At 42.6% G+C, this 57,671-nt stretch carries 61 protein-coding genes and 1 riboswitch (2 of these 62 cut by a window edge); of the genes, 47 read left to right on the top strand and 14 right to left on the bottom strand.

Annotated features, from left to right (window positions below; all coding sequences use genetic code 11):
• The 20 genes from ACFWE9_RS00615 to ACFWE9_RS00520 form a co-directional block, all read left to right on the top strand.
• Positions 1–699 carry the 3' portion of a polysaccharide deacetylase family protein gene (locus ACFWE9_RS00615; protein ID WP_377355323.1) on the top strand. Its footprint begins 147 nt before the window's first position, so 699 of the gene's 846 nt are visible here — the last part of the coding sequence; its start codon lies off the left edge, out of view; its stop codon occupies positions 697–699.
• An 87-nt stretch (positions 700–786) separates the two neighbouring features.
• Positions 787–961: riboswitch (cobalamin riboswitch) on the top strand.
• Positions 962–1,138: 177 nt separating this feature from the next.
• A complete protein-coding gene (locus tag ACFWE9_RS00610) occupies positions 1,139–2,104 on the top strand; it encodes an ABC transporter substrate-binding protein (protein ID WP_377355313.1) in 966 nt (321 codons plus the stop codon).
• A complete protein-coding gene (locus ACFWE9_RS00605) occupies positions 2,067–3,134 on the top strand; it encodes a FecCD family ABC transporter permease (protein WP_377355312.1) in 1,068 nt (355 codons plus the stop codon). Before ACFWE9_RS00610 ends, ACFWE9_RS00605 begins: the two co-directional genes overlap by 38 nt.
• Positions 3,127–4,599, top strand: coding sequence for a heme ABC transporter ATP-binding protein (locus ACFWE9_RS00600; RefSeq protein ID WP_377355311.1), 1,473 nt, complete (start codon positions 3,127–3,129; stop codon positions 4,597–4,599). The genes ACFWE9_RS00605 and ACFWE9_RS00600 overlap by 8 nt, the downstream gene beginning before the upstream one ends.
• Positions 4,596–5,561 (top strand): adenosylcobinamide-phosphate synthase CbiB, encoded by a 966-nt coding sequence (gene cbiB, locus ACFWE9_RS00595; protein WP_377355310.1) that lies wholly within the window; start codon positions 4,596–4,598, stop codon positions 5,559–5,561. Before ACFWE9_RS00600 ends, cbiB begins: the two co-directional genes overlap by 4 nt.
• The gene (cobD, locus tag ACFWE9_RS00590) at positions 5,536–6,609 is read left to right on the top strand and encodes a threonine-phosphate decarboxylase CobD (RefSeq protein ID WP_377355309.1); all 1,074 of its coding nucleotides are present in this window, start codon (positions 5,536–5,538) and stop codon (positions 6,607–6,609) included. The genes cbiB and cobD overlap by 26 nt, the downstream gene beginning before the upstream one ends.
• Positions 6,582–7,157: a bifunctional adenosylcobinamide kinase/adenosylcobinamide-phosphate guanylyltransferase gene (locus ACFWE9_RS00585; protein WP_230159145.1), complete on the top strand. Its 576-nt coding sequence runs from the start codon at positions 6,582–6,584 to the stop codon at positions 7,155–7,157. Before cobD ends, ACFWE9_RS00585 begins: the two co-directional genes overlap by 28 nt.
• Positions 7,154–7,945: an adenosylcobinamide-GDP ribazoletransferase gene (gene cobS, locus ACFWE9_RS00580; protein ID WP_230159146.1), complete on the top strand. Its 792-nt coding sequence runs from the start codon at positions 7,154–7,156 to the stop codon at positions 7,943–7,945. Before ACFWE9_RS00585 ends, cobS begins: the two co-directional genes overlap by 4 nt.
• Positions 7,903–8,520, top strand: coding sequence for a histidine phosphatase family protein (locus ACFWE9_RS00575; protein WP_230159147.1), 618 nt, complete (start codon positions 7,903–7,905; stop codon positions 8,518–8,520). The genes cobS and ACFWE9_RS00575 overlap by 43 nt, the downstream gene beginning before the upstream one ends.
• Positions 8,472–8,900 carry a bifunctional adenosylcobinamide kinase/adenosylcobinamide-phosphate guanylyltransferase gene (locus ACFWE9_RS00570; RefSeq protein WP_230159148.1) on the top strand — a complete coding sequence of 143 codons (429 nt, stop codon included), beginning with the start codon at positions 8,472–8,474 and terminating at the stop codon, positions 8,898–8,900. Before ACFWE9_RS00575 ends, ACFWE9_RS00570 begins: the two co-directional genes overlap by 49 nt.
• A gap of 14 nt (positions 8,901–8,914) precedes the next feature.
• Complete coding sequence (locus ACFWE9_RS00565) at positions 8,915–9,499, top strand: cob(I)yrinic acid a,c-diamide adenosyltransferase (RefSeq protein ID WP_230159149.1); 585 nt, start codon at positions 8,915–8,917, stop codon at positions 9,497–9,499.
• A 1-nt stretch (position 9,500) separates the two neighbouring features.
• Positions 9,501–9,995 (top strand): ECF transporter S component, encoded by a 495-nt coding sequence (locus ACFWE9_RS00560; protein WP_230159150.1) that lies wholly within the window; start codon positions 9,501–9,503, stop codon positions 9,993–9,995.
• Positions 9,992–10,687, top strand: coding sequence for an ATP-binding protein (locus ACFWE9_RS00555; protein WP_230159151.1), 696 nt, complete (start codon positions 9,992–9,994; stop codon positions 10,685–10,687). Before ACFWE9_RS00560 ends, ACFWE9_RS00555 begins: the two co-directional genes overlap by 4 nt.
• 162 nt (positions 10,688–10,849) lie before the next feature.
• On the top strand, positions 10,850–11,071 hold the full coding sequence (locus tag ACFWE9_RS00550) for a hypothetical protein (protein ID WP_230159152.1): 222 nt from the start codon (positions 10,850–10,852) through the stop codon (positions 11,069–11,071).
• A 248-nt stretch (positions 11,072–11,319) separates the two neighbouring features.
• Positions 11,320–11,466, top strand: a complete 147-nt coding sequence (locus ACFWE9_RS00545) for a hypothetical protein (protein ID WP_377355322.1) — start codon at positions 11,320–11,322, stop codon at positions 11,464–11,466.
• 22 nt (positions 11,467–11,488) lie between these two features.
• Entirely contained in the window at positions 11,489–13,033 is a 1,545-nt protein-coding gene (gene gntK / locus ACFWE9_RS00540) for a gluconokinase (protein WP_230159153.1), read from the top strand.
• Positions 13,034–13,127: 94 nt separating this feature from the next.
• Positions 13,128–13,604, top strand: coding sequence for a Cys-tRNA(Pro) deacylase (ybaK, locus tag ACFWE9_RS00535; RefSeq protein WP_230159154.1), 477 nt, complete (start codon positions 13,128–13,130; stop codon positions 13,602–13,604).
• Between the two features lie 90 nt (positions 13,605–13,694).
• Complete coding sequence (locus ACFWE9_RS00530) at positions 13,695–14,813, top strand: PRK06851 family protein (protein ID WP_230159155.1); 1,119 nt, start codon at positions 13,695–13,697, stop codon at positions 14,811–14,813.
• A gap of 166 nt (positions 14,814–14,979) precedes the next feature.
• On the top strand, positions 14,980–15,849 hold the full coding sequence (locus ACFWE9_RS00525) for a Cof-type HAD-IIB family hydrolase (RefSeq protein WP_230159156.1): 870 nt from the start codon (positions 14,980–14,982) through the stop codon (positions 15,847–15,849).
• A gap of 27 nt (positions 15,850–15,876) precedes the next feature.
• Positions 15,877–16,971 (top strand): PQQ-dependent sugar dehydrogenase, encoded by a 1,095-nt coding sequence (locus ACFWE9_RS00520; protein ID WP_230159157.1) that lies wholly within the window; start codon positions 15,877–15,879, stop codon positions 16,969–16,971.
• Between the two features lie 120 nt (positions 16,972–17,091).
• Here the strand turns inward: ACFWE9_RS00520 and ACFWE9_RS00515 are convergent, their stop codons facing one another.
• Together ACFWE9_RS00515 and ACFWE9_RS00510 are read right to left on the bottom strand one after the other, a co-directional pair.
• Positions 17,092–17,316 (bottom strand): hypothetical protein, encoded by a 225-nt coding sequence (locus tag ACFWE9_RS00515; RefSeq protein WP_377355308.1) that lies wholly within the window; start codon positions 17,314–17,316, stop codon positions 17,092–17,094.
• A 17-nt stretch (positions 17,317–17,333) separates the two neighbouring features.
• Positions 17,334–18,293 carry a hypothetical protein gene (locus tag ACFWE9_RS00510; RefSeq protein ID WP_377355307.1) on the bottom strand — a complete coding sequence of 320 codons (960 nt, stop codon included), beginning with the start codon at positions 18,291–18,293 and terminating at the stop codon, positions 17,334–17,336.
• 240 nt (positions 18,294–18,533) lie between these two features.
• Between ACFWE9_RS00510 and ACFWE9_RS00505 the strand changes: the two genes are divergently transcribed.
• Positions 18,534–18,953 (top strand): MarR family winged helix-turn-helix transcriptional regulator, encoded by a 420-nt coding sequence (locus ACFWE9_RS00505; protein ID WP_377355306.1) that lies wholly within the window; start codon positions 18,534–18,536, stop codon positions 18,951–18,953.
• Between the two features lie 18 nt (positions 18,954–18,971).
• Positions 18,972–20,177 (top strand): MFS transporter, encoded by a 1,206-nt coding sequence (locus tag ACFWE9_RS00500; protein WP_377355305.1) that lies wholly within the window; start codon positions 18,972–18,974, stop codon positions 20,175–20,177.
• A gap of 147 nt (positions 20,178–20,324) precedes the next feature.
• On the opposite strand, the gene bshB2 is transcribed toward ACFWE9_RS00500, so the two are convergent.
• From bshB2 to pdxK, 3 genes are all read right to left on the bottom strand, one after another.
• Positions 20,325–20,990 carry a bacillithiol biosynthesis deacetylase BshB2 gene (gene bshB2, locus ACFWE9_RS00495; protein ID WP_377355304.1) on the bottom strand — a complete coding sequence of 222 codons (666 nt, stop codon included), beginning with the start codon at positions 20,988–20,990 and terminating at the stop codon, positions 20,325–20,327.
• 86 nt (positions 20,991–21,076) lie between these two features.
• A complete protein-coding gene (locus tag ACFWE9_RS00490) occupies positions 21,077–21,424 on the bottom strand; it encodes a YojF family protein (protein ID WP_096339115.1) in 348 nt (115 codons plus the stop codon).
• 124 nt (positions 21,425–21,548) lie between these two features.
• Positions 21,549–22,376 carry a pyridoxine/pyridoxal/pyridoxamine kinase gene (pdxK, locus tag ACFWE9_RS00485; RefSeq protein WP_230159163.1) on the bottom strand — a complete coding sequence of 276 codons (828 nt, stop codon included), beginning with the start codon at positions 22,374–22,376 and terminating at the stop codon, positions 21,549–21,551.
• A 405-nt stretch (positions 22,377–22,781) separates the two neighbouring features.
• Here pdxK and mobA point away from each other — a divergent pair, with 405 nt between their 5' ends.
• From mobA to ACFWE9_RS00465, 4 genes are read left to right on the top strand one after another with little or no spacing between them, the layout of a single operon-like run.
• Positions 22,782–23,402 (top strand): molybdenum cofactor guanylyltransferase, encoded by a 621-nt coding sequence (gene mobA, locus ACFWE9_RS00480; protein ID WP_230159164.1) that lies wholly within the window; start codon positions 22,782–22,784, stop codon positions 23,400–23,402.
• A 2-nt stretch (positions 23,403–23,404) separates the two neighbouring features.
• Positions 23,405–23,869: a molybdenum cofactor biosynthesis protein MoaE gene (locus tag ACFWE9_RS00475; protein WP_230159165.1), complete on the top strand. Its 465-nt coding sequence runs from the start codon at positions 23,405–23,407 to the stop codon at positions 23,867–23,869.
• The gene (gene moaD / locus ACFWE9_RS00470; RefSeq protein ID WP_230159166.1) at positions 23,862–24,095 is read left to right on the top strand and encodes a molybdopterin converting factor subunit 1; all 234 of its coding nucleotides are present in this window, start codon (positions 23,862–23,864) and stop codon (positions 24,093–24,095) included. Before ACFWE9_RS00475 ends, moaD begins: the two co-directional genes overlap by 8 nt.
• Before the next feature lie 24 nt (positions 24,096–24,119).
• Complete coding sequence (locus ACFWE9_RS00465) at positions 24,120–25,139, top strand: MoeB/ThiF family adenylyltransferase (RefSeq protein ID WP_230159167.1); 1,020 nt, start codon at positions 24,120–24,122, stop codon at positions 25,137–25,139.
• 78 nt (positions 25,140–25,217) lie between these two features.
• On the opposite strand, the gene ACFWE9_RS00460 is transcribed toward ACFWE9_RS00465, so the two are convergent.
• Positions 25,218–25,565 carry a YflT domain-containing protein gene (locus tag ACFWE9_RS00460; protein WP_377355303.1) on the bottom strand — a complete coding sequence of 116 codons (348 nt, stop codon included), beginning with the start codon at positions 25,563–25,565 and terminating at the stop codon, positions 25,218–25,220.
• 137 nt (positions 25,566–25,702) lie between these two features.
• On the bottom strand, positions 25,703–27,136 hold the full coding sequence (locus ACFWE9_RS00455; RefSeq protein WP_377355302.1) for a phospholipase D family protein: 1,434 nt from the start codon (positions 27,134–27,136) through the stop codon (positions 25,703–25,705).
• Positions 27,137–27,287: 151 nt separating this feature from the next.
• On the opposite strand from ACFWE9_RS00455, the gene ACFWE9_RS00450 reads away from it, so the two are divergent.
• The 3 genes from ACFWE9_RS00450 (at position 27,288) to ACFWE9_RS00440 (ending at position 28,879) form a co-directional block, all read left to right on the top strand.
• On the top strand, positions 27,288–27,968 hold the full coding sequence (locus ACFWE9_RS00450; RefSeq protein WP_377355301.1) for a uracil-DNA glycosylase: 681 nt from the start codon (positions 27,288–27,290) through the stop codon (positions 27,966–27,968).
• Between the two features lie 263 nt (positions 27,969–28,231).
• A complete protein-coding gene (locus ACFWE9_RS00445; protein ID WP_230159171.1) occupies positions 28,232–28,489 on the top strand; it encodes a YwdI family protein in 258 nt (85 codons plus the stop codon).
• A gap of 21 nt (positions 28,490–28,510) precedes the next feature.
• Positions 28,511–28,879, top strand: a complete 369-nt coding sequence (locus ACFWE9_RS00440) for a DUF423 domain-containing protein (RefSeq protein ID WP_230159240.1) — start codon at positions 28,511–28,513, stop codon at positions 28,877–28,879.
• Between the two features lie 113 nt (positions 28,880–28,992).
• Here the strand turns inward: ACFWE9_RS00440 and gerQ are convergent, their stop codons facing one another.
• Complete coding sequence (gene gerQ, locus ACFWE9_RS00435) at positions 28,993–29,502, bottom strand: spore coat protein GerQ (RefSeq protein ID WP_230159172.1); 510 nt, start codon at positions 29,500–29,502, stop codon at positions 28,993–28,995.
• Positions 29,503–29,922: 420 nt separating this feature from the next.
• A complete protein-coding gene (gene hemQ / locus ACFWE9_RS00430; protein WP_230159173.1) occupies positions 29,923–30,672 on the bottom strand; it encodes a hydrogen peroxide-dependent heme synthase in 750 nt (249 codons plus the stop codon).
• Positions 30,673–30,930: 258 nt separating this feature from the next.
• Between hemQ and pta the strand changes: the two genes are divergently transcribed.
• Both pta and lipL read left to right on the top strand, forming a co-directional pair.
• Positions 30,931–31,917 (top strand): phosphate acetyltransferase, encoded by a 987-nt coding sequence (gene pta / locus ACFWE9_RS00425; RefSeq protein WP_377355300.1) that lies wholly within the window; start codon positions 30,931–30,933, stop codon positions 31,915–31,917.
• 34 nt (positions 31,918–31,951) lie between these two features.
• A complete protein-coding gene (gene lipL / locus ACFWE9_RS00420) occupies positions 31,952–32,800 on the top strand; it encodes an octanoyl-[GcvH]:protein N-octanoyltransferase (protein ID WP_230159175.1) in 849 nt (282 codons plus the stop codon).
• A gap of 220 nt (positions 32,801–33,020) precedes the next feature.
• Here lipL and ACFWE9_RS00415 read toward each other — a convergent pair whose 3' ends face one another.
• Positions 33,021–33,767, bottom strand: coding sequence for an RsfA family transcriptional regulator (locus tag ACFWE9_RS00415; protein WP_230159176.1), 747 nt, complete (start codon positions 33,765–33,767; stop codon positions 33,021–33,023).
• Positions 33,768–34,057: 290 nt separating this feature from the next.
• On the opposite strand from ACFWE9_RS00415, the gene ACFWE9_RS00410 reads away from it, so the two are divergent.
• From ACFWE9_RS00410 to ACFWE9_RS00400, 3 genes are all read left to right on the top strand, one after another.
• Positions 34,058–34,279 carry a YuzB family protein gene (locus tag ACFWE9_RS00410; RefSeq protein ID WP_377355299.1) on the top strand — a complete coding sequence of 74 codons (222 nt, stop codon included), beginning with the start codon at positions 34,058–34,060 and terminating at the stop codon, positions 34,277–34,279.
• 237 nt (positions 34,280–34,516) lie between these two features.
• Positions 34,517–35,824 carry an HD domain-containing protein gene (locus ACFWE9_RS00405; RefSeq protein WP_230159178.1) on the top strand — a complete coding sequence of 436 codons (1,308 nt, stop codon included), beginning with the start codon at positions 34,517–34,519 and terminating at the stop codon, positions 35,822–35,824.
• Positions 35,825–35,856: 32 nt separating this feature from the next.
• Positions 35,857–36,366, top strand: a complete 510-nt coding sequence (locus tag ACFWE9_RS00400) for a YwgA family protein (protein WP_377355298.1) — start codon at positions 35,857–35,859, stop codon at positions 36,364–36,366.
• Positions 36,367–36,395: 29 nt separating this feature from the next.
• Here the strand turns inward: ACFWE9_RS00400 and ACFWE9_RS00395 are convergent, their stop codons facing one another.
• Positions 36,396–36,581, bottom strand: coding sequence for a 2-hydroxymuconate tautomerase (locus ACFWE9_RS00395; protein ID WP_061465772.1), 186 nt, complete (start codon positions 36,579–36,581; stop codon positions 36,396–36,398).
• 145 nt (positions 36,582–36,726) lie between these two features.
• On the opposite strand from ACFWE9_RS00395, the gene ACFWE9_RS00390 reads away from it, so the two are divergent.
• Positions 36,727–37,383, top strand: a complete 657-nt coding sequence (locus ACFWE9_RS00390) for a site-2 protease family protein (protein WP_230159241.1) — start codon at positions 36,727–36,729, stop codon at positions 37,381–37,383.
• A gap of 38 nt (positions 37,384–37,421) precedes the next feature.
• Positions 37,422–37,931, top strand: coding sequence for a YwhD family protein (locus ACFWE9_RS00385; RefSeq protein ID WP_230159180.1), 510 nt, complete (start codon positions 37,422–37,424; stop codon positions 37,929–37,931).
• A 147-nt stretch (positions 37,932–38,078) separates the two neighbouring features.
• Here ACFWE9_RS00385 and ACFWE9_RS00380 read toward each other — a convergent pair whose 3' ends face one another.
• Positions 38,079–40,148: a transglycosylase domain-containing protein gene (locus tag ACFWE9_RS00380; RefSeq protein ID WP_377355297.1), complete on the bottom strand. Its 2,070-nt coding sequence runs from the start codon at positions 40,146–40,148 to the stop codon at positions 38,079–38,081.
• Positions 40,149–40,355: 207 nt separating this feature from the next.
• Between ACFWE9_RS00380 and speE the strand changes: the two genes are divergently transcribed.
• From speE to argS, 4 genes are all read left to right on the top strand, one after another.
• Complete coding sequence (gene speE, locus ACFWE9_RS00375; protein ID WP_053348438.1) at positions 40,356–41,183, top strand: spermidine synthase; 828 nt, start codon at positions 40,356–40,358, stop codon at positions 41,181–41,183.
• Between the two features lie 14 nt (positions 41,184–41,197).
• A complete protein-coding gene (speB, locus tag ACFWE9_RS00370) occupies positions 41,198–42,076 on the top strand; it encodes an agmatinase (RefSeq protein WP_230159182.1) in 879 nt (292 codons plus the stop codon).
• A 284-nt stretch (positions 42,077–42,360) separates the two neighbouring features.
• Complete coding sequence (locus ACFWE9_RS00365; protein WP_230159183.1) at positions 42,361–42,801, top strand: YwiB family protein; 441 nt, start codon at positions 42,361–42,363, stop codon at positions 42,799–42,801.
• Positions 42,802–42,804: 3 nt separating this feature from the next.
• On the top strand, positions 42,805–44,475 hold the full coding sequence (gene argS, locus ACFWE9_RS00360; RefSeq protein WP_377355296.1) for an arginine--tRNA ligase: 1,671 nt from the start codon (positions 42,805–42,807) through the stop codon (positions 44,473–44,475).
• Between the two features lie 141 nt (positions 44,476–44,616).
• Here argS and uvsE read toward each other — a convergent pair whose 3' ends face one another.
• Together uvsE and cls are read right to left on the bottom strand one after the other, a co-directional pair.
• On the bottom strand, positions 44,617–45,570 hold the full coding sequence (uvsE, locus tag ACFWE9_RS00355; protein WP_377355295.1) for a UV DNA damage repair endonuclease UvsE: 954 nt from the start codon (positions 45,568–45,570) through the stop codon (positions 44,617–44,619).
• 28 nt (positions 45,571–45,598) lie between these two features.
• Complete coding sequence (cls, locus tag ACFWE9_RS00350) at positions 45,599–46,801, bottom strand: cardiolipin synthase (RefSeq protein WP_377355294.1); 1,203 nt, start codon at positions 46,799–46,801, stop codon at positions 45,599–45,601.
• Positions 46,802–47,095: 294 nt separating this feature from the next.
• On the opposite strand from cls, the gene ACFWE9_RS00345 reads away from it, so the two are divergent.
• From ACFWE9_RS00345 to icmF, 7 genes are all read left to right on the top strand, one after another.
• On the top strand, positions 47,096–49,225 hold the full coding sequence (locus tag ACFWE9_RS00345) for a (Fe-S)-binding protein (protein ID WP_377355321.1): 2,130 nt from the start codon (positions 47,096–47,098) through the stop codon (positions 49,223–49,225).
• Positions 49,226–49,421: 196 nt separating this feature from the next.
• Positions 49,422–50,612 (top strand): acetyl-CoA C-acetyltransferase, encoded by a 1,191-nt coding sequence (locus ACFWE9_RS00340; protein ID WP_230159187.1) that lies wholly within the window; start codon positions 49,422–49,424, stop codon positions 50,610–50,612.
• Positions 50,613–50,642: 30 nt separating this feature from the next.
• Complete coding sequence (locus tag ACFWE9_RS00335; protein WP_230159188.1) at positions 50,643–51,494, top strand: 3-hydroxybutyryl-CoA dehydrogenase; 852 nt, start codon at positions 50,643–50,645, stop codon at positions 51,492–51,494.
• A gap of 35 nt (positions 51,495–51,529) precedes the next feature.
• Positions 51,530–52,666, top strand: coding sequence for an acyl-CoA dehydrogenase (locus ACFWE9_RS00330; RefSeq protein ID WP_230159189.1), 1,137 nt, complete (start codon positions 51,530–51,532; stop codon positions 52,664–52,666).
• Between the two features lie 29 nt (positions 52,667–52,695).
• A complete protein-coding gene (locus ACFWE9_RS00325) occupies positions 52,696–53,835 on the top strand; it encodes an acyl-CoA dehydrogenase (protein ID WP_230159190.1) in 1,140 nt (379 codons plus the stop codon).
• Positions 53,836–53,935: 100 nt separating this feature from the next.
• Positions 53,936–54,586 carry a TetR/AcrR family transcriptional regulator gene (locus ACFWE9_RS00320; RefSeq protein WP_230159191.1) on the top strand — a complete coding sequence of 217 codons (651 nt, stop codon included), beginning with the start codon at positions 53,936–53,938 and terminating at the stop codon, positions 54,584–54,586.
• Between the two features lie 11 nt (positions 54,587–54,597).
• A protein-coding gene (gene icmF, locus ACFWE9_RS00315; protein WP_377355293.1) for a fused isobutyryl-CoA mutase/GTPase IcmF crosses the window boundary here: on the top strand, positions 54,598–57,671 show its 5' portion. It continues 193 nt past the right edge of the window; the window shows 3,074 of its 3,267 coding nt (coding positions 1–3,074); its start codon is at positions 54,598–54,600; its stop codon lies off the right edge, out of view.

Genomic DNA, 57,671 nt, shown 5'->3' with positions numbered 1-57,671 from the left:
CGAATCGATACGAGGAACTGGATAAGGGCCGAGTCCACGGTTCAGCTTCCGATATTGATGTATCATAGCATATCTGAAGGTAATAACCTTCGGGTGCCAAAAGAGGAATTCCGAATGCAAATGGCTTGGCTTCGGGAAAATGGATACCATACATTATCCCCTAATGAAGCATTTCACGTTTTAACCGAAAATCGAATGCCAAGTGAAAAGTGTGTCTGGATTACTTTTGATGATGGGTATACAGATAACTACACGGAGGCTTTTCCTATATTAAGAGAATATGACATGAAAGCGACCATTTTCATGATTGGGAAATCCATTGAAAAAGGTCATCACCTGACGGAAGGTCAAATGATGGAGATGAGCAGAAATGGGATTTCCATCGAAAGTCATACAATCAACCATCTTGAGCTGAACCGGATGACCCCAGAGCAGCAAGCAGTCGAAATGGTCCAGTCAAAGGATTTATTCGATCGAATCCTCCATCAGGACACGACAGTACTTTCGTATCCAGTTGGTCGGTATAACGAAGAGAGTCTCAGGCTGTCGGAAGAAGCTGGATACAAGATGGCAGTTACGACCGAACCTGGCGGGGCCTCCGGTGATCAAGGTATGTATGCCCTGCATCGCGTTCGGATTTCACCCGGATTATCGGTTGGTGGGTTTGCGTCACTGATTGAAAATGCTACAAATCATTGAAGAGGGACAGGGCATTTTGGAGCCAGTCAGAAAAATCATATAATAATAGATTCTTACATGGTGTATAATGAAAAGCAGTGAAAATTACATACATATGAGCGATTTGGTGTCTTAATGACTTAAAAGGGAAGCTGGTTGAATGCCAGCGCGGTCCCGCCACTGTATATGGGAGTTAACGGCTGTGAACCACTGTATGAGATATGGGAAGGTGCCGTTGACGATAACCATGAGCCAGGAGACCTGCCAAGATTCGTACACCTATAACCTACGCGGATGGGAAGGTGTGTGGCAGACCTAAAGAGTCCGTAATTATATTGTTGCCATACAAGCATCTTCCGTTTAACGGGAGATGCTTTTTGTTTTGATGCGCATCTTCGTTTGAAGGAAGCGCTATTTCATAGGTGGGAAAAACTAAATAAAAAGATTGTGGGGAATGAAAATGAAGAAAATTTTTGGTCTGATACTGGTGTTATTACTGACTGCAGGTATGATCGTTGGTTGCAGCGGGGGATCTAATGACGGAACGGAAAAGCAGCAAACGAATCATGCTCAACACCAAGCTTTCCCGATTACGATTAAAGATGCAACGGGTGAAAAAGTAACGATAGAAGAAAAACCGAAGAAAATCGTTACGTTGATACCAAGTAATACGGAAGTGGTATTTGCTCTTGGTTTGGGTAAAAAGGTTGTTGGTGTTTCCGACAATGATAATTACCCGGAAGAAACGAAAGAAATCGAAAAAGTTGGCGGAATGGAAATGAATACGGAGTTGATTGTTTCCTTAAAGCCTGATCTTGTTCTTGCCCATGCATCCAGTGCCCATAATTCAAGTGAGGGATTAAAACAGATTAAGGATGCTGGAATAGATGTCCTTGTAGTCAATGATGCACAAAGCTTCGACGAAGTGTATGAGTCTATCGATATGATTGGACAGGCAACAGGAGAACATGATAAGGCAAAAGAAATCATTACCGATATGAAAACGAAGCTGAAGGCTTTATCTGAAAAAGCCAAATCCGTAAAGGAAGCGGATAGAAAGACCGTTTTAGTGGAGGTTTCGCCGTCTCCGGAAATATATACACCTGGAAAAAATACATTCATGAATGAAATGCTTCAAATGATTTCAGCGAAGAATGCAGCGGCTGAATTGGACGGTTGGGCAAAAATTGATGAAGAGTCGATGATTGCTGCAAATCCGGATGTCATTATTACAACGTATGGTTATTATACAAAAGATCCAATCAGTGAAGTGACCGGCAGAAAAGGATGGCAAGACGTAAAAGCTGTTAAGAATGGCCAAGTCTTTGATGTCCATTCTGACTTGGTGACCCGTTCCGGTCCACGCTTAATAGAGGGAGTAGAGGAACTTGCCAAATCAGTCTATCCGAACGTATTTGACAAATAAAGGGGCGTTTGCTTATTTGATTGCGTTATTGTTTTTACTTTTTGCTTGTACGATTGGCATTTCCTTTGGTTCGGTACCAGTACCGATTCCCGTACTTATACAAATAATCGGCAAGGAGATTTTTCATTTACCGCTTTCCGTTGATCCGGATGTGATGCTGACGAATATCGTGATGAACATCCGCTTGCCGCGTGTATTGCTTGCGGGTTTGGTTGGTGCTTCACTTGCGATTGCGGGTGCGGCATTTCAGGGATTGCTCCGGAATCCGCTCGCTGACCCTTACACATTAGGTATATCATCAGGAGCATCAGTCGGAGCTGTATTGACCTTATTCTTGAATGTATCACTACCATTCATCGGTTTATATACTCTTCCGGTATTGAGTATCTCATGTTCCGTGATCACGATTTTCTGTGTATTGGCTTTTGCAAAAAAAATGGATCGATCGATGAAGGTGGAAACGATCATATTAACCGGAATCATTTTCAGCTCGTTTTTAAGTGCCTTCATTTCTTTGATGATTGCGTTGACGGGTGAGGAATTAAGGCAAATCATTGGCTGGCTCATGGGCAGCGTTTCAATGCGTGGTTGGACGTATATCGCGATCATTTTGCCGTTTTTTATCATTGGTTCTCTGATCTTGCTCATGAATACAAGTGAATTGAATGCGATGACTTTTGGGGAAGACCGGGCAAAACACTTAGGTGTGAATGTGCAGCGGCGAAAAATGTGGATCTTGATTGCTGGTTCGATATTGACAGGGGCAGCCGTTGCAGTTTCCGGGACGATTGGCTTTGTAGGATTGGTCATTCCTCATTTGGTCCGTAGGATTTGGGGGCCAGACCATAAACATTTGCTTCCGTTGTCTTTGCTGATAGGAAGCGGATTCTTGATTCTGGCGGACCTTGTCGCACGGACGATCATAGCCCCATCGGAACTGCCGATCGGGGTCATCACTTCACTTATCGGGGCACCGGCATTTGCGCTGATTTTATTAAAGAGACGGAGAGTGGGTAGGACGGATGCTTGAAGTAAAAGGGTTAACAGGTGGATATGGCAATAAAACCGTTTTGGACTCTGTCTCATTTGACGTACATAAAGGGGAGTTATTCGGAATTCTAGGTCCAAATGGCAGCGGGAAAACGACGCTTTTGAGCATGCTCAGCGGGGTGCTCGATTATAAGGGAGGAAGCATACGGATAAGGGGAAGGGATTTGAAGGATTATTCGTCAAAACAACTTGCACAGGTCATTGCGGTGCTTCCTCAACATTCCTCATTAGCTTTTTCTTATACAGTAAAAGAGACGGTCTCACTTGGGCGCTATTCCCATCAAACAGGTTGGTTCCATAGTTGGTCAGCAGAAGACGAAACGATTGTCCAACGGGTGATGAATCAAACGGGGGTGGCAGATTTTCAGGATCTTCAATTTGAACGATTATCAGGTGGAGAGAGACAGCGGGTCTTACTGGCGCAGGCACTTGCCCAGGAACCAGAAATTCTTTTTTTGGACGAGCCAACGAATCACTTAGATCTTTCCTATCAAAAGGATCTTCTTGATTTAATGAGGAAAATGGCAAAGGAGCAGGAGTTAACCGTCATTTCAATATTTCATGACTTGAATTTGGCTGGATTATATTGTGATCGGCTTATGTTGCTTGAAAAAGGTCAAATTCAAGTTATTGATGTGCCGAATGAAGTGCTCCAACAGGACCGGATTCAGGGTGTATATCAGACGACGATTGAAAAACATCCGCATCCCGCTCTTCCGAAACCGCAGATGTTCATCGTTCCGGAAATGCATAGCAGTGATACTGCCCCTATGGAAATCGATGATTCATATCTGACAGTTGGTCCAGAAATGATTCAATTGAACTCTCCGATCCCATTAAGAACGATGTCTTCTGGAGTGACTGGTTCGGGGACGGGCTGGCATCGATATTTCGTGAATAGGCACGTCCATCGCGATTATAATTGCGAGGATCACCTTGTTGAAATGGCGGAATATTTAAGAACGCAAGGTTTTGAACCGCAGGAAACGGTAGGGATGATGACGGCAGTCTTTCTCGATACGGTTGTTTTCAAGTTTTTAAGAGGTGAAAATTTCTCGGCTTTTATCATCGTTACGGCTGGAGTGGGGAATGCCATCGACGCTTCTTTAGCCGACCGACATTCTTGGAGTTCGACTCCGGGAACCATCAACACATGGATATTCGTAAATGGTCACTTGGCAGAAGAGGCGTTCATCCACAGCATTGTTACCGCGACCGAGGCTAAAGCAAAGGCGCTTCATGATTTACATGTCTTGGATAAGGTAACAAATACATGTGCAACAGGAACATCGACTGACAGTATTTTGATTGCGGCAACTCAAAGAGGGGCAAAGCTTCACTATGCAGGCACCATCACTCCGCTAGGTAAGCTGATCAGCCGTGGTGTATATGATTGTACCGTAGAAGCGATAAAGAAAAATCGGAAACGGATTGAGGAACTATGATATACCATCACCTTTTTGCCGTTACACTGGCGTTTTTCCTTGACTTATTAATAGGTGATCCGCCAAATTGGCCGCATCCTGTAAAATGGATTGGAACGATGATAAGCAAGTTGGATCGGGCATTCAATAAAGGTAGATCTAAGAAACGTAATGGGCTTTTCATGTTGATGATCGTATTAAGTGTGGTGATTGTGGTTACAGGTCTAACCGTCTATTTAGCATACCGAATCCATCCGCTTGCGGGTATACTTTGGGAAGCTGTCGTCATTTCTACTACGATTGCTCAAAAAGGCTTAAAGCAAGCAGGGTTGGATGTTTGCCATCCGCTGAATGAACGGGATTTTCCTGAAGCGAGGCTAAAGCTTTCCTATATTGTGGGCCGTGATACAGCAGATCTTGATGAATCCGAAATAGTCAGGGGTACAGTAGAAACCGTTGCTGAAAATACGAGTGATGGTGTCACTGCCCCAATGTTTTGGGCAGCGATTGGCGGTGCACCGCTCGCGATGATGTATAGGGCAATTAATACCTGTGATTCGATGGTGGGTTACAAAAATGATAAATATGCTCAATTTGGCTGGGCTTCAGCAAAGCTCGATGATATCGTAAACTGGATTCCCAGTCGCCTCACGGGGTTCCTGATGCTGCTTAGCTCGAAATCCAGCTATCACGGATTGGGTGGCAGATGGAAGATTTTAATCAAAGATGCGAAAAAACATCCAAGTCCGAATAGCGGGTGGTGTGAAGCGGGCGTTGCTGCCATTTTGGGCGTGCAGCTTGGCGGTCGGAATATGTACAAAGGAGTTGTTTCTGACCGTGCGAGGATGGGAGTTCCACTTGTTCCATTAGAAGCAATACATATACCGAAATCGATTACCATCATGCATCGGTCTTCTTTTGTATTTTTACTGATGCTTTGGCTAGGGGGGCTTACTATTGTCATTACCAACTCATGGCTCTAATCCGCATTATCTTTACGAAGCGCTGGAAATTGAAATGCCTGAAAGTGTTCTTGATTTCAGTGCGAACATTAACCCATTGGGCCCTCCTTTACGCATAAAGGAACGGTGGACGGAATTTTTCGATGGAATCCTGCAATACCCAGATCCACATGCCGTTGAACTGACAAAATCAATTGCAAAAAAAGAAGCACTTCCAGAGCAAGCCGTTTTAGTAGGAAACGGCGGTGCAGAAATAATCATGTTGGTAGCGAACAAGTTAGCCAACAAAAAGGTGTTGATCATTCAGCCGGCGTTTGCGGAATATGCAGAAGCTTGTTTGGCAGCAGGGTGTGAGGTCGATTTTCATCAGCTTGAAGAGCCTGAGTGGCAACTGGATTTGGATCGCCTGATACCTCGATTATCAAATTATGATGCAATTTTCTTATGTACGCCTAATAATCCTACAGGGGTTTCATTTAAGCGGGATGACGTTAAGGAATTAATCAATGAATGCCAAAAAGCGGATTGCCTAGTTGTCATGGATGAGGCTTTCTATGATTTTACGGAAGACTCCTTTTCTTATGCATCTTTAATCAACCAATTTCCACATTTACTCATTCTAAGATCGATGACTAAAATCTTTGCAATTCCGGGTTTGAGAATAGGCTATTTGCTTGCGGCACCGGACATCATAAAACGGGTAAAAACTTATAAGCCGCATTGGAGTGTCAACCATGTAGCGTTGGAAGTAGGGAAGATCTGTCTTGCAGAAGAAGCATATATGAGAAAAACGAGAGACTATATACAATTGCAAAAGCAAAAACTTTTCCGGTTTTATGAAGAGCAAGGGTTGATTGTCTCCAATAGCACGGTTAATTTTTATTTAGTCAAAGATGAATCCTTATCCCTTTTCCCTTTTTTGTTGAAAAAAGGAATCGTTCCGCGCCATACCTATAATTTCCCGGGTTTGGATGGATTATGGCTCCGATTTGCAGTGAAGAGTGAACGTGATAACGAAGCACTGATGGAGGGGGTAAGACAGTGGAGAAAGCAAGGCTCTGTTTTATAACCGGGGGTGTCCGAAGCGGGAAAAGTGGTTTCGCGGAAAAAAAAGCCCTGGAATATGCACTCCAAATGAATGGCCAATTGCATTACCTCGCTTGCGGCCGTGTCAGTGATGCTGAAATGGGGGAACGCATTCTTCGGCACCAAAAAGATAGAGAAAACAGCCCGATTGCCTGGAGGACATCGGAATACGCAACGGATATTACAAGAATCGGGGCTGATATTAATCAGGATTCGATAATCCTGCTCGATTGTTTGACAACCCTTCTTGATAATGAACTATTTGGCCCTGGTATTCCGCTTGAAAAGGAATTTTTACATAGCGTTTTTATAAAAATATTAGACGGGATCAATGAGATCAGAAAACAATCCAGTTGTTTAATCATCGTGAGCAATGAATTGGTTCAGGAACCGATTTTTCAAAATGATTTCCTCCATATATACGGAAAAACACTAGGGTTGCTTCATCAAGCGATCGTCGGTCAGGCTGATGAGGCTTATCTTGTTGAATCGGGTATTCCATTAGTGATGAAAGGGTGCATGCAGGTATGAACGGTGTAATCGGATTTCTAATTAACCTGCAGTTCTTTACGGTTTTTCCGATAAAGAAGCAGCTTCCGATGGAGAAGAAATATATTCATAGTGCCATTCAAACCTTTCCGTTCGTCGGTCTTTTGCTAGGCTTGATATTGGGCGGTGTTTTATATGCATTAGTGGAATGGACCCCTTTGTCATCCCTTGCAATTGCGTTTGTCCTTTGGTTTTTGACGATGGCGTTAACGGGGGGCTTGCACCTCGATGGGTGGATTGATGCCAGTGACGCTTTTTTTTCCTATCAGGATAAAGAACGCCGATTGGAAATCATGAAGGATTCCAGGACAGGTGCATTCGGTGTCATCTCCGTCATCGTTCTATTGGCTGCCCGATTCATATTCATTTATGAAATTGTCGAACGGGTCAATGAATGGACATACTTCTTGATTATTGGCCTTCCATTCTTAAGCAAATGTGTGATGGGTTATTTACTTAGCCGGATGCCACTGGCTAAAAAAGAGGGGCTGGGTGCTTTCTTTCAAAGTGCTGTAAAGAAAAGCAGTTTGCCTATTTATTGGCTATACCTCCTTGTATGCCTTGCGATTGCTTGGATCATCGATTTTAAGCTTATCACTTTATTTTCCATCATGTGTCTGGCTGCGCTGTTCTTCCTATTTTATATAAAACGTAAAATCATCAGTTGGTTCGGTGGGATAACAGGGGATGTACTGGGTGCATCAGTGGAAGGGGTTGAGCTTTGGTTATGGCTGATACTGTGGCTATTACACTACTTCGCCATGGGCTGACGGAAGCAAATGAGCGAAAATCCTATTTAGGCTGGACGGATTCTCCATTAAGCATCGAAGGAGAAAAGGAAATTCTGTTCTTGAGGGGTTGTTACCCAGTATACGAAAAAATTCATACGAGTGATTTGCCTCGTTGTGTGGAAACCGCAAAACTGTTGTTTCCAGAAGTTGTTCCGGTCAAAAACCCTTCGTTCCGAGAAATGAACTTCGGCAATTGGGAAGGACGAACGTACGATGAGTTGAAGACAGATGGCGATTATCTTAATTGGTTGGAACGCCCCATGGCGGCAATGGTGCCTGGGGGTGAAAGCTATCCGGGGTTTTCCGAACGTGTTCAAAATGGCTGGAACCAATTGATTGCCAGTGAGGAAAGTCATTATGCACTAATGACCCATGGAGGGGTAATACGTGAATTACTGGTCCGCTATGCCCCGATGGAAAAGTCCTTTTTTGATTGGAGTATTTCTCACGGAAAGGGATATGAGCTCATATGGGAGGACCGGGACAGTTTAAGGAGGGGTGAACGGTGCACTTCGTTACAGGCGGCGCCTATAATGGGAAAACGAAATGGGTAAAGGAATTATATGGTTTGGAAAATAAGGCCCTTTGGTTATCCGGTTATCGGAAAGAACAGCCGGAAATGTTTGATTTTCAAGGTAATACCGTCATATTGCAGGGGTTGGATGCATGGATTCAACAAGATGCCGAAACGATGGATACAGATTCGATTCGAATAAGATGGAAGGAAATCATGGCTGACTGGCGAATATGGGAGAAGGAAAGGGATGAAAACATCTGCATTGTGATCGGTTCTGATATATCGAAAGGTATCGTCCCGATGGAAGCAAGGGATCGCCGATGGCGCGATGCCTGCGGATGGGTATTTCAAGATGTAGCATCCTTATCAACGCGTGTTGATATCATTTGGTATGGAATTAACCAGCGAATAAAATAGAGGAGGTAATTGGGATGAAGATTTATACACGTACAGGAGATAAGGGACAAACAAGCGTAATTGGAGGCCGGCTTGACAAGGATGACATCCGGGTCGAATCTTATGGAACAGTGGATGAAGTCAATAGTTATATCGGTCTTGCGGTGACTGAATTGGATGAAGCGATATTTAAGGATGTATTGGCCGATTTAGAGAAAATCCAGCATGAGTTATTTGACTGTGGCGGTGATTTGGCAACGGTTTCCGAGAAAGCCCCGCAAAAGCTGACGGATGAGGCCATTACCTATTTGGAAGAACGTATTGACGCTTTCATAGTTGAAGCGCCGGAACTGGAGAAGTTTATCCTGCCAGGGGGTTCAAAAGCGGCAGCAACGATTCATATTGCCCGTACGGTTACCAGAAGGGCAGAACGATTGGTCGTTTCATTGATCAAATCGGGTGCAGCCGTATCACCATTATCGCTTCAATATTTAAATCGCCTGTCCGATTACTTCTTTGCAGTAGCACGTGTGATCAACTTCCGACTTGGTGTGAAGGATGTGGAATATATCCGCAGCGCAAACGTATTCCGTGGAGGGAAAAGAAAGGAAAAAGAGTAACATGGATGTAAGAAAAATCAGTGCAATTGCTTTATTCATTGCCTTATCTGCTGTTGGGGCCATGATCAAAATCCCATCCCCGATCGGCAGTATCGCTTTAGACAGTTTTCCGGCCCTTTTGGCGGCTGTCATACTTGGCCCTGTACCCGGTGCGATTGTAGCCGGGCTCGGTCATATCATTTCAGCGTTCATCGGCGGCATGACTTTAGGGCCCTTCCATTTTTTGATCATGGTCGAAATGGCAGTGCTCGTTTGGATGTTCGGCGTTTTATATGTACACGGAAAGAAAATGGGCGCATTCTTCCTCTTCTTTATCGGTAATGCCTTCATTTTAGCCCTGCCTTTCGTATTTTTGATCAGCCCTGGATTTTACACAGTGCTGGTTCCGGGGTTAACGGCGGCAACAGCAGTGAATGTAGCATTGGCAGCATTGTTAATGCCACGCTTGGCTCCTGTTTTGAAAAAAATGATTCATAAAGATGGTCTTGTAGAATGAGTGATTCATTGATTCTACCGTTTTCCGAAGCAGAATCATTAATTGTTTCGAGTGATAATAGTGGCGGAATCGGACTGAAGGAAAAGGATCTTGTCCAGGTCCCTTATGAGGTCGTTGGCTATTACTCTTTTCGGGTTGCCGTCATGGAATGCATGGGTGTTGGCGGAAGGCCAATATCGGTTGTCCTTCACAATTTCTGCGGTGATGAAGCCTGGAAGGCATTGAGCAGAGGTATCTCGAAGGGATTGAATGAATTGGGAATGGTCCTGCCCATTACAGGAAGCACAGAAAGTAACATGCCGCTTCTTCAATCAGCACTAGGTCTTATGGTTATTGGTAAACGAAGGAATGAACGTGTAATTAAGCAATATCCTTTTCGGAAAATCGCTCTGATCGGCAGGCCGCTCGTTGGGAATGAAGTTATGGAACAACAAGAGAGGGTCGCTCCATTGTCTTTATTTAAAAGCCTTTGTGAGATGGAAGATGTACAGGTACTTCCAGTCGGTTCAAAAGGGATAGCATATGAATGGGAGCAACTGGATCCAAGTGGTGAAGGCGTTCCTGTAAATATAAGTAGTAAAGTGGATATCAAAAAATCTTCTGGACCATCCACTTGCTTCCTTATTGCTTATCCTGTACATCTTGAGGCAGAAATCAGACACCAATCCGGTCTTCTTTTTATGAGGGAATGATCCGACCAGTTCATGAATGAGGTATCGAGTTTAGTTCATAATGAACGGATTCGGTCCCTTTTTTTCATTGAATAATCCTTACTTTGTATGGATAAGTTTATATTGTAAAATAGTATTTTGAGTTAGTTTATATACATAGAGAGATGCCAAAGATTCAGGGTGATGTCTAGTTTATTTGGATTGAGCATTAACGATAGTTTGTTATTATACGCTCGTTATCATAGCCAAAGTGAAAGGCATCCAGTTAATGCTGACCTACTTGCATCCGGAATTATCACAGGTATGGATATTCCGGATGTTGCAGATGCTGTTCAGATAGGGGCATCACCCTGCTGGTCTGTTAGGGTGCTTCATTCTTTACATAAGGTTGCGCTAAAGGTTTAATAAAGATGGACAAAATCAATCAGCCTGCATCCATTATCTAGATCATCGGTGTTGGCGAATACATGGCTAGTCGAACTACATCCATTCATATTTCACCGATTCTCGCTGGCTCGTTGCTGCCGTGACTTGTGTGCCTACTGGTTTAAGCTACTGTAGCAATGATAAGTATTATGCAGAAGCCAATTTCTTCTGTATCAGGTGTTAATATTGAGAATTGGTGGTTCTTGTAATCGGTTTCAGGTTCATTAATTCTATCCTGCGTAAATGATGCAGGATTTTGGATGATTAAATTTTACTTTAACAGGTTTACAAACGTTAAAATCTTGGACGGTTATGGAAACGATAATATCAGTCGTTTCACTATCCTAATCTTACTATTGAATTCAATTGTTTAAGAGAAAGGAGCATGATGTAAGTATGAGACATTCAGGTTATATGATGGGGATCGATATTGGTACGACGAGTACGAAGGTCGTTCTTTTTTCAAAAGGAGGGGAGGTTGTACAATCTTGTTCGAAGGGATATCCTCTTCACAGTCCAACTCCTTCCGTTGCGGAACAAGATCCCGAAGAAATTTATAAAGCTGTCATTATTGCAATTGGCGAAGTTATGATTACAAGCGGAATAGAAAAAGATGAACTTGGTTTCATATCGTTCAGTTCAGCGATGCATAGCTTGATCGCCATGGGGAAAGACGGTAATACGCTAACGAATAGCATTACATGGGCAGATAATCGTAGTGTAGCCTATGCGGAGAAATTGAAGGCTTCAGAACAGGGGATGCGACTGTATCACAGGACGGGAACTCCCATTCACCCGATGTCCCCAATCACAAAAGTAATGTGGTTAAGAAATGAGCATCCAGGGATTTTTAACGAAACCGACAAATTCATAGGAATCAAAGAATACATCATCTATAAACTTTTCAATGAGTATGTGATGGATTATTCACTCGCTTCTGCAACGGGCATGTTCAATTTGAATGAATTGAAGTGGGATGAAGAAGCACTTGCCATTGCTGGAATTGGGGCAGATAAGCTGCCAACACTTGTTCCAACAACCCATATCCTCTCTGGATTAAGTCCGGAATTAGCGGCAAAAATGAACATTCAGCCAGGTACCCCGTTTGTTATTGGTGCGAGTGATGGTGTGCTTGCGAACTTAGGGCAAAACGCCATCAAGCCAGGTGTTTTGGCAGTGACAATCGGAACGAGCGGTGCGGTTCGAACCGTCAGTGACCGACCGCTTACAGATCCGAAAGGCAGGACATTCTGTTATGCCCTTACGGAGAATCATTGGGTAATCGGAGGACCGGTCAATAATGGGGGAATCACCTTCCGATGGGCAAGGGACCAATTAGGCCGTGTTGAAATTGAAAAAGCGAAGGCTTCGGGACAAGACTCATATGAGATATTGACGGACATGGCTTCAAATATTGCCCCTGGCTCCGACGGATTGATATTTCACCCGTATATGGCTGGGGAACGAGCGCCATTATGGAGTGCCGATGCAAGAGGCTCCTTCTTTGGACTGGCTCTTCATCACACTCGTGACCATATGGTCAGAGCAGTACTTGAAGGTGTGATGTATAACTTGTACAGTGTTCTCCTTGCTGTAAGAGAGCTGACAGGTACTCCCGAGAAAATTCATGCAAGCGGTGGGTTTGTCCGCTCGAAGCTATGGCGTCAAATCATGGCCGATGTATTTAATCAGAACGTGACAATTCCTGAAAGCTTTGAAAGTTCAAGCTTAGGTGCTGCCGTTCTTGGGTTATACGCTTTAGGGGAAATCGAAAGCCTCGATGAGGTTGAAGGCATGATTGGTGCTACAAATGAGCTTGTTCCAATCGAGCAGAACGTTAAAGTGTATGAGGAATTAATGTCGATTTATTTATCCGTAAGCCGCCAATTGGAAGGTGACTATAAGAGGATCGCTGATTTTCAAAGACGTCATTTAGAATAATTTGATGGAAAGCACAGATGCGCAGGCACTGTGCTTTCTTTTTCCCTATATTTAAAAATGGTAAGATGGAAAAAAAGCAAAGGGGAATGTTAAGATGGGAGCCAGTAAAACGAATGCAATGCGAATTCTTGATAACAAACGTATTGAGTATGGCATGATGAGCTATGATGCCAACGATGGAAAAATCGACGGGATCACTGTTGCGGACAAAATTGGAAAAGCGCAAGAAACCGTTTTTAAAACGCTTGTTACCCATAGCGGGCCGCAGCAGCTATATGTATTTGTCATTCCTGTAGCCACTGAACTGGATTTGAAAAAAGCAGCGAAGGCGGCAGGGGCAAAAAAAGTTGAAATGCTTGCTGTTAAAGATCTACAAAAATACACAGGGTATATACGGGGAGGCTGCTCACCGATCGGTATGAAAAAGCAATACCCGACCTTTATCGACGAAAGTGCATCAAGGCTGCCGGAAATCATCGTAAGCGGTGGGAGGATCGGGACACAGATTGTCTTAAAGCCCTCGGAATTCCTAGAGGTCACACAAGCCGATGCAGTGGCCCTTATAAAATAATCGTTTCCACCCTTAGGCATTCACCTATTTGTTTTTTTCTGCATACGCTGTCTTGAAGATCACATCTTTATTGTGAGGGAGAGTGTGAAAGTGACTGGAAAAGTGATGCACTATTTCGCTGGAGGCAATACGGCTAAAGGTTTTTATAGTTTATATGATTCCAATTTAGCAGGTTTGGAAAGACTATTCATTTTAAAAGGCGGACCTGGTTCGGGCAAATCAACCATTATGAAAAAAATCGGCCAAGAATGGCTGGATAAAGACTATGACATTGAGTTTTTACATTGCTCGTCCGATAATGATTCCATTGATGGAGTAATCATACCGGCTTTGAAAATCGGACTTGTGGATGGGACAGCGCCGCATGTGATTGAACCTAAGGCGCCAGGGGCCATTGAGGAGTATGTCAATCTAGGGGCTGCCTGGAATTCTCAGCAGCTGGCTTCTGAAAGGGCGACTATCATAAGGCTGACGAATGCGAGAAGCAAGAGTTTTGAGAAGGCCTATTCCCTTTTCGCTGAGGCATTAAGGATACACGATGAATGGGAAGATATTTATAAGGCAAACATAGATTTCGCTAAATTGAATGGGTTGACCAATAAATTGATAGAAGGATTTTATAGAGATATCGTCCTTAACAAGAAGGCTGATGTTCGCCACCGTTTTTTAGGTGCTGCCACACCGAAGGGAGCGGTTGATTTCATTCCCAATATCACGGAGGGTGTACAAAAACGCTACTTTTTAAAGGGCCGTCCGGGTTCAGGTAAATCAACGATGCTGAAGAAGATTGCAAAGGCTGCAGAGCAAAGAGGCTTTGATGTGGAAGTGTATCATTGCGGTTTTGATCCGCATAGCTTGGACATGGTAATCGTCCGGGAGGTAGGAATCGCCATTTTTGACAGCACATCACCACATGAATATTTCCCAAGTTGTGAAGGTGATGAAATCATTGATATATATAAAACAGCCATCCTGCCAGGAACAGATGAAATTTATGCCGATCAGATAAAGGATGTTTCCTCCAGGTACAGGGATAAAATGAATGAAGCGACAGCAAATCTGGTTAAAGCAAAAGATGCGCATGACGAACTCGAAAAGATTTATGTAAAAGCAATGGATTTTACAGCCATCGATGACATTCAAAGTGACATCAACGAACAAATTATTGAACGGTCACAGGCAGTTGATAGCCAAACCATTCTACATTAAGACAAAACTGCACCTATCTCAATTAGGTGCAGTTTATTTATATACATAATTGGAGCTTTTACATGACTGAATTCACACCAAGGAATATATCCAAGTTTGTAAAACGTGTTTATCCAGTCTCTTTCGGTTAAAATAGGAATTATATTGAAAAAAGGAGCGGGTTGAATTGATAAAGACGATAGCGATTGATATGGACGGAACATTGTTAAACAAAGTGCAAAAGGTCAGTGAGGCAAATAAAGACGCAATACAAAGGGCTCAAAGAGAGGGCGTGGAAGTGATCATTGCTACTGGAAGATCCTACGTGGAAGCTAGGTTTGCATTAGATGAAGCAGGCATCGTTTGCCCTGTCATCTCAGTAAATGGTGCTGCCCTTTTCACGGAGGACGGAAAGATTGCCACTTCCAATCCGATGTCAGTTGGGACTGCTAGCATGGTTGCTAAATTACTCGAAGAACGAGGAGTTTATTTCGAAATTTATACGAGTCAGGGAATCTATTCTAAAAACTATGAAAACGCCATATCTGCTTTGGTGGATGTATTTGTTACAGCCAATCCGGACGTTGACCCTGAGAGGATGAGGAAATTTGCAGAGGAGCGTTTACAGCTTGGACAAGTTACGTCCATTTCCGATTATTCCGAGTTATTCAGCCATTCTAATGTGGAATATTATAAAATTCTCAGCTTTTCAAAGGATTTAAGTTTATTGAATCAAATTTCTTCTGAATTAAATGAGGAGGATGGAATTACAGTCACCTCATCAGGACGTGAAAATGTGGAAATCATGAGTGGGGCGGCTCAAAAAGGTACGGCACTTGAAACATATGTGAATGAAAAATCCGGCTCGATGCAGGAAACGATGGCTATTGGGGATAATTATAATGATGTATCCATGTTTGAACGAGTAGGTTTGTCTGTCGCGATGGGAAATGCACCGCTCGATATTCAAAAAATGTGTGATGAAGTAACAGGCAAGAATGATGAATCCGGTGTTGCGGAGGCCATTTTAAAGGTACTTAAACAGTCAGCCTATTAAACTCATGAATCGAAAGGGGAAAAGCTTTTGAAAAGATGGATCTTATTTTTCCTTATGACTACATTTACTTTAATTGGGTGTAACATGAATGAAAAGGACGGTAATACCAAGTCTAAGCCTGATAAAGAAGTGACGGGCACTTTAGGACAAGATCCGGATGTTCTGGTAACGAACCTGCATGCACCATGGTCGATTCAGAAAAATGGGGGCACGATGTATGTGTCAGAGCGGACAGGAACTATCGTAGAATGGGACAAGGGTAAGATGACAAGGCAAAAGGTCAACCTTAAAAAGCCATTGTCGGCAAAAGCGGAAGCTGGGTTGCTTGGATTTTTGTTAGCTCCCGATTTCGCTAAGAGCGGGCAAGCTTTCGCTTATTATACGTATGAAGAAGGTGGCGATTCCATCAACCGAATCGTCCTGCTGCAAAAGGTTGAGGATATGTGGCTGGAGAGGGAAACCTTAATCGACCGAATACCAAGCGGTGATTTCCATCATGGTGGCCGGATCAAGATCGGACCGGATGATAAGCTATATGCTACAACTGGTGATGCAAGAAATTCGGAGATCGCACAAGACATTGAATCTTTAGGCGGGAAGGTTTTGCGCATGAATCTGGATGGCACCGTACCAAAGGATAATCCTTTCAGGAATTCATATGTCTATTCATACGGTCATCGGAATCCACAAGGTCTGGCATGGGATGAAGCGGGACAGATGTATGAAAGTGAGCACGGAGATTCGGCACACGATGAATTAAATAAAATTGAACCAGGTAAGAATTATGGTTGGCCAGTGATACAGGGCGATGAGAAAAAAACGGATATGGTAAATCCATTGATTCATTCCGGTGAAAATACATGGGCCCCTTCTGGAATGGCTTATTTTGACGGGAAGCTTTATTTTGCAGCCTTAAGGGGCGAAGCGCTTAAGAGCTATGATGTAAAGAACGGAAAACTGACTAATATCATTACGGGTTCGGGAAGGATACGTGATGTATTCGTAGATGAAGATTACCTTTATTTTATAAGCAACAATACGGATGGTCGTGGAAACCCTGATGAAAAAGATGATAAACTTTATCGTTTACCACTATCTCGGTTAAAAGGAAATATGCCTTGAATTTATCAAGTCGTGATTTATAATAACTCTCATGTTCCAACTGTTTCGAACAGAAGAACGAAAGGAGCCTTCGCTAAATAGCGGAGGCTTCTTTTGTTTAGGGGCTTGAAGCATCGATCCCTACGTAGCAGCATGGCATCGATTTAATGCCCCAAGCTCACGAGTAAGTCTCGAACTCGAGTAGCGCATGAATTCACGAGTAAAAGGGCAAAACTCACGAGTAAACGTCCCAAAACTCACGAGTAAAGGGGCAAAACTCACGAGTAAACGTCCCAAACTCACGAGTAAAAGCGTCAAACTCACGAGTAAAGGCGTCAAATTCACGAGTAAAGGGGCAAAACTCACGAGTAAGCACTCCAAATTCAAGAGTAAGGCTCGAATTCATGAGAAAACGCGTCAAACTTACGAGTAAACACGCGAAACTCACGAGTAAGCACTCCAAATTCACGAGTAAGGCTCGAACTCGAGTAGCGCATGAATTCACGAGTAAAAGGGCAAAACTCACGAGTAAACGTCCCAAACTCACGAGTAAACGCGCGAAACTCACGAGTAAGCACCCCAAATTCACGAGTAAAAGCGTCAAATTCACGGGTAAAAGGGCAAAACTCACGAGTAAGCACCCCAAATTCACGAGTAAGGCTCGAATTCATGAGAAAACGCGTCAAACTTTCAGTAAACGTCCCAAACTCACGAGTAAAAGCGTCAAATTCACGAGTAAAGGCGTCAAACTCACGAGTAAGGCTCGAATTCATGAGTAAAGGCTTCAAACTCACGAGTAAGTCTCGAACTCGAGTAGCGCATGAATTCACGAGTAAAGGCGTCAAATTCACGAGTAAATGTCCGAAACTCGAGTAGCGCATGAATTCACGAGTAAAAGGGCAAAACTCACGAGTAAAAGCGTCAAATTCACGAGTAAAGGCGTCAAACTCACGAGTAAACGCGCGAAACCCACGAGTAAGGCTCGAATTCATGAGTAAAAGCGTCAAATTCACGAATAAACGTCCCAACTCACGAGTAAAAGCGTCATATTCACGAGTAAATGCCCGAAACTCACGAGTAAGCACACCAAATTCACGAGTAAGGCTCGAATTCATGAGAAAACGCGTCAAACTTTCAGTAAACGTCCCAAACTCACGAGTAAAAGCGTCAAATTCACGAGTAAAAGCGTCAAATTCACGAGTAAAAGCCCGAAACTCACGAGTAAGGCTCGAATTCATGAGTAGACGCGTCAAACTCACGAGTAAACGTCCCAAACTCACGAGTAAAAGCGTCAAATTCACGAGTAAAAGCCCGAAACTTACGAGTAAGCACTCCAAATTCATGAGTAAACGCGTCAAACATGAGTAAACGCGCGAAACTCACTAGTAAGGCTCGAATTTACGAGTAAAAGCGACAAATTCACGAGTAAACGTCCCAAACTCACGAGTAAAAGCATCAAATTTGTTGTGTTAAAGTCGTGGAGATAACGGCAATCTAGTTGTTTTTCTTCATCTGAAGGCTGGACATTTCTAATTTACAGGTGTATAGTTACCTAGGTAACTATAATATAGGAGGAAATACTTTTGTCCTTTCATAATGGTTTTTTTCATCATAACTTACAATTTTCAAGGTCATTTACCAAAAAGTTGAATGAACAATTGGCTAAGGTTGATCTTTTTCATTCCCAGTGGCTGATTGTTTATTATCTGTATCAGTATGGCTGTTCTACGCTTGTTGAAATAAGTACTTATCTAGATGTGGAGAAACCGACGGTAACCCGGACGGTAAACCGTTTGGAAGAACGTGGTTTGATTGAACAAATCCCAGGAAAGGATAAGCGGGAGCGGAGAATACAGTTAACGGAGCCTGGTGTAAGGACTTATCAAGAGGCCAAAAAGGTAGTTGAAGAATTTGAACTTCAATTAATGACCGGTTTGGCTGAAGAGGATCGAGAAGCAACGTTACGAACTTTATTATTTCTAAAGGGAAAATTAAAACAATAGTAAGGAAGAAGGATTGAAATGAATCAAAAACCGAAATTGTGGACGAAAGACTTTCTGATTGTGTCGTCTGCGAACTTTTTTCTATTTTTAACTTTTTATGTCTTGATGGTGACATTGACCATTTACACGATTGATAACTTTCATGCATCGCAAGCACAAGCAGGACTTGCCTCAAGTATCTTTGTCCTCGGGGCCGTGCTTGTTAGACCGATTGCAGGGAAAAAAATTGACAAGATCGGCCGCAGAAAGATGTTGCTGGGATCCTTGGTTTTATTTCTGATTGCGTCCGTTGGTTATTTCCTCGTGAATAGTTTATCCCTCTTATTGATCAATCGACTGATTCATGGATTTGCTTTTGGCCTTGCCACTACGGCAACTGGAACGATTGCTGCAGATATCATTCCGAATGAAAGACGTGGGGAAGGTACAGGTTATTTTGCCATGAGTACAAACTTGGCAATGGCATTCGGTCCGTTTATTGGATTGCTGATCACACAGCATTTTAGTTATTCCATCATTTTTTATGCTGGCTCTTTATTTGCTGCATTTTCTTTAGTCGCATCGCTATTCATGAATGTTCCTGAAGGAGAAAAAGGAAAAGCTTCACCGCAAAAAGGGTTTAAAATCAGTGATTACTTTGAAAAAAGGGCCCTGCCCATTTCCATTTTTATCGGATTTGCCGGATTTACGTATTCGAGCATCTTGTCCTATTTAACATCTTTTGCAAAAGAAATGAATCTAATGGATGCCGCAAGCTTTTTCTTTGTGGTATTTGCTGTATTCCTTTTGGCGTCCCGTCCGTTTACAGGACGAATGTTTGATGTGAAGGGAGAGAATGCAGTTATCTATCCATCGCTCTTCCTATTTGCCATCGGTATGGTCATCCTCAGTCAATCTCATCATGGCATCACGCTTCTGATTGCCGGTGCCTTTATTGGAGTGGGATATGGTACGTTCCAATCAAGCTGTCAAGCTATTTCCATTAAAGAAGCCCCATCAAATCGGATGGGATTAGCCACATCCACGTTTTTTACAATGTATGATTTTGGGATTGGTGTTGGCCCATTCCTATTGGGATTCCTCATTCCATTTACCGGGTTCAAAGGTTTGTTCATAGGAATGTCGATCTTTGCATTCATTCTTATTGGAATTTATTTCTTGGCACATGGTAAAAAAGCCTCTGTAAGAAAGAAAATGCAAATAGAGGAACGTTTGTCTGCTTAATTTTTTGGATGCCTGTATAAAATCGAAAATTTTGGGGATGCTTATATTATGATTGATTTTCCAAAATATCCCCCTTTTCTCCGCCTGTAATCCACAGGCGTTTTTTTTTATGCCATAAACAAAAAAACCGCCTTATCGGCGGTTTCTTTAAAACTTATAGGTCCATAATCGTTCTTTGCGGATCCAGTCAAGAAAATCAGCGTCCTGATTTTCGAATTTCTTTTTCCATTCGATCACCATTGCCTGCGTTTGCGAACGGTGTGCAGTAAATGCTGCTACCTTTTTTTCTTCGACGGTAGAGATATCATGGATGATGTCAGGGTGCCCTAACTCGTCGATGCAGTTATTGGAGAACGCGACACAATGAAGTTTAGGTCTCTCTTTTTCTTCCATTCTTTCCACAGCCCGAACCACAGCCCGTGCTGTCGCTTCATGGTCTGGATGGACACTGTACCCTGGGTAAAACGTAATGATCAATGAAGGATTCAATTCAATTATGGCATCCGTAAATAATGAAGTCAGCTTTTCATCATCTTCGAATTCTATCGTCTTATCACGCAAACCTAGCATGCGTAAATCTTGGATGCCAATCGCATTCGCTGCATCGATTAATTCCTTTTGGCGAATTTTAGGGAGCGATTCTCTTGTTGCAAATGGTGGATTTCCTAAATTACGTCCCATTTCTCCTAGTGTTAAGCATAAATAGGTAACAGGCGTGCCCGCTTCTCTATGGAGGGCAAGTGTTCCAGAAACCGAAAAGGCTTCATCATCGGGATGTGGGAATATAACGAGTACATGACGTTCTTTTTCCAAGGTATATTTCTCCTTCCGTTCTACTTACAGTGGGGTATTATTATCGGTGAATGGTAGTTATTCATCGTATATCAATCATGTTGTAATCATTCAAAGGGAGTGGGACTGAGTTGCATGGAGACAGCAAGCTTTCCGGAAAAATCAAGACCTGCCAACAGCAGTCTCCCTTGTTCATCCATTTCGAAGTGGTTCACGCCTTCTGCATATACCCAGCCAATATTGAGCTTTAAGCCGATGCGATAAGGTCCATCGCCAACTATCTTCCCGTGTTCATATTGTATTAAAGCATTACGAATATAAGCGCCTGCCGAAAAGAAAGCTTCATCTACATGAGTGGCATAGGCACCATTTGTCGTTTCAAGGTGAAGATATACATCTTGTCCGGCAAAAGAATCAATAGCATTTTGCACCTCTGTACGGTCTATAGGTTTCATTCTATAATTTCCTCCTTAACTGGGCGGCTAGATAAGCTTTTCCTTCTTTCTATTTTACTAAATAAAAGCAAAAAAAGCGAAAAAGGCCGCTCGATTAATTTGAGCGGCCAGTAAATTAGATGTTTTATTTTTGTGTGTGTTGAGCAGCACCATATTTATGGTATGCGCCATGATTGACAGGTCCTACATAGTCATTCATCCTCCAAGAATGGCGAACTGCTTCGGTAATGAAGTCTTTTGAAATATAGATAGCCTCACGTGGACTTTTTCCTTCAGCCAATTGAGCGGCAATGGCTGCTGAAGAAGAACAGCCGGCACCATGTGTATTGGTTGTTTCGATTTTCTCGGATTCAAGAATCTCGAATTCGTTTCCGTCAAATAAAAGGTCGATTGCTTTGTCATGATCGAGCTTATTTCCGCCTTTGATCAAGACATATTTTGCACCAAGTGCATGGATTTTTTCAGCTGCACCCTTCATATCATCGATCGTTTTGATTGGCGCTGTTCCTGCTAACTGAGCAGCCTCGAACAAGTTTGGCGTAACTACAGTTGCGCGTGGGACAAGAAGGTCGCGCAGAGCTATGGCCGTTTCTGGGTGCAATACTTCATCTTCACCTTTACATACCATAACTGGATCGATAACGACTTTGTCCAGTTTCAACTCGTCTATTTTACGGGCAACAAGTTCAATGATTTCTACTGATCCAAGCATTCCCGTTTTCATGGCATCAATGCCGATTGATAGAATCGTTTCGATTTGGGCTTCCAAAACCTCGACAGGTGTGGGGAAAACATTATGAGACCAGCCATTCTTAGGATCCATCGTCACGATTGTCGTTAAAGCGGACATACCGTAAACTCCAAATTCTTGAAATGTCTTTAAATCAGCTTGAAGACCTGCACCGCCGCTGGAATCCGATCCAGCAACTGTCATAGCTCTTTTCATAGTCATTATGTGACCTCCTCAGGAGAATTAGATATCGATATTATCAGCATACCAGGTAATATCCTGTTTTTAGAATATACCAAAATTTCTTTTATGTAAAACTTAGTTTTCACCTTAAAATGATTGCCTTTAGGATGGACATGGCATGGCCTCGTATAAGCTTTTTTTAAAAGTGGATGAATACATGGTATTGAGAATTGAATAGATGGAAATCCTGCTTTTTAGATTGGTTCATCCAAGAAATATGCGCTATTCAATCTTTTAATATGTAAGCAAAGTTTGTGAAAGTGTCATTATTCTCAAAGTTGATTTAAAATATTTAAATATAGTGGATGCTATTTTAAAGGACACAATTATTATACTTTACCGTAGGATGTTGGATTAAACCCCAAAATAGGAAGGGTGAGTCTGATGGAATGGACGATGTTGCTTTTAGCTGGTGGTAAATCAAGCCGTATGGGTGTGAATAAAGCCCTGTTGACAATAGGGGGAGTTGTGAACATTTCAAGAGTTGCCTCCGAGCTGAAAAAGGTGTCGGAAAAAATTCTGGTCATTACAAATACATTTGAAGATTATCGCTTTCTGCAGCTTCCGTTAATATCGGATTTACATAAAGATCAAGGACCTCTTGGCGGATTGCATGCAGGGATGAGCTCCTCGAAAACAGATCTGCAATTCCTGACAGCCTGTGATATGCCCTTTGTGAGTGCAGAAGCCATAAAAGAAATCATTTCTTTTTATGAAACGGATTTCGATGCTGTCATTCCAGAAATAAATGGCAGGATCCAGCCGCTTTTTGCTGTTTATCATAAAAGGTGTCTTCCTGTATTGACAGAGTGTTTAGTAAAGCACGAATTAAAAATGGGTCGGTTTTTGGAAAAGATTTCGGTGAAAATCGTAAAGGAAACGGACTTTATGTTATATCATGAGAATCCTGAACATTTTCAACACCTCTTTTTCAATATGAATACGCGGGAAGATTATCAAGAAGCAGGGTATATTAATCAAACTGAATTATATAAAGGGTGGTAGACATGAATTATCATATTTCAAAAGAGCCTATTGTCATCCAGGAAGTGATAGATAAAGTAATCGAGCGGAATGCAGGTGCCATTACGACCTTTATTGGTACAGTAAGGGAAATGACCAAGGGAAAAAAGACACTTTTCTTAATTTACGAAGCATATGTACCGATGGCTATTAAGAAATTGGAGCAAATTGGATCTGAAATTAAGGAACGTTGGCCTGATGCAGAAACGGCGATCACCCATCGAGTTGGCAAACTTGAAATCACGGATATCGCAGTCGTTATTGCTGTTAGTACGCCACATCGAAATGATGCATATGAAGCAAATAGGTATGCGATTGAAAGAATTAAAGAAATCGTCCCAATTTGGAAAAAAGAACACTGGGAAGATGGGGAGACATGGGTGGGAAACCAGCTGGAAACTGTTCCTTATCCAACAGGAAAACCAATAGAGGTGGATAGCAATGATTAATGTACTTTTATTTGCCCAATTGAAAGATGAGCTAGGCAAAGAGACCATTTCTATAGAAGGAAATGGAATGAGTGTGGCCAAGCTTAAAGGAAAGATGAAGGTGGAATTTGAATTGGAAGGTCTCGAAACCGTGATGACAGCGGTCAATGAAGAATTTGCCGATGATGACACGATTTTATCTGATGGAGATACAGTAGCCTTCATTCCACCTGTCAGTGGAGGCTGAGCAAATCGGTAAGGAGGTTTCAAAGTGACAGAGCGATATTCAAGACAGACCTTATTTTCCCCCATCGGTGAAAGGGGCCAATTAAAAATTCAGAAGAAGCATGTCTTACTTCTAGGGGCAGGGGCTTTGGGGTCTGCAAACGCAGAAGCCCTTACCCGTGCAGGAGTGGGGAAGCTTACTATTGTGGACAGGGATTATGTCGAGACTAGTAATTTACAGCGCCAGCAAATGTATACGGAGCAGGATGTGGCGGAAAAACTGCCAAAGGCTGAAGCGGCAAAGCGCCATTTACTTGATATTAATCATGAAGTGGATGTGAAAGCCGTCATCATGGATGCCACCGCCCAGAATCTTGAACAGATGCTTGGTGATGTTGATTTGATATTGGACGCCACCGATAATTTTGAAACAAGGATGATCATTAATGACCTGTCACAAAAACTTCGTATTCCGTGGATTTATGGGGCATGTGTCGGCAGTGTCGGCATGACCATGACCATCCTGCCAGGTCAGACACCCTGTTTGCACTGTTTACTTAAAACGATCCCCATCCAAGGAATGACCTGTGACACAGGAGGGATCATATCACCAGCTGCAACGATGGTGGTAGCCCATCAAACCGCTGAATCTTTGAAAATACTTGTTGAAGATTGGGAATCGGTTCGACCTGCACTCGTTACATTTGATTTGTGGCGCAATCAGTACCAAACTGTTAAATTAACAAAAGCGAAAAAGAAAGATTGTCTCTCTTGTGGTGAGCAGAGGACATACCCTTTTTTAACTATGGAAAATGCAACGAAAACTGCGGTTCTTTGCGGCAGGGATACTGTACAGGTCAGACCGCCAAAACCTTTGAAACTGCAACTTGAGAAGTTAGCCAAAGATTTGAACGGAAGTGGTTATTTGGTGAAGTTCAATCCATTCCTGCTCTCTTGTGAAAAAGATGGGGAACGTATTGTCATTTTCGAGGATGGCCGGGCATTGATTCACGGTACAAAGGATATGGTTCATGCAAGGGCCACTTACCAAAGTATCCTGGGATAATGAATAGTAAAAAGCGAGGCCGCCGGTTTTGGGGCCTCGCTTTTAGATGAATCCATATAGGGTAAGGGTTAACGGATATTAGTGTGTAACCTCATCTTTATTCTCTTGTTTGGAAGCAACGATGACGACTTTCCCTTCGTCAAGTACTTCCTCGTAACGTTCTGCTTCCATATCCGTAAGACCAAGATTGCTCATGCGATTACGAAGTTCGTCCCCACGTGATTTAAAGAGATTTCCAACCGTATCAAGGAAGCCTTGTTCCTTCATGCCTACATCTTCCGTACTTGTATTCTCGGTAAGGTGCTTCGAACGCGTTTTATCATGGGCAAACAAATATACATCGTCCTTCGTATATCCTGAAGTAACTAAATGATCGATTTTTTCCTTTGCTTGTAAACCGTTTTCTACTACATGTACTTGATACATATAAACTCCTCCTTGAATTTTAGTGTAAGATTCTCTTGGTAATAGGTAAATAGAATCTTGCTTGTCGTGGTTGTTGATTGGCTATAGTAGTATATAACCTTGTTTGGGCATCGATAAACATCATTCACCGAAATAATTTAGTAAGTGGTGAAGCGGAGCACCTTTTGAATGCGATAGGTCAAATATTTGAAAACAGGTAGCTTCTTTTGATATTCACTATAATCTACAGTGTATGTTCCATCTTGATTTGTCCAAAGTCTTTGAAAATAGTTTTCGACATCATTAGAAACGTCCGCATCATTTGGAGCATGGATTTCAATATTTGCTTCAAGATTATAGTCATCTAGATTGCGTGTGGTGTAATTAGCCGATCCTCCAAGAACAATCGTTTCTTTAGGCGTTTGTATCATCATCAGCTTTGTATGGAACTGTTCTTTTTCTGTTTTATACCAGCGAATCGAGATGTTATCATCTCCCAGTTTATCGAATTCAGCGGCAACTGGAAGATTAGGAAGCCCGATTTTTTCACTTCCGAACGCGTTTTGATTCGGATCCAATATCATTTGAATCTTCACACCTCGTTTAGCTGCATCCGTTAACGCCTCGACAACATCGCGATCAGCAATGTAAAACATGGCAAGATGGATTTTGTCCCCTTTTTTCGTATCCCTTATTGACTTAAGGACATGTTTATTAATTTTTCCTTCCGTTAGCAATTGTACGGATATCGGACCCTTATCGGCAGTTGCCCCTTTAAATTCCGGAAATGTCTTTGGGCCTCCTGAAAAATTGTAAGCAGCTTCTTCCGCTTTAACAAAGTCACCGATGATATTCCCACCCATCTGAAACGCAATATTGGAATGGAATCCACTTGCGTCATGAGGATTGGCCGATGAGATGATGGCCGTTTTTTCAGTAGCGACCACTTTTCTGTGATTGGCCTTGATATTCATCAGTCTAAGATAAGAACGCATGGTGACCTTTGGAGCACTTTTTGCCATGGGATTCACAATCCAGCCTTTCCCGCTTTCACCGAACCATTGGAAAAAGGTCCGATACACACCTGAATAGAGAGGATTCGGATCTCGAAGCCGGTCTAAATTGGTAACGATAACATCAATGCCATTTTGCTTCATCGTTTCGAGTGCCTCTAATTGGTAGGCATTATAGGAAGTATTCACTTCATCAGTAATGAATATCACCTGGAGTTTTGGTTTCTTTTTCTTCTGGTCTATCAATTTATCCGTCAGGGTCTCGGATAACTTTGGATAGTTTATCTTTTCATCATAAAAAGCATTAAACAAAAACATATCGATTACGATATAAGAATCAGCATCCTCAATGGCTTGATTAATGGTTTGGAAAATTCGCCGCTCATGCTGAGGATTCCCTTGTTCATCGTGATAGGAAAGGTCATAGATGAAATCAATATCCTCGACATGATGAACCTTCCCTTCATATGAAAGGCCTTCGGGGAGGGGCTTGTAGCTGTTATAGACGATCACGGCTGTAATGACGATCAAAATGCTGACAAGCAGATAAAATCGTTTTCTTTTGTACCATTTTTTCATAGGGAATCCTCCAACAGAGTTAAATGACGTGCTAACTATCTATCTTCCCAAGTTAGGGGTATATAGAAACATAAATCGTAATCTATGGAAACGGGTAGGGCTATTAGTTTGATATAATATAGTTTCAAAAAGAGGAAAGGGGCTATGGCAAATGAAAAAGCAGTTATTAACAAATGATTGGTGGCCTCTATTGGAAGAGGAATTCAAAAAAAGTTATTATCAAGAGCTAATGGAATTTGTAAAACAAGAATACAGTCAGCAAGTCATTCATCCGGATCAGGATGACATCTTCAATGCGCTTCACTTTACTTCATATGAAAATGTAAAGGTGGTCATCCTGGGACAGGACCCTTACCATGGACCGCATCAAGCGCATGGCCTTAGTTTTTCCGTAAAGCCGGAGGTTCGCATCCCACCATCTTTAAGAAATATCTTTAAAGAGTTACACACTGATCTAGGTTACGATGTTCCAGACAATGGTTACCTTGTTAAATGGGCGGAACAGGGAGTGCTTCTATTGAATGCAGTCTTGACCGTCCGTGAGGGAGAAGCCCACTCACACCGGGGAAAGGGATGGGAAACCTTTACAAATCAAATAATTCGTCTGCTGAATGACCGGCAGAAACCGGTCGTTTTTATCCTGTGGGGAAAACCGGCTCAAACTAAAATCCCTTTGATTGATGAAAACCGGCATAAAATCATTAAGTCAGTCCATCCAAGTCCGCTGTCGGCATCCCGTGGTTTCTTTGGCGGCAAACCGTTTTCCAAAACAAATCAATTCCTGATTGAATCAGGGGAAAATCCAATTGATTGGAAAATCTCAAAGCGATGAAGAAAATGGAACGGGTGAATTGTATGGCGTGCCGCTATTTTTATATAACTTGGGATCCAACCTTCCCAAAAGGCTGCCGTGCTTTTCAATTCAAAACATCCAGGCTCCCCTCTCTTGAGGTTTTTCGCTCATCGGGACAGCCATGCTTGAAATTTCAATCCAAGCCAATTGATAAGTAGGGGAATATCCAAGGTGTTTTCTTCTCTGATTTTTGCTATGCTAGTTATGAAAGTTTTGACCTGTATATAGACGAGGTGGTAAAGTTGGATATTTCATCAAAACAAATGTTAGATAAGATCGAAGAGCTTGTTTTGAAAGCGAAACAGGTAAATTCAGAGGATAAGGTGCAGGGGTATGTAATTGCCATTAAAGCTCTATGTGAAGTAATGGTTGATGAAAAAGCTGGGAACATCAGCATTCCGAAGCCAATCACAATGACCCAGTCCGTTATGCCGGCTACATCGAATGTAGAACCGGTTAAAATGGATGAGGCCAATGGGGAGTCCTTATTCGATTTTTAAGAGAAGGGGAGCGAAATGCTAGTGAAACTGTTTATCATTTTAGGTGCATTGAATGCGTTTATTGCCGTAGCACTTGGCGCTTTCGGTGCACATGGGCTGGAAGGGAAAATTCCCGATAAATATTTAGAAACGTGGCAAACCGCTGTTCAATATCAAATGTTCCATGCGGTAGGTTTATTAGCGATCGGTTTACTGGCTGGGAAGATTTCAAGTCCGCTAATCAATTGGTCTGGCTGGCTTATGCTAATAGGAATCATCCTGTTTTCCGGAAGTTTATTCGTTTTAAGCGTTACGCAAATAAAAGTGCTAGGGGCCATCACACCACTTGGCGGAGTGTCATTCTTGGTTGCTTGGGTCTTGATGATCATTGCTGCATATAAGTACTTGTAATTAAGTTAGCTGATCTTTCTAAGGTCAGCTTTTTTAATTCGTTATGGAAAAACGATCCATAAAGAAGAGCCTCAAAATCAAAAAGATTCTGAAGCTTCTTTATGGCATCCTCTTTACCTTGGCGAATAGGTGGCAAGCCCAGCGCCTCCAAATGGGTATTCATATTCGATTTCTTCATCAAACGTTATATAATCTAAGTATACCATCGGGATTAAGTACCGTTTTCCCGTTTGAGGGTCGCTTATGATCAAATGATCTCGGCCCGCAGCCTCGATGATTCCTTTGAAGATTTTTGCATTCCATTCCTTGTTGTTTTCAAACGTCGTATAAACAGTGGCTAATTTTCCTTTATTCAATCTCAAGATGTTCTCGATGTACGATGCTTCGACTGGAAGCATGCCAGGCACCTGCGGACCGGAAGGGGACGGCATTGGCGCTTGTTGTGGCGTACCCGCTGTGGTGGGCTGTTGCTGTTGGTATTGTGGTTGTTGGTATGCTTGCTGCTGGTAAGCTTGTTGCTGGTAAGGTCCCTGCTGCTGCCGCGGGTCAGCCTCATTATTTTCATAGGGGTAATAGGGGCTTCCTCCGTACGGATAATTACCATAAGGATTATTTTGTGACATTGCATTCCCTCCTAATTCAAGGTTTATTTGTTTTTGTGGAATTTGGACAATCCGAGAGTGTGGACTGGGAGAAACAGTGCGATTTATAGCGACCGGTAGTATTGTATTTGTTTGTGAAGTTCTGACAATCCCCGGGTGGCTTAAAAACCCACAATGAATGTTAAATGATACGTAACGGTTGCCTTGCATGTTTTACGGGTAAGGTTATACCCTCTTGTCGGCTAAAAAGTAACGTTCCTTCACCTCGCTGGAGTTAGGCATTGCCTTGGTCATTTTTCTGGAAGTTGATTGGGACTGTGAAAAAATAAATTCATCACTATTGAAAATGTATGGGATATGGGGTGGATTTATTCCACAGCCGGGGAAAATAAAAAGGAGATGGAGCAAAAAAAGCTTCCGGAAACCGGAAGCTCACTCGTCTTATACGTATAGGAAAGAAGATACATTTTCTTCCGGCAGGATATTGCCTACAAAGAAAGAGCCGAACGCAGCGTAACGAGCACTTACTTCATCAAATCGCATTTCATAGATTAACTTTTTGAATTGAAGGACATCATCTGCAAATAGTGTAACGCCCCATTCATAATCATCAAAACCGACAGAACCGGAAATGATTTGTTTTACTTTACCTGCGTAACTGCGGCCAATCAAGCCGTGGGAGCGCATTAAGCCTTTGCGTTCTTCCATGGAAAGCATATACCAGTTATCATCACCATCACGGCGCTTGTCCATTGGATAGAAGCATATATGTTTGGACTTTGGAAGGATTGGATACAATCTAGAACGTACATGAGGGTTCTGGTAAGGGTCCTCACCATCTCCACTTGCTAAGTAATTGCTTAATTCCACAACGGAAACGTATGAATAAGCAGGAACTGTATATTCGGCAAGTTTCGTTTTGTTGAATTCGGTTTCAATTGCATTCAATTCCTCCATGGTCGGGCGGGCAAACATTAGCATGAAATCCGCTTTCTGACCAACGATGGAATATAGGGCGTGGCTTCCTTCATTGTCACTTTGTGTCATATTCCATTTATCCAGTAAACCTTGGAATTCTGAGATAGCTAATTGGCGTTCGTCACTTGATAACGTTTTCCAAGAAGCCCAATCGATCAGACGGAAATCATGTAAACAATACCAGCCGTCCAGTGTTTGTGCTGCTTCACTCATTACAATCACTCCTAAGTCTTATTATAACTTTAATATAACATAGTTTCAGTATAAGGAAATTTATATCAACCCGCAAACACCATCACTGTTTTTAGGTGTTCAAACAAATGTCAAAATTGCCGAATGTCAGGGTACCAAAGTGGCTGGAATTTACCTTGCTCCTAGAGTATTCTTAAAAGAAGACGACTTTGGAAAGATTACCAGATGGTTAAATATAGAAAAAATAGGGGAAACGTATCTAAAAAGGAGGAAGTGCCAGTGAGTGATTTATTTGAAATGCTGGAATCAAAAATTATGGGGCATAATTTAAAGATCGTTTTTCCGGAAGCATTGGATGAACGAATTTTGGGAGCGGCAGGAAGGCTTGCCAAGAGCAAACTAATGACACCAGTATTGATCGGAGATATTGGTTCGATTACTAAAAAGGCTAAGGATTTAAAAATCTCCCTTGATGCAATCGAAATATATGATCCGAAGAATTATATCATGATGGATGAAATGGTTGAAGCGTTTGTAAAGGTCCGTGAAGGTAAAGCGTCTGATGTACAAGCACGTGAAACCTTAATGGATGAGAACTATTTTGGAACCATGCTCGTCCATATGAAACTGGCACATGGAATGGTGAGCGGTGCAACGCATTCGACTGCAGATACGGTTCGTCCCGCCCTAAGGATCATCAAAACAAAGCCAGGAGTCCAAAAAACATCAGGTGTATTCATCATGGTCCGTGATGAAGAAAGGTATGTGTTCGCGGATTGTGCGATTAATATAAACCCTAATTCTCAGGATCTCGCGGAGATTGCCGTAGAAAGTGCAAAGACGGCACTCATGTTTGATATCGAACCGCGTGTGGCGATGCTGAGCTTTTCGACGAAGGGGTCGGCGATATCACCCGAGACCCAAAAGGTCATCGATGCTGTCGATTTAGCAAAAGAAATGGATCCGCAAATCATGCTGGATGGGGAGTTTCAGTTTGATGCGGCTTTCGTTCCTTCGGTAGCAAGAAAAAAAGCACCTGATTCTCTTATTCAGGGAGATGCGAATGTTTTTATTTTCCCAAGTCTTGAAGCGGGGAACATTAGCTATAAAATGGTACAGCGTTTGGCTGGCTTCGAAGCGGTCGGCCCGATCCTTCAAGGGCTGAACCGTCCTGTAAATGACCTTTCAAGGGGATGCAATGAAGAGGATGTATATAAACTGGCCGTCATTACAGCTGCACAAGGCTTTGTGGCTCAGTATAAATAGGCCATTTCAGGATTAAATGTAGAGGGAGTTTTCTATGAGTGAAACAGAATCATTATTAATGCAACAAGAGTGGCGGGTTATTGATCAATCTTCCGTAGGGCCTCAGTTTCCTGCTCTAGAGTCCTTTGCCATGGATGATACATTTTGCGCTTCTGTAGGGTCAGGAAAATCAGCGGCCGTAGCCAGAGCGTGGGTACACCATCGAACCATCGTCCTGGGTATACAGGATACGAAGTTGCCTTTTCTTAAAAAGGGTTTGGATCATTTAGAAGAACATGATTTCCAGGCTATCGTTCGGAATTCCGGAGGACTGGCTGTTGTGCTTGATGAGGGGGTCCTCAATTTCTCGCTCATTTTTCCGGAAAACGAGCAGAAAATTGAAATCAATCGAGGGTATGATGCGATGTGGGAGCTTATCCAATTGATGTTTTCCGATTTCCCAGTCAGGATTGAGGCAAGGGAAATCGTTGGTTCCTATTGTCCTGGAAGCTATGATTTAAGTATAAATGGGAAAAAGTTCGCCGGTATATCCCAACGCAGGATTCGTAATGGCGTAGCGGTGCAAATCTACTTATGCGTCAATGGGAGCGGGGCTGAGCGGGCAAGTCTCGTAAAGGGTTTTTATGATGCAGCTAAAGGAAATGCAGAAACAAAATTCCTCTATCCTGATATCGTACCTTCTGTTATGGCATCACTTTCAGAATTACTGGACGTACAATTGAGTGTTCAAGATGTGATGCTCAGGTTCCTACATATATTGAAGGAACACAGCGGAAGGATATTCTCTGACAACCTTTCTGTTGAGGAATGGCCGATGTATGAGGCGTACTTAACAAGAGTGGCAGAACGCAATGATAAAGTATTCGATGCATTAAAAGATTAAACATGTAAAAAGCCGTACCTATAAAAGGATCGGCTTTTTATATTTAATACGACCTTAGCATTCACTGAAACTGTAAAAGGGACTGCATGATTGGTAGCAGAGGTTATACTTGACTTTAAGCCATGAAAAAAGAGCCTTATTTAGACTCTCTTTTTCGAATGGAGATGAATGGGCCTTTATCATGTGGTTGATCTAAGTAACGGAACCCCACATTATTTCATTACTCGGCCATTTTCTCCAAATTGCCATTCCGATCCATCTTGAACTTTGTTGCCGGGCGTTCCTCTTCCTCTAACAATACCAGCTTTCTTGCTCGATTCATGATATTCATCAAAGTCTCATAATCTTCTTGCATCAAACCGCTATTTTGTTCTAGGTGGCTGATCTTATTCTCCAATTCTTCGTTTCGCTTTTTCAAACCCTTAATTTCAAGCTTCAATCTTTCATTTTCGGTTTTTAATACTTCGGCTTGAAGCATTCTGCCGTTCATGGATTCTAAATAGGCGATGACGGTATCAAGGTTCATGACCTTATCCATGATTACTGGAGTATTCTGTGGCTTAGGGGTTAAAGCTTCCGCCACTACAAATTCTTCTGCTGCTTCATAATTGGTAGTATCGACTTCGGATTCCAACTCTAGTTCCTCTTCTAGTACATGTGGAACCATTATGTCGGAAATCGTAGGGGACGGCGGTGTATAAAGAAGCCGTTTTTTCCCTCCTTGATCTTTTCCAAGAATCCTTTGTCGCTGCTTACGTTGTTTTTTAGCTAGGGATAGCGCTTTATCATAATTATGGCGGACAACTGCATTCCAACGGAATCCGCATGCGGCAGAGGTGCGATTCAGCTTATCCCCTACCTCTTCAAAAGCATTCAGCTGTGTGCTGCCTTCCCGCACATGGCGCAATACCGTTTCTGCCAAAAGCAAATCATCTTCTTCTGTCCAGGCGTCTTGACGAACCTTCATTTCTACATACTCCCTTTCTGGTAACTTTTAAAATAAATAACTATATAAAATATCCTGTGGCAATGATTTATGGTGTTCTACTAGCATTTTGGACAAAATTTGGTTTTTTTATACAAAAAGGTTAAAAGGATACTAGTTTTTTGATTAAATACACCCTTTGCATCTGGCTGCACTTTCCTTTTCACATCATCCTGCCCTCTTGATATTCATAGGTAGAAACGGTAAAATACCCTTTAGTTGTATCAATGGAATGAAAAATAGTTTGTCATGGAAAGGATGGTGACCGAAGGATGTCCAATGAATTCAGAGTGTGCGATGACTGCTTGGCGGTAAACATTAAAACGTTGATCCCCCGTCTTGAAAAGCTTGATCCCGACGCGAAAATTGAAGTGGGCTGTCAATCCTATTGCGGTCCAGGCAGAAAGAAATCATTTGCTTTTGTCAATAACCGTCCAGTTGCTGCACCGACAGAAGACGAGTTACTAGAAAAAATTGATAAAAAACTAAAGTAGGATCCATGATAGGTATTTTAAGTGGATTGAATGCTTTTGATAAATGGAACAAGCTATCCATCACCCAGATTCAACACACTGCGGTGATTTTTTATTTCCTTATTTTCGAGACAAAATCCGTCGTGAACTTCCGTTTTCTTACAAAAAGGTCCCTCATACTTGCAAGGGGGAAGTTAGGGTTTTCTGTCAAAACACGCTATAATGAATGCATCGAGATTATGAAAAAGAGGGTAGTTCATGGAATATTCCGGCGAAAAATTACAAGAAGAAAAAGTATTCAAGGACCCGGTGCACCGATATATACATGTTCGGGACCGGGTTATATGGGATTTAATAGGGACGAAGGAATTCCAGCGTCTTCGCAGGATTAAACAACTTGGAACGACTTATTTAACCTTTCATGGTGCGGAGCATAGTCGGCTTAGCCATTCGCTTGGAGTATATGAGATTGTCAGAAGAATCGTCGATGATGTTTTTGAGGGCAGACCGGAATGGAAGCCAGAGGAACGGTTACTGTCCCTGTGTGCAGCCCTGCTGCATGATTTAGGTCATGGCCCTTTCTCTCATTCTTTTGAAAAGGTGTTTGACCTGGATCATGAGCAATTCACGCAACAGATCATTCTCGGCGATACGGAAGTGAATAAGATCCTGCTTAGGGTAGGGCGTGATTTTCCTAAAAATGTGGCTGAAGTCATTGCGAAAACCTATAAAGGCAAATTAGTAGTCAGCCTGATTTCTAGTCAGATCGATGCTGATAGAATGGACTATTTACAGCGTGATGCTTACTTTACGGGCGTGAGTTATGGACATTTCGATATGGAAAGGCTTTTGCGGGTAATGAGGCCAAGGGAAGAGCATGCCGTCATAAAACAAAGCGGGATGCACGCGGTTGAAGATTATATCATGAGCCGCTACCAAATGTATTGGCAGGTTTATTTCCATCCCGTTACGAGAAGTGCGGAGGTTATACTTACCAAGATTTTACACAGAGCAAAATATTTATATGAATCCGGATATGAGTTTGCTCAAGAACCGCACCATTTTTATTCATTGTTCAAGGGAGAAGTGACCCTAGCGGACTATTTGAAAATGGATGAAGCCGTGATGCTCTATTATTTTGAAGAATGGGAAGAGGAAAGCGATGCGATTTTAAAGGATTTATGCATTCGCTTCGTCAACCGGAAACTATTTAAATATGTGGAATTCCATCCATCAAACAGTCAGATGAACAGATTGATGGAATTAAGGACGTTATTCAAGAAGGCAGGTATCGATCCGGATTATTATCTCGTCGTCGATTCTTCATCAGATCTGCCATACGATTTTTATCGTCCAGGTGAGGAAGAGGAGAGACTGCCGATTCACTTGCTGAAAAATAATGGCGAAATTCGTGAATTATCTCGTGAATCTGAAATTGTCGATGCAATTTCAGGGAAAAGAAGAACGGATCATAAGCTGTATTATCCAGCTGATATATTGCGTGATGAATCTACGAAGAAAAATATTAAAAAACAGATTCGTAAGCTTTTGGAGCTTTCGGATTAAAGCGGTACATTTTTGGTGAGGAGTGACGAGCCTTGTTTAAGGATCATGCAAACATTATCAATGCAATTTCTACTGCCGGTGAAATCTCGGGTCGGAAAAAATTACAAAAAATCGTATATATTGCAAAGAAGCTGTCCTTTCCATTTCATGAAAAGTTTCAATTTCACTTTTATGGACCATATTCGGAGGAGCTGACCTTACGGATTGAAGAGCTCTGTGAAATGGGTTACTTGAATGAAGTAAGGGAAAAAAAAGCGGGGTATTATCAATATTGTTATTCAATAACGGATGCCGGCCAGGATTTCCTATCCATTCAGGAAGTGGAGATGCCAGCTCTTGGGGCATGCTTACTGGATATGAACGAACAGAATGCCCGGTTTTTGGAGCTTGTTTCAACGGTGTTATACTTCGACACACTTGAAAAAGAGGAAGTCACCGAGAAAATTTTCACACTGAAAAGCAAACAAAAATATACGCTTGAAGAAATTGATGAGGCATATGAATATATTGAGCAGTTAAAAACAAAAGCTAAGCCGAATTGATGGCTTAGCTTTTCCCCATTATGTAAATCCTATTGGTCGCTTTTGCGGACACCGGCTACTGCTAAATGATTTTTTGACATTTCTTCAATGAAAATCGTCACGGCTTCAGCTGGTGCTCCGGTTGTTTCCGTAACGGCTGCAGTCACTTTTTCGACTAAAGCCTTTTTCTGTTCGTCTGTACGGCCTTCAAGCATTTTGACTGTTACATATGGCATCTCTTTTCCCCCCTTTCTCTCTTATCTTGTAGTGTTTCACAATGGAAAAAGAATTGCAAGAAACGGAAGTCAGAGTTTTTTCACTTCTTGATCTTTTGATGTATACTAACGGTAATATATATTGGGGGAGAAGCTATTGGAGCAAATAGAAAGGTTTTTGGCTTATAGGTTGGAAGAACTTCCATATGTCATTGTGTCACTGTTAATCGCATTTACGGTTCATGAATTTTCCCATGCTTATGTGGCTTATAAGTTCGGTGACCCGACTGCAAAGAATGAAGGAAGAGTCACATTGAACCCGATTTCGCATTTGGATCCGATTGGAACATTGTTAATATTAATAGCTGGATTTGGTTGGGCGAGACCTGTACCGGTCAATCGTTTTCATTTTAAGAATCCAAAATTGGCAGGAGTGCTCGTCTCTTTTGCCGGTCCGTTTAGCAATTTGATTGTTGCAATTTTGGGGTTTTTAATTTTTTACGGGTTGCTAGCGGCAGGAGTTGGACCTGATTTACCTTTTTTCGTCGAGCCCTTCTTAAATGTGCTCATAAATTTAAATGTCCTTTTATTTGTATTTAATCTGATACCGCTGCCGCCGCTCGATGGTTATAGGATCATTCAGGATCTTGTTTCAGCAGACTTGCGGGCAAAAATGACCCAGTATGAGCAATATGGCTCCCTGATTTTTTTGATTTTGATCATCACGCCGCTGAGTCAATATACAATTAGGCCAATTTTGGATACTGGTATTAAATTTGTAGGTGGCACCTTGAGTCAATTTTTTTCACTTTTGTTTTTTTAACCAATAAAGAATGACAAACCATAAAGGGGGATATAAACATGGAAGAACAACCAAAGAAAAAGGTAGGCTTCAATATTATAAAAAACGATCCTACAGAAGGTCATGGCGGATATGGGGCAGGGGTTTTGACGCTCGATAATATTTCTCCGGTCATCATTGATGTGGACGCAGGTGAAGCCGAAGTAGATATAGGAGCGATGCATGCGAGAAGTGTAGTGGAAAAAGGGATTAAATTTTTAAAGACCAAAGAAGAGGTCCCGAATGCCAAACCTTACTGGCTTGTTTGGGTGACTATTGAAGCCACTCAAAATGGTCCGCATTATGCAGGTGTGACAGCCTGTGAAATGATGGTCGACCGGTCAATCAGGCGTGGGTACAAATCCCTTCCGGAGCATGTTAACCGGATGGATAAATCGCTAAAACGCCAGATCATCGTCGACGACATGGACGATAAATCAAAACGTGTGCTCGCAGACTTCCTGAAAAACCATGATGCAGGCATGTGGGAACGCTCGTCCGCCCAAGTCAAGGAGTCATTGACGGTTTAAATGTGATTTATGGATGAAATGTGAAGTTTAGTGAAAAATGCACTTGTAGGAAACGAATAAAATCAGTAAACTTAAAGACAGCAGTTTAGACACTGTGGAACTAGGACAGAAAAATCCCGAAGCCGCTACCGGCTTCGGGATTTTTCGTTATCCCCATGGTTTTAGGACTTTTTTATACCACGGGGTCCGCTTTTGTTCTTCATCTTTTGGCACAGGTCCCGGATTCTCACCCTTAAAGTGCTCTGCACAGTATTCGACAGGTTCGGTGCCCTTAACATAATAAGTCAATCTCGAGACAGGGCAATCTTTTGTTGCCAACTTACCGCTTGCCGGATTCACGTTTACCCCGATTACATTTTCCGTTTCCTTAAATGACTTTGCTGGTTTCCCTTGTAGGCCCTTTTCCATATAGGATGCCCAGATTTTCTTTGCATAGCTTTTTTCTGCTGGAATCTCAATTTTTTTACCTTGATCATACCCAGTCCAGACTCCAGCTACAAGATCCGGCGTGTAACCAATCATCCAACTATCTGTCGGGGTCGAACCTGATTTACCGGCATATGGGCGGGTCAATTGGGAGCTAATTGTGCTGCCTGTCACTTTCGTATAGCCATTTAAGGTTTCATCGAAAACCCCGGTAAGCATCTGAGTCATGACAAATGCTTTATCCGCATCCAGAATCTGTTCAGGTTTCTTATTTTTATCAAAAATCACTTCACCTTTTTGGTTTTCAACCCTTTTGATGAACACGGGTTCAACCTTCTTGCCACCATTAGCAAGGATACTGTAAGCATTAACCATTTCAATCGCCCTCACACCTGATGTGCCGAGTGCCAGGGACGGAACGGCATCCATTTTCGCTGTGATGCCGAAACGATGCGCCGTATCAACCAAAGATTGTTCCCCAAGGAACAAGTGCGTTTTTACGGCGAAGATATTATCCGAAAGAGCAATGGCCTGAGCCATCGTGATTTCGCCATCCGCATATTGATGGTTGTAATTATGCGGTGTGTAAGTTGAGTGACCATCATCGAAAGAAAATGTGGTGGTCTCGCTTTTTAAAGTGGTGGAAGGTGTGAAACCATTCTCCAGGGCTGAATAGTATAGCAATGGTTTCATAGTGGAACCGGGCTGGCGAACGGCCTGTGTCGCTCGATTGAATGGCGACTCCGTGTAATCTTTGCCACCTACCAGTGCTCGGACTTCCCCGGTGTCCGGTTCCATTGCCACTATCGAAGCTTGAAGGCCAGAAGATTTGGGTATGGTAGTAGATAGAACCTCTTCAGCCGCATCCTGCTGGGTTTCATCCAGTGTGGTATACACCTTAAGCCCACCGAGCTCGATCGTCCGGTCATCTAAATGAAGCTGGGATTTTAATGCCTGTTTGACTGCATCCTGGAAATAGGGTGCGGTTTTATTGGTAACCGTTCCGTGCTTGCCTTTTAATGTAAGTGGTGTTTGAAAGGCTTCAGCGATATTTTTCCGCGAGATGTAGTTTTTGATTTCCATGGCTTGCAGGACAACTTTCTGCCTTGATTTCGCTTTTTCCAAGTTATCCAATGGAGAGTAGCTGGAAGGTCCTTTAGGTATTCCGGCCAGCATGCTCGCTTCAGGGAGAGTTAAATCCTTGGCATCCTTGCCAAAGTAATATTGACTGGCGGCCTGAGCTCCATAGGCGCCATGACCGTAGTAAATCGTATTTAAATAGCCTTCTAGAATTTCCTTTTTGGAATAGTTCATTTCCAGCCGTATCGTATAAAAGGCTTCATTAAACTTTCGCGTCCACGTTTTGTCATGGCCGAGAAATAGATTCCTGGCATATTGCTGGGTAATCGTGCTTGCACCCTGGACTTTGGACATTGCCCGAATATCAGCAAGAATGGCTCCGCCGATCCTTTTTATATCAAATCCATTATGAGTGTAAAATTGACGGTCCTCAACAGCGACAGTTGCTTTGATGAGCTGTGGGGAAATCGATTCCATTCCAGCCCAATAACGTTTCTGGCCATTATCAGTTTCACCAATAACATTTCCGCTGTCACTATAATAGAGAGTCGACTGAGGCACGACCAAAGGCGGCGGACCTAATATTTTTGCGTACACCAGCAAAGAGAGAAGCAATACAAAGAGTATTGTAAGCCCGATTGTGGCAAGAATAATGAAGGCACGCACATATTTAGTTGTCCTTTTAAATCGTTCGCTTGGAATTAACTCCAATTGCTTTCACCTCTCTTATTTTTTTAAAAAAAGAATCTATTACTATTATGGAAAAAAAAGAAATTTTTAAACATAAGAACTGCATTTATGAAATTTAACTTGCAATTCTGCTAGATTCGTCTATAATTTTTCTAGCTAATGACAATAACGAAAATGGGGAACCTATTAGGTGACTGACTATATGAATTGGAAAAGGAGCGTTAATAAATGAGCATTTGGTTTACTGAGAAACAAACAGAGAATTTTGGTATTACGATGAAAGTGAATCGTACTTTACATACGGAGCAAACTGAGTTTCAAAAGCTGGATATGATTGAAACAGAAGAGTGGGGCAATATGCTATTGCTGGATGACATGGTAATGACTTCACAACGCGATGAATTCGTTTACCATGAAATGGTAGCCCATGTTCCTTTATTTACTCATCCTAATCCAGAGAACGTTTTGGTTGTAGGCGGAGGAGACGGTGGAGTTATTCGTGAAATCCTAAAACATCCAAGCGTAAAAAAAGCTACATTGGTGGATATCGATGGGAAAGTTATCGAATACTCTAAGAAGTTCTTACCTGAAATTGCGGGTATGCTTGAAGATCCACGTGTAGATGTACAAGTAGGGGATGGCTTCATGCACATCGCCAAAAGTGAAAATGAATATGACGTGATCATGGTTGACTCAACTGAACCAGTTGGACCCGCTGTCAACTTATTCACTAAAGGTTTTTATGCTGGGATTTCCAAAGCATTGAAAGAAGATGGGATTTTTGTGGCACAATCCGATAATCCTTGGTTTAAAGCAGACTTAATTCGCGATGTACAACGTGATGTGAAAGAGATATTCCCAATCACTAGCCTTTATTTAGCGAATATCCCGACATATCCAAGCGGCCTTTGGGCGTTCACGATCGGATCAAAAAAATATAATCCACTAGAAGTGACAGAAGACCGTTTCCATGAAATCGAAACGAAATACTATACAAAAGAACTTCACAAAGCAGCATTCGTTCTGCCTAAATTCGTTCAAGATTTAGTGAAATAAGGGAGGCATTAACCATGAAATTCGATGAAGCCTATTCAGGCAATGTATTCATTAAAAGCCACCCTGTTTTTGAGGAATCAGAAGCAGTGCTATACGGTATGCCGATGGACTGGACGGTAAGTTTCCGTCCGGGTTCTCGCTTCGGCCCTACCCGAATTCGTGAAGTTTCAATTGGTTTGGAAGAGTACAGCCCGTATTTGGATCGTGAATTAGAGGAAGTTAAATTCTTTGATGCCGGGGATATTCCATTACCATTCGGCAATCCGCAGCGCAGCATCGATATGATTGAAGAATACGTCGACAGCTTGCTGGATGCAGGTAAGTTCCCAATGGGTATGGGAGGGGAACACCTTGTCACATGGCCTGTCATTAAAGCCATGTACAAAAAGTATCCTGACATGGCCATCATCCATATGGATGCCCACACAGATTTACGTGAGGACTATGAGGGTGAGCCGCTTTCACATGCGTCCATCATCCGCAAATCTGCGGAGCTTATCGGTCCAAAAAATGTTTACTCTTTTGGCATTCGTTCCGGATTAAAAGAGGAATTTCAATGGGCAAAAGAAAACGGCATGCACATTTCTAAATTTGAAGTTCTTGAACCTCTGAAAGAAGTATTGCCGCAGTTAGCGGGTCGTCCAGTATATGTGACGATCGACATCGATGTTCTTGACCCTGCGCATGCACCGGGAACAGGCACCGTTGATTGTGGAGGCATCACTTCAAAAGAGCTTTTAGCTTCGATTCATGAGATAGCAAGATCTGAAATTAATGTAGTGGGCTGCGATTTAGTTGAAGTGGCACCGATCTATGATCCATCCGAGCAAACAGCGAACACGGCAAGCAAGCTGATCCGCGAAATGATTTTAGGATGGGTCCAAAAAGGTTAATCGTTAATGGACGGAAGACTTGACTGTTCCTGTTTTTAAACGGGAATGGTCTTTTTTTATCCATACCGGGAATAATGGATTTTGCAACAAGATGGGCTCTTTTTTAGTAATTCCACCCCATTTGGTCATTATTGCGTTAAAATCAAATGACGGCACCACAATGATTTCGCCAGTTTATCCTCGCCTTATGGATTTACAGTTTATTTTCCGCTCCAAGTTGAAACTTCCTTGAAGAATATTTATACTTATAAAGTTAAGAACGAGATGATGAAGGAAGTGTAGCTTTGACTCTTCATGATATAGATAAGCATACAATTAAAGTGACCTTACAGACAAAAATTAAGCATGGCTCAGAAATGGAAACGTATGAGCTGGTCACATTTGGTACAAAAATGTATAAAGGCTCCGATTTGTATCTGCAATATAAAGAGGAAAATGAAGCCGGTCAAACACAAACGACCATCAAGCACAAAACGGATGAAACGATCCTTCTTAGAAATGGTGCCATAAAAATGAGGCAGCTTTTTCGCTTGCAGGAAGCGACAAATGGACATTATGAAAGTATATATGGCAGGTTAGGGTTACGGACGACCACGAAGAAAATTCATCACCAATGGGATGAGCAGGCAAAACAAGGGAAACTTGTCCTTAAATATACGTTACATATGCAGGGAAGCGAACCTGGTCAATATGAGATGACGATTTCCTACAAGGAGGAAGCATAACACATGAATATAGTTAAAGAGGTACAGGAAAAACTGAAAGAAGAAATTAAAGCGGCAGTCATAAAAGCTGGTTTGGCATCGGAAGAGCAGATTCCAAATGTTGTATTGGAACTTCCAAGAGATAAAACACACGGAGATTACTCCACGAATATGGCGATGCAATTAACGAAGATTGCAAAGAAAGCACCAAAAATGATTGCTGAAGCGATCATTGAAAACTTTGACAACTCAAAAGCATCCATCGAAAAAATCGAAATTGCAGGACCTGGTTTCATAAACTTCCACATGAATAATTCTTATTTGACGGAATTGATTCCTGTCATTTTGAAAGTGGATGAAGCATATGGGGAAAGTGACTTTGGAAAAGGGGAAAAAATCCAGGTGGAATTCGTTTCCGCTAACCCAACCGGAGACCTCCATCTTGGTCATGCCCGTGGAGCAGCAGTCGGTGATACACTATGTAATGTTTTGTCTAAAGCAGGTTATGATGTTTCACGTGAATACTACATCAATGATGCGGGAAACCAAATTAATAATCTGGCCATTTCCATAGAAGCACGCTATTTCCAAGCTCTTGGCCTTGAAAAGGATATGCCAGAGGGTGGTTATCATGGCGAAGATATCATTGGAATCGGTAAAACGCTTGCAAGTGAATATGGTAATAAATATGTAAATGCCGACGAAAAAGAACGTTTTGAATTTTTCCGTGAGTATGGCTTGAAATATGAATTGGAAAAACTGAAGACAGATCTGGGCAATTTCCGTGTGGGATTTGATGTATGGTACTCTGAAACATCCCTTTATCAAGATGGTAAAATCGATGAGGCACTAAAAGTGTTAAGGGAAAGGGGCCATATCTATGAGGAAGATGGGGCAACATGGTTCCGCTCAACGGAATTGGGCGATGATAAAGACCGCGTGCTAATCAAACAGGATGGTTCTTACACATATCTGACACCGGATATTGCATACCACCGAAATAAGTTGGAGCGCGGCTTTGAAACGTTGATCAATATCTGGGGTGCGGACCATCATGGCTATATCCCGCGTATGAAAGCGGCAATCGAAGCATTGGGTTACAACCGCGAGCAGCTTGAAGTAGAAGTCATTCAGCTTGTTCATCTGTATAAAGATGGCGAGAAAATGAAGATGAGTAAACGTACTGGTAAAGCAGTTACGATGCGTGACCTTATTGATGAAGTAGGTCTGGATGCGACCCGTTATTTCTTTGCGATGAGAAGTGCGGATACACATATGGACTTCGATTTGGATCTTGCGGTATCTCAATCCAATGATAACCCGGTTTATTATGCACAGTATGCTCACGCACGTATTTCAAGTATTTTACGCCAAGGTGAGGAACAGGGATTCAGCTATGAAGGAATCACTAATTTCTCTGCACTTTCTACTGAAAAAGAAGTGGAGCTTTTGAAGAAATTAGGAGAGTTTCCGCAGGCAATAGCCGAAGCTGCCGAAAAACGGATGCCTCACCGCATGACGAATTATATATTCGACCTAGCTTCTACATTCCACAGTTTCTACAATGCAGATAAGGTTTTGGATGTTGAAAAGATGGAAAGAAGTAAAGCACGTCTAGGACTGGTCAAATCCGTCCAAATTACTTTAAGAAATGCATTAGCTATAATCGGTGTTTCAGCACCGGAAAAAATGTAATCGAAAAAGCGACTTGATTTACCATCCTGGCTCTCGCTTTTTAGCGGGCGTCCGGGAGCTTCCGTTCCAATCAATTTTGTTTTGAAATTAGACAAATTGAAGCGACTGTTTCTAGCGAAACAGTCGCTTTTTTTAGGTTGGCTAGCATTCGACGGCACCACCGCTTACCCTTTTTACACCACGAACCTTAGATATATCTTCAACCAGCTGCAACATCGCCCGATCCTTCATCTTAGCTTCGATCATGAAATCCACATCTTGTCCAAGTTCCCTAAGTACTTTAAAAAGGGGCATGATGAATTCCAAATCGATATAATCAGCATGTGAGCGAAATTCCCCAGCGGATTTTGGGGAAGAAATATGAATCTTTGGTACAACACCTGCCTGACTCCAAGTGGAGATCACCTCGGTGAGCAGCTCGTTAAGCGGCTCATTTGAAAGATTTGCGAGATGGTGGTGGTAATCAAAGACAAGTGGAATCCCTTCCTTCTTACACACACTCAGGGTTTCTGACGCCGTATAGGTTTTATCATCATTCTCAAAGGTCATCCTTGCTTTCACGTGCCCAGGGAGCAGCTTAAGATTGTCATGAACCCTCACGATGGCGGATTCTTTATCTCCATAGGCTCCGCCGACATGGATATTGATGAAAGAGGAGTCCGCAATCCCCATAGCATCAAGCATTTTATAGTGGAACTCCATATCTGTTACGGCATTTTGAGTAATCCCGGGTTTGGGGCTTGTGAACAACGTAAACTGATTAGGGTGAAAACTAACCCTCATTTTGTGTGCAGAAACCCAATCGCCAAGCTGTTTCCACTCTTTTTTAAAGGGATCGACGAAATCCCATTCAATTTCGGGATGTGTGGCTAAAGGAACGATTGAACTCGACATCCGGTAGATTTCTATTTGATGGGCCGTATTATATTGAAGGACCCTTAAGGTATTTTCAATGTTCTGCCTTGTCACACTCAGAAGCTTTTCCATCCCCTCGTCTGGGCCAAGCATGTTGTATCGCTTGAAAGTAACAGTCTTAGCTGGAGAGGCTTCCCATAAACAGGTGGCGTTTGATACAAATCCAAATCTTATTTTCATTATATATTCTCCTTAAACATTCGGGGTGTTAAAGAAAAGGAGAAAGGAGGGAAGCCAGTGATTCTTTTGCTGTACGGACTACATTCATCGAGGAAAGCGAGTCCCCGCACAATGGCTTGGATTCAGCAAGGTCAACTGCCAATTCCTTTTCTGCATCTTCTATAAATGTCCGGTCAAATATCAAACAATTGATTTCACTATTTAAAAAACAACTGCGTTTATCAAAGTTAGCCGTACCGATATCACAGATTATATCATCGATCAGTATCACTTTAGAATGGTAGAACCCTCTCTGGAATTGCATGATGGATGCCCCTTCTTTTATTAGTACCCGAAAATAGGGAAAGGAAGCCTCTTTGACAAGGGTGTGATCTGAATTTTCGGGAACGATGACCGTCACGGAAACATTGCGTGCAAGGGCTTCCCTTAATTCGTGAAACAGAGTACTGCTTGGAATGAAGTACGGCGTACCGATAATGATTTTTTCATTAGCTTGCTGAATCAAACGTGTCAAGGTCGGTTCAAGCTCATTTCCATTCGAGACAACAACCTGATGCGCCTGCGACCCGGGAGTCAAAGTTGGAAAATAAGCAGGCCTACCCCGATAGTCCTCGTTTGTATCGTAGAACCAATCCGTGAGGAAGACATCCTGTAGGTCCTTTACCCCCTCACCGGTCATTTTCAAATGGTAATCTCTCCAAGGATTTAGCTTTTCCCCTTGGTTTATATACTCCTTACCGATATTAAATCCGCCTAAATAGCCAATCTTACCGTCAATCACCGTTATTTTACGATGATTCCTTTTTTGTATTGTATAGAAAAGGAAGGGGAGTTTCGGTTTATAGCTGAAAGAAAAATGAACGCCGCTTTCTTTTAGCTCGTGAATGCTTTTGCGGGAAATCTTCTTACTTCCAACCCAATCGACTAAAAGTCTCACTTCGACGCCCGCTTCCGCTTTAGTTTGCAGTAACTTCAAAAAGTCCTTGCTGAATTTATCGTTATTTACAATATAAAAAAGGATATGGATGGAATCCTGAGCTCGTTTGATTTCTTTCATAAAATCATCAAACAGGATTTTTCCTGATGTGTATACGGTCATGTCGCTGTTCCGAGGCGGATATTTAATGTTCGTTGCCTGCTTCATAAAGCGCTTATGCCCTAATTTAAGGTCAATCCAGCACCAAGTGAAGATCAATAAAAAAATAGAAGCAAGCATAGTGATTATTTTCAAAAAAATCCCCCCTAAATGATTTCATTTAGTTTGGCTCAAATTCCCTGTATGTAACCATCAAAAAGGGATGAAAGGAAACGCATTTTTTTTTCGAAATATAAAAGGGTAATTTACAGAATTGTCGAACTATACAATAAGGTGTAGAAAATCACATATTTTTTAGAAAGAAAAAAGTTGACTGAATGCTCATTCATTATATAATGGAATTAATCAAATTTCAGAAAAATGCCAAATTTCCTAAAATGGTTACCTGGCATTTTACAATTTACTTAGAGGGGGAAAGACTGCATGGAAATGAATGGCTTACTGTGGATCAACTTAACTGCGTTCCTACTTGTAACCGCTTACGCCGCCGGTTTATTTATCTATTTGATAAAGACTCGTATAGCTTATATAAAACTCGGCAAAAAAGTGGAATTCGATAACCGTGTGAAAGATCGTCTTGTGAAAATAGGGGTTTATGTATTTGGTCAGAAGAAGCTCTTTAAAGATAAGAAGAGTGGAATCATTCATGCCATGCTTTTTTATGGATTCATCTTAGTGCAATTCGGGGCACTAGACTTTTTCGTTAAAGGCTTAAGACCAGGATGGCATTTACCGTTTGGTCCTCTATATCCAGCCTTTACCTTCTTCCAGGAGATCGTGACGCTTACGGTTCTAGTCGCAATCCTTTGGGCAGCTTACCGTCGTTATGTGGAGAAGCTCGTTCGTTTGAAAAGGGATTTCAAAGCAGGATTGGTTGTTATTTTCATTACAGGAATCATGATTACCGTGTTGTTGGGGAATGGAATGGGAATGATTTGGCATGAACATGACGCAACTTGGTCAGAGCCAGTTGCATCAGGCATAGCCTTCCTATTCGGCTGGATGGGAACAACAGCAGCGACCGCTGTTTTTTATGTAGCTTGGTGGTTGCATTTACTGATCATCTTATCGTTCCTTGTTTATATCCCACAATCTAAACACGCTCACTTGATTGCCGGTCCAATAAATGTATTCCTCAATCGTATGGACAATCCAGGTAAATTGAAACCAGTTGATTTGGAAGAAGAGGTTCTGGACAAAGAAGGTAATCAATATTACGGTGCCAAATATATCGAAGACTTGACTCAGTATCAAATGGTGGACCTATATGCCTGCGTGGAGTGTGGACGTTGTACGAATATGTGTCCGGCAACTGGCACCGGTAAAATGCTGTCACCGATGGATATCATCATCAAAATGCGAGACCATTTAACAAATACAGGTGCCGCTGTTACGACAAAGCAGCCATGGGTACCATCTTTCGTTTTTGGAAATACGAAAGGAAATAAGATAGCGCTGGCAAGTAGTGGGCAGGGAGCGCAGGAATCAGCAGCTGCATCTGAAGCTTATAGCCCAAGCCTGATTGGCGAAGTCATTACGGAAGAAGAACTTTGGGCATGTACCACTTGCCGGAACTGTGAAGATCAATGCCCTGTAATGAATGAACATGTGGACAAAATCATCGATATGCGCCGTTATTTAGTGTTGACTGAGGGCAGGCTTGATCCGGATGCCCAACGAGCAATGACGAATATTGAACGTCAAGGAAACCCATGGGGCCTTAATCGTAAAGAGAGAGAAGATTGGAGAAGCCTCCGGGAAGATGTTAACGTTCCTACAGTGAAGGAATTACAAAAGGCAGACGAAGATTTCGAATATTTATTCTGGGTGGGCTCCATGGGATCGTACGATAACCGAAGCCAGAAGATTGCCCTTTCTTTTGCTAAGTTAATGAATCAAGCGGGCGTCAAATTTGCCATTCTGGGCAATAAGGAGAAAAACTCAGGGGACACTCCTCGCCGATTGGGTAATGAGTTTGTTTTCCAGGAGCTTGCCATGAAAAATATCGAAGAATTCCAGAAGAATGAGATCAAGAATATCGTAACGATTGATCCACATGCATACAATATCTTTAAGAATGAGTATCCGGATTTTGGTTTGGAAGCGGAAGTGTATCACCATACTGAATTGTTAGCCAAACTAGTAAGCGAGGGCAGATTGGTGCCGCAGTATCCGGTGAATGAAACGATTACATTCCACGATTCCTGTTACTTGGGAAGGTACAATGAGGTGTATAGCCCACCGCGTGAAATCTTACAATCCATTGATGGTGTAAAACTTATTGAGATGGAGCGTAACCGCGAAAAAGGCATGTGCTGTGGAGCTGGAGGCGGTTTGATGTGGATGGAAGAGGAAACCGGAAACCGCATTAATGTTGCACGTACAGAACAAGCACTGGCCGTCAGCCCAACAGTTATCAGTTCCGGATGTCCTTATTGCCTGACCATGCTATCTGATGGAACGAAAGCAAAAGAAGTTGAAGAAAACGTTAAAACATATGATGTAGCTGAATTACTCGAAAAAGCGGTCATTGGTGAAAATAAAACGATGGCATCTTAATTTATAAGACAATTGCCTGCTTCTTCTATAATGATATGGATGTAATGGAAGCAGGCAATTTTTTATTATTTACAAACAAAATATTTTCATTTATGTAAAAAATATGTAAGATGATATTAAGCGCTTACAAAACTATTTTTTTTAACTCTATATTGAGCGAGCGTTCAATCAATGTTACTTAAAGGAGGAAATAATGATGTCAAAAACAGTGATTATTAGTGGCGTGAGAACACCTTTTGGTAAATTTGGCGGAGGTCTTAGCAGTTTGACAGCATCACAGCTTGGTGGAATAGCAATCAAAGAGGCACTTGAGCGGGCAGGGATTGAAGGCAGCCAGGTAGACGAGGTCATCATGGGGAATGTGCTTCAAGCGGGCCAGGGACAAATACCGTCACGGCAGGCGGCTCGTCATGCCGGCATGCCTTGGGAAGTGAAAACGGAAACGATCAATAAAGTGTGTGCATCAGGACTTCGCAGTGTCACATTGGCTGATCAGATCATTCGCTTAGGTGAAGAAGAAATCATTGTTGCAGGCGGGATGGAATCGATGAGCAATGCACCATATATTCTTCCAAAAGCGAGATGGGGCTTAAAGATGGGGGATGCACAGCTGAAGGATACAATGATTTCGGACGGACTTAGCTGCAGCTTTACAGGCGTTCATATGGGCACTTACGGAAACAGCACGGCTGAGGATCTTGAAATCTCCCGTGAGGAACAGGATAGCTGGGCTTATGAAAGTCATCAAAAAGCGATAAAGGCCATCGATGGCGGCATTCTTGCGGAAGAAATCGTTGCAGTACACGTCCCGGTTAGAAAGGGCGAACCAATTACCATTGAACATGATGAAGCCCCAAGAAAAGATACATCTGCTGGAAAGTTAGCTAAATTAGGCCCAGCTTTTAATAACGAGGGTACCATTACGGCAGGTAATGCACCAGGCGTCAATGATGGTGCAGGAGCACTCGTATTGATGAGTGAGGAACGTGCGGAAAAAGAAGGGAAAACGCCTTTTGCTTATATATTAGCTCATGCTGAAGTGGCTGTAGAGGCGAAGGACTTTCCTAAGACTCCAGGTTTGGTTATAAATGAACTTCTGAAGAAGACAGGTAAATCGATAGAGGACATTGATCTATTTGAGGTGAACGAAGCATTTGCAGCGGTGGCACTAGCCAGTGGGAAAATTGCCAACATTGAGCCGGGAAAAGTGAATGTTAACGGAGGGGCTGTAGCACTAGGTCATCCAATCGGGGCTAGCGGGGCACGCATCATCATCACGCTGATGCATGAACTGAAACGCCGTGGAGGAGGATTAGGCATTGCAGCAATCTGTAGTGGCGGCGGACAGGGAGATGCCATTCTAATCGAAGTGCCAAAGCAAGGATGATAGTTTCATAGATAATGAGGAGGGATTTTCATGAGCATTCAAAAAGTGATGGTCATTGGCGCGGGACAGATGGGTTCTGGCATTGCCCAGGTTTGCGCAATGAGCGGTTATGAGGTTCTTTTACATGATTTAAAAGATGAATACGTAGAAAAAGGCTTAGGGACAATTTCCAAGAACCTTTCCCGGCAAGTTGAAAAAGGAAAAATGGAAGCAAAGGATAAAGATGCAACACTTTCCCGGCTGACTTCGTCGACGGATTTAAAAAATGCAGCTGAGGTTGATTTAGTGATTGAAGCGGCAGTGGAAAATATGGAGATAAAAACAAAAATATTCGCAGAGTTGGATGAAATCACGCCACAACATGTAATTCTTGCATCCAATACTTCTTCACTTCCGATAACAGAGATAGCAGCTGCTACGAAAAGACCGGATAAGGTAATTGGCATGCATTTTATGAACCCAGTGCCAGTCATGAAGCTCGTTGAGATCATCCGCGGCCTTGCTACAGCGGATGAAGTGTATAAAAAGGTTGAAAATATGGCCGAAACCTTGAACAAGGTACCGGTGGAAGTCAATGATTTCCCAGGTTTTGTAGCGAATCGGATTTTGATGCCAATGATAAACGAGGCCATTTATACCCTTTATGAGGGCGTTGCCACTAAAGAGGCGATTGATGATGTGATGAAGCTAGGAATGAACCATCCGATGGGCCCGCTAACGCTAGCTGACTTCATTGGGCTCGACACATGCTTATACATAATGGAAACCCTTCACCAAGGGTTGGGAGACGATAAATACAGACCGTGTCCCCTGTTAAGGAAGTATGTAAAAGCAGGATGGCTAGGCAAGAAGTCAGGACGGGGCTTTTACGAATATAACTAATCATAGAAAGATTTGCAGCTAGGGAGGGATGAAGGATGGATTTAAAGTTTACAGAAGAACAGGAAATGATGCGGAAAATGGTAAGCGCTTTTGCGGAGAATGAGATTACCCCTCATATCGAGGCAATGGAAACAGGCGTGTTTCCAAAAACAATTCTGCAAAAAATGGGTGAGCTTGGTATGATGGGAATCCCGATTTCAGAAGAATACGGTGGCGCGGGTATGGACTTCATGTCTTATATCATCGCCATTAACGAGATTTCCAAAGTAAGTCCAACTCTCGGTGTCATACTGTCCGTTCATACTTCTGTTGGAACAAATCCAATCGTTTATTTTGGAACGGAAGAGCAGAAGCGAAAGTATGTGCCTAAGTTAGCCGCTGGTAAATATTTAGGCGCCTTTTGCTTGACTGAGCAAAGCTCAGGTTCCGATGCTGCGAGTTTGAAATCGAAGGCAGTGGCAGTAAAGGAAGGCGGAGAATATCGAATAAATGGGTCCAAGGTTTTTATCACCAATGGTGGGGAAGCGGATGTGTTTATTGTTTTTGCTTCAACCGACCCTCAGAAGGGAAGCAAGGGAATTTCTGCTTTTATCGTAGAAAAAGGGACTCCAGGCTTAATCATCGGTAAAGATGAACGTAAAATGGGCCTTCATGGATCGAGCACTGTACAGGTGACGTTCGAGGATATGAAAGTGCCTGATGCCAATCTCTTAGGCAAAGAAGGTGAAGGCTTTAAGATCGCAATGGCCAACTTGGATGCTGGAAGGATAGGCATTGCTTCTCAAGCTCTGGGAATTGCGGAAGGCGCCATGGAACATGCTGTCCAATATGCAAAAGACAGAGTTCAATTTGGCAAACCTATTGCAGCACAACAGGGGATTGGTTTCAAGCTTGCTGAAATGGCAACGAGTATAGAAGCTTCAAGGTTACTAGTCTATCGCGCGGCTTTTTTACGCTCACAGGGATTGAAGTGCGGTAAAGAGGCGGCCATGGCTAAGCTATTCGCTTCGAGGACGGCTGTTGATGTGACGATAGAAGCAGTCCAGGTATTCGGAGGGTATGGATATACAACGGAGTATCCGGTCGAACGCTATTTCAGGGATGCAAAGATAACCGAAATTTATGAAGGAACCAGTGAAATACAGAGAATGGTCATAAGTAAGAATCTATAATACAACGAAAAAGACGGGGGAAGATAGCCATGCAATTTAAACTAACGGAAGAACATGAAATGATCAGAAAAATGGTTCGTGACTTTGCCCAGAATGAAGTGGCTCCGACAGCTGCTGAGAGGGATGAAGAAGAACGATTTGACCGTGAAATCTTTGACAAAATGGCTGAACTTGGATTGACAGGGATTCCTTGGCCGGAGGAATACGGCGGAATTGGAAGCGATTACTTGGCGTATTGTATTGCGATTGAAGAACTTTCCCGCGTATGCGCTTCCACTGGAGTGACTTTATCAGCCCATACTTCCCTTGCAGGATGGCCGATATATAAATTTGGTTCTGAAGAGCAGAAACAAAAATACCTTCGTCCAATGGCACAGGGCGAAAAAATCGGTGCATATGGGCTGACTGAACCTAGCTCAGGCTCTGACGCAGGGGGTATGAGAACGACTGCAAAGCTTGTAGGTGATGAATATATCATCAGCGGTTCAAAAATTTTCATTACGAACGGCGGGATTGCTGATACCTATGTTGTCTTTGCTTTGACTGACCCTGAATCAAAACAAAAAGGAACGAGTGCCTTTATCATTGAAAAGGATTTTCCGGGTTTTAGTGTTGGCAAAAAAGAGAAGAAGCTGGGGATCCGTTCATCACCGACCACGGAAATCATCTTTGATGAATGCCGAGTGCCTAAAGAAAATCTCCTTGGTAAAGAAGGAGAGGGCTTTAAAATAGCGATGATGACGCTTGATGGCGGACGTAACGGAATTGCCGCCCAGGCCGTGGGGATCGCCCAGGGTGCATTGGATGCCGCGGTGGGTTATGCAAAAGAGCGCGTCCAATTTGGCAAGCCAATTTCTGCACAGCAAGGTATCGGTTTTAAATTGGCGGATATGGCAACCGGTGTCGAAGCATCTAGACTATTAACCTATCAGGCTGCATGGTTGGAATCTGTAGGCCTTCCATATGGAAAAGAGTCGGCCATGTCCAAACTTTTTGCTGGAGATACAGCCATGAAAGTGACGACAGAAGCCGTGCAGGTTTTTGGAGGTTATGGATATACAAAGGATTATCCTGTAGAACGGTATATGCGTGATGCGAAAATCACCCAAATCTACGAAGGTACACAGGAAATTCAAAAGCTGGTCATCTCACGGATGATTACTAAATAGGATTGAAAATGAGGTTTTCCGATGAGGCACTGCCCTTGCCGGAATACCCTTTTCAATTTCTTTGGAAATAAAATGATGGGTTTCAAAAAGGAGTTTGAAAATGGAGAAAAGAGAAGTTCTTGCGTCGGTGAAGGATGAGCGGCTGGTAGAAAAAAGGCGTACACAAATGATTAAAGGGGCGGTGACCCTTTTTAAGGAAAAGGGATTTCACCGTACGACAACCCGGGAAATAGCCAAAGCGGCCGGCTTTAGTATTGGCACGCTATACGAGTATATCCGAACCAAGGAAGATATATTGTATCTCGTCTGTGACTTTATCTACGATGAAGTCCAGGAAAAGCTTCAGAAAGAAATAGATCAGAGCGATGGGACACTGGAAAGCTTGAAGCTTACGATCGCCTATTTTTATAAAGTGATGGATGATATGCAAGACGAAGTGCTGGTCATGTATCAAGAGGTGAAAGCACTGACGAAAGATGCTTTACCTTATGTATTGAATAAAGAACTTCGGATGGTAGGCATGTTTGAAAAGGTCATAACAAAATGTGTTGAGAATGGGGAGCTATTGTTGACGGCAAAACAAATAAGCCTTGTTTCTCATAACATTTTCGTCCAGGGACAGATGTGGAGTTTTAGAAGATGGGCATTGCATAAAGAGTATACGCTTCAAGAGTATGTTGAACTACAGACGCAATTATTGATTCAAAATATATCGCTTCAGATAAATACTGAAATAAATTCGTTTCAATAAGGAGGAGCTCAATGGGTACAGTTGAGGTGTATAAACCGAAAAACCATATCAGATTCGTGACAGCTTCGAGTTTATTTGATGGACATGATGCATCTATCAACATCATGAGGAGGATCCTTCAGTCCAGCGGCGCGGAAGTTATTCACCTGGGACATAATCGCTCGGTGGAAGAAATCGTGAATGCGGCTATCCAGGAAGATGTCCAAGGCATAGCGATGTCATCCTACCAAGGCGGACATGTTGAATATTTCAAATATATGTATGACCTGTTGAAGGAAAAGGGAGCCCAGCACATTCGGATTTTTGCCGGCGGTGGCGGGGTCATCATTCCGAGGGAAATCAAGGAACTCCATGATTATGGGATTGCCCGTATTTTCTCCCCTGATGAAGGGCGGGAGTATGGGCTTCAGGGCATGATAAATGTATTGATGCAGGAGTGTGATTTCTCGACAGTCAAACCATCTTTACAGGAGCACTTTGATGAACTGATTGCAGGGGGAATAAATGCGATTGCGCAATATATTACCTTTGCCGAAAATAGACTCGATGTTTCACATGAATCAGCGGCAGCGGTGGAGAGCCTCTTTGAGCAGATCAAGACATCCGAAAAGAAGGTTCCTGTCCTGGGGATTACAGGGACGGGCGGAGCGGGGAAGAGTTCTTTGACTGATGAATTGATACGCCGATTCATTAACGAAATTCCAGATGAAAAAGTGGCCATTCTATCTGTCGATCCGACCAAACAAAAAACAGGCGGTGCCTTGCTGGGTGACAGGATAAGAATGAATGCGATCTTTTCAGAGCGTGTTTATATGCGGAGCTTGGCCACGCGTCATTCAAAAAGTGAGTTGTCTTTGGCGATAAAAGATGCCATTTCGGTCGTTAAGGCAGCGGGCTTTGATTTAATCATCGTTGAAACGAGCGGAATTGGTCAGGGAGATGCAGAAATTGCCGAGATATGCGATGTATCCATGTATGTAATGACAAGTGAATTCGGTGCACCTTCCCAACTTGAAAAAATTGATATGATTGATTATGCAGACTTGATAGTCATTAACAAATATGAGCGCAAAGGATCTGAGGATGCAAAGAACCAAGTTCAAAAACAATATCAACGAAGTCGTACGCTTTTTGATCAAGATCCATCTGAGATGCCAGTATACGGCACAATAGCTTCCCAATTCAATGACCCAGGTACCAACGCTTTGTTCGCTGCATTGATTGAAAAGCTTAATGAAAAATCCGGAACGGGCTGGCGTACTGCCTTTTCGAAAGAAGCGGATGTTTACAAGCAAAATGTCATCATTCCAACCGATCGGCGTTATTACTTACGTGAAATCAGTGAAACGGTCCGAACATATCATAAGCGCGCGGCTGAACAAGTACGTATTGCCCGCAGGCTTTTCCAACTTGAAGGAGCCATTGAAGCAGTTAAGGAAAATGAAAACAATGAAGACATGGTAGCTTCTTTGGAAAATTTGAAAAAGGAAACCGCTTCCGAGTTATCTTCAGAATCAAAAAAAATCCTTTCAGGTTGGATGGATTTGAAAGAAAAATATTCAGGGGAGCAGTTTGTAACAAAAATCAGGGATAAAGAAATCGTCACAAAGCTGAAAACTAAAAGTTTATCAGGCTTAATGATTCCGAGAGTGTCACTGCCTAAATATGTGGATTATGGAGAGATTTTAGGATGGGTATTCCGTGAAAACGTTCCGGGCTTTTTTCCGTATACAGCCGGAGTCTTTCCATTCAAGCGTGAAGGGGAAGACCCAAAGCGGCAATTTGCCGGTGAAGGATCACCCGACCGAACCAACAGACGTTTCCATTATTTATCAAAGGATGATAATGCTAAGCGGCTAAGTACGGCTTTCGATTCCGTAACGTTATATGGGGAAGACCCTGATCATCGGCCTGATATCTATGGAAAGGTAGGGGAAAGCGGAGTCAGTATCTGTACGTTGGATGACATGAAAAAACTGTATGCAGGCTTTGACCTATGCCACCCCTCAACCTCTGTATCCATGACCATCAATGGACCGGCACCCATCATTTTGGCGATGTATATGAATACTGCAATCGATCAGCAGATTGAACGAAAAGAAGAAGAGTTAGGCCGCCCCCTTACGGATGCAGAAGTGGAAGAAGTCCAGGCATATACTCTTCAAACTGTACGCGGAACTGTTCAAGCGGATATTCTGAAAGAGGACCAAGGACAGAATACATGCATCTTCTCTACGGAGTTTGCCTTAAGGTTAATGGGGGATATCCAAGCATATTTCATTGATCATAAAGTAAGGAATTACTACTCCGTATCCATTTCTGGTTATCACATTGCCGAAGCGGGCGCCAATCCCATTTCACAACTGGCTTTTACACTGGCGAATGGCTTTACTTATATCGAATATTACTTAAGTCGCGGAATGAATATTGATGATTTTGCCCCGAATCTATCTTTCTTCTTCTCTAATGGGCTCGACCCGGAATATACGGTTATCGGGAGGGTGGCAAGAAGGATTTGGGCGACCGTCATGCGGGATAAATATGGTGCGAATGACCGTAGCCAGAAGCTGAAATATCATATACAGACTTCAGGACGCTCGCTTCATGCTCAAGAAATTGATTTTAATGATATCAGAACGACACTTCAGGCGTTAATGGCACTGCAGGACAACTGTAACTCCCTGCATACCAATGCGTACGATGAAGCCATCACGACGCCTACCGAAGAATCCGTACGCCGTGCGATGGCCATCCAAATGATCATTACAAAAGAGCATGGGCTCTCAAAAAATGAAAACCCGATGCAAGGTGCCTTCATCATCGAGGAAATGACGGATCTGGTTGAAGAGGCTGTATTGCAAGAGTTCGATCGCATCAATGATCGAGGCGGTGTATTGGGTGCAATGGAGACGCAATATCAGCGCGGAAAAATCCAGGATGAATCCATGCATTATGAAATGAAAAAGCATACGGGGGAATTGCCGATCATTGGGGTCAATACGTATTTGAATCCTAATCCTCCTTCCGAAGAGGCTGTGAATAATATGGAAATCGCCCGTGCAACAAAAGAAGAAAAGGAAGGGCA

Source organism: Peribacillus sp. NPDC060253 (assembly GCF_042727425.1).
Classification (GTDB): Bacteria; Bacillota; Bacilli; order Bacillales; family DSM-1321; genus Peribacillus.
The sequence above is the reverse complement of the archived record's forward strand: the minus strand, read 5'-3'. Positions and strand labels throughout refer to the sequence as shown.

Excerpts from the sequence above, each read along its gene's own strand:
- ACFWE9_RS00490 (WP_096339115.1), bottom strand. The coding sequence starts at position 21,424 with ATGAAACCTATAGACCGTACAGAGGTGCAAAATGCTATTGATTCTTTT.
- ACFWE9_RS00395 (WP_061465772.1), bottom strand. The coding sequence starts at position 36,581 with ATGCCATATGTAACAGTCAAAATGCTTGAAGGCCGTACAGACGAACAG.
- ACFWE9_RS00415 (WP_230159176.1), bottom strand. The coding sequence starts at position 33,767 with ATGAAGGTTCGTCAAGACGCCTGGACAGAAGAAGATGATTTGCTTTTG.
- ACFWE9_RS00385 (WP_230159180.1), top strand. The coding sequence starts at position 37,422 with ATGGAAGAACAACCAAAGAAAAAGGTAGGCTTCAATATTATAAAAAAC.
- ACFWE9_RS00610 (WP_377355313.1), top strand. The coding sequence starts at position 1,139 with ATGAAGAAAATTTTTGGTCTGATACTGGTGTTATTACTGACTGCAGGT.
- uvsE (WP_377355295.1), bottom strand. The coding sequence starts at position 45,570 with ATGAAAATAAGATTTGGATTTGTATCAAACGCCACCTGTTTATGGGAA.
- ACFWE9_RS00335 (WP_230159188.1), top strand. The coding sequence starts at position 50,643 with ATGAGCATTCAAAAAGTGATGGTCATTGGCGCGGGACAGATGGGTTCT.
- ACFWE9_RS00320 (WP_230159191.1), top strand. The coding sequence starts at position 53,936 with ATGGAGAAAAGAGAAGTTCTTGCGTCGGTGAAGGATGAGCGGCTGGTA.
- hemQ (WP_230159173.1), bottom strand. The coding sequence starts at position 30,672 with ATGAGTGAAGCAGCACAAACACTGGACGGCTGGTATTGTTTACATGAT.
- ACFWE9_RS00325 (WP_230159190.1), top strand. The coding sequence starts at position 52,696 with ATGCAATTTAAACTAACGGAAGAACATGAAATGATCAGAAAAATGGTT.
- ACFWE9_RS00555 (WP_230159151.1), top strand. The coding sequence starts at position 9,992 with ATGAGTGATTCATTGATTCTACCGTTTTCCGAAGCAGAATCATTAATT.
- ACFWE9_RS00560 (WP_230159150.1), top strand. The coding sequence starts at position 9,501 with ATGGATGTAAGAAAAATCAGTGCAATTGCTTTATTCATTGCCTTATCT.
- moaD (WP_230159166.1), top strand. The coding sequence starts at position 23,862 with ATGATTAATGTACTTTTATTTGCCCAATTGAAAGATGAGCTAGGCAAA.
- ACFWE9_RS00510 (WP_377355307.1), bottom strand. The coding sequence starts at position 18,293 with ATGAATTTGGAGTGCTTACTCGTAAGTTTCGGGCTTTTACTCGTGAAT.
- speE (WP_053348438.1), top strand. The coding sequence starts at position 40,356 with ATGAGCATTTGGTTTACTGAGAAACAAACAGAGAATTTTGGTATTACG.
- ACFWE9_RS00330 (WP_230159189.1), top strand. The coding sequence starts at position 51,530 with ATGGATTTAAAGTTTACAGAAGAACAGGAAATGATGCGGAAAATGGTA.
- ACFWE9_RS00475 (WP_230159165.1), top strand. The coding sequence starts at position 23,405 with ATGAATTATCATATTTCAAAAGAGCCTATTGTCATCCAGGAAGTGATA.
- speB (WP_230159182.1), top strand. The coding sequence starts at position 41,198 with ATGAAATTCGATGAAGCCTATTCAGGCAATGTATTCATTAAAAGCCAC.
- ACFWE9_RS00450 (WP_377355301.1), top strand. The coding sequence starts at position 27,288 with ATGAAAAAGCAGTTATTAACAAATGATTGGTGGCCTCTATTGGAAGAG.
- cbiB (WP_377355310.1), top strand. The coding sequence starts at position 4,596 with ATGATATACCATCACCTTTTTGCCGTTACACTGGCGTTTTTCCTTGAC.
- ACFWE9_RS00550 (WP_230159152.1), top strand. The coding sequence starts at position 10,850 with ATGTCTAGTTTATTTGGATTGAGCATTAACGATAGTTTGTTATTATAC.
- ybaK (WP_230159154.1), top strand. The coding sequence starts at position 13,128 with ATGGGAGCCAGTAAAACGAATGCAATGCGAATTCTTGATAACAAACGT.
- cobS (WP_230159146.1), top strand. The coding sequence starts at position 7,154 with ATGAACGGTGTAATCGGATTTCTAATTAACCTGCAGTTCTTTACGGTT.
- ACFWE9_RS00575 (WP_230159147.1), top strand. The coding sequence starts at position 7,903 with ATGGCTGATACTGTGGCTATTACACTACTTCGCCATGGGCTGACGGAA.
- ACFWE9_RS00405 (WP_230159178.1), top strand. The coding sequence starts at position 34,517 with ATGGAATATTCCGGCGAAAAATTACAAGAAGAAAAAGTATTCAAGGAC.
- mobA (WP_230159164.1), top strand. The coding sequence starts at position 22,782 with ATGGAATGGACGATGTTGCTTTTAGCTGGTGGTAAATCAAGCCGTATG.
- ACFWE9_RS00565 (WP_230159149.1), top strand. The coding sequence starts at position 8,915 with ATGAAGATTTATACACGTACAGGAGATAAGGGACAAACAAGCGTAATT.
- gerQ (WP_230159172.1), bottom strand. The coding sequence starts at position 29,502 with ATGTCACAAAATAATCCTTATGGTAATTATCCGTACGGAGGAAGCCCC.
- ACFWE9_RS00460 (WP_377355303.1), bottom strand. The coding sequence starts at position 25,565 with ATGTATCAAGTACATGTAGTAGAAAACGGTTTACAAGCAAAGGAAAAA.
- ACFWE9_RS00345 (WP_377355321.1), top strand. The coding sequence starts at position 47,096 with ATGAATGGCTTACTGTGGATCAACTTAACTGCGTTCCTACTTGTAACC.
- lipL (WP_230159175.1), top strand. The coding sequence starts at position 31,952 with ATGAGTGAAACAGAATCATTATTAATGCAACAAGAGTGGCGGGTTATT.
- ACFWE9_RS00340 (WP_230159187.1), top strand. The coding sequence starts at position 49,422 with ATGTCAAAAACAGTGATTATTAGTGGCGTGAGAACACCTTTTGGTAAA.
- gntK (WP_230159153.1), top strand. The coding sequence starts at position 11,489 with ATGAGACATTCAGGTTATATGATGGGGATCGATATTGGTACGACGAGT.
- argS (WP_377355296.1), top strand. The coding sequence starts at position 42,805 with ATGAATATAGTTAAAGAGGTACAGGAAAAACTGAAAGAAGAAATTAAA.
- ACFWE9_RS00600 (WP_377355311.1), top strand. The coding sequence starts at position 3,127 with ATGCTTGAAGTAAAAGGGTTAACAGGTGGATATGGCAATAAAACCGTT.
- ACFWE9_RS00500 (WP_377355305.1), top strand. The coding sequence starts at position 18,972 with ATGAATCAAAAACCGAAATTGTGGACGAAAGACTTTCTGATTGTGTCG.
- ACFWE9_RS00455 (WP_377355302.1), bottom strand. The coding sequence starts at position 27,136 with ATGAAAAAATGGTACAAAAGAAAACGATTTTATCTGCTTGTCAGCATT.
- pdxK (WP_230159163.1), bottom strand. The coding sequence starts at position 22,376 with ATGACTATGAAAAGAGCTATGACAGTTGCTGGATCGGATTCCAGCGGC.
- ACFWE9_RS00410 (WP_377355299.1), top strand. The coding sequence starts at position 34,058 with ATGTCCAATGAATTCAGAGTGTGCGATGACTGCTTGGCGGTAAACATT.